A 57441-nucleotide genomic window follows, 5' to 3' on the forward strand; every position below is an offset into this window, starting at 1 on the left:
GCCGCACAGCTTTGCGGGTCACGTACATCCAGCGGCAAAAGCGTGTCATGACCCGCCCCGCGCACAGTGCCCATGGCCGTGTCACCCCGGCCTTGAGCCGCCGTCAAAAGTGCCGCGCCAATTCCGCGATTGGCCCCGGTGATCAGAATATTCATCAATTGGACTTTCGCGTCGGGGTAAAGGGCAACGGCGCGATCTTCACGCCATCCTCGACCAGCTTCTTGGCTTCGTCACCCCGCGTCTCGCCCCAGATGGGGCGCTGCGGCGCGTCGCCGGTGTGGATCGCACGGGCCTCATTGGCAAAATTGGTGCCAACGTAATCCGAATTCTTCTCAACGTATTTCTTGAACTCGGCCAAGGCCTGTTCCGCCGGGTTCGCCGGTTCCGACAGCTTGGGCTTGGCTGGCACCGGTGCCGCCTTTTCCGCCGTGCTCACCCTTGGGGCCATCATCGCCTTGCTGACCTTGGTTGATCCGCACACCGCGCAGCCGACCATGCCCGCCGCATGCAGCTTGTCAAAGGCCGATCCCGATTGGAACCAGCTGTCAAAGTGATGGTCATTGGCGCATTTCAGGGTGAACTGGATCATTGCGGTGCCTGTGAAAGGTCGTCTGTCGGATATCCTAGGGATAATTCGTTAGAAATAAACGTCCTTGTCCGGACATCAAGCATCAAGCACCGCCAGGATCGCTTGCATCAACCCGTCGATATCGGTGTCTTGATGCAGCGCGCGTTGCCCCGCCTGCCCCAGTTGCACCTGCACATCCGGCGCGGACAAGGCATTCAACGCCTCGGCCAGGCCGCTCGCATCCGCTACCAAACGCGCCGCGCCCTGCTCCGCCAATCGGGCATATGCCGCGCGGAAATTGGCTATGTCTGCCCCGTGCAAAATGGCCGATCCAAAAGCCGCAGGCTCATAGGGTGTGTGCCCGCCGCGATCCGTCCATGACCCGGCCACAAAGGTCACACCCGCCAGCGCGTACCACAGATGCATCTCGCCCAGCGTGTCGGCCAGATAGACCTGCGCGCCTGCCGGATCGTCGCCGGAGCTGCGCCGCGCACAGGTGAACCCTGCCGCCGCGATCAGCTCTGCCACCGCGTCCGCCCGTTTGGGGTGCCGGGGTGCGAGGATCAGCTTTAGTCCCGGCCGCGTGGCCAACGCGGCCCTATGTGCGGCCAAAACTGCAGCCTCGTCCCCATCATGGGTGGATGCCGCAAGCCATGTGTCGTGACGGGGAAACGCTCTGCTAAGGCCCACATCCGGGGCGCCCTCAGGCGGCGAATACAGCGCCTTGAGGTCAACCACCGGCCCACGCGCCTCTGGAGCCAAACCCAGCGCCGCAAACCGCGTGGCCGATCCTGCATCCTGCGCTGACAGGAACCGCACCTGCGCCAACACGCGGCGTACCAAGACCGCAAACCGCGCCCAGCCCTTGGCCGATCGTTCGGTGAGCCGACCACCCAGCACCAGAACCGGGCCAGGCGTGTTCAGAATGCGAACCGGCCAAAGATCAGCTTCCAGCGTGATATGCGCTGTGATCTGCCATCTGCGCATCACCCGCCGCGTCGGCCCCGGCAGGTCCACCGGTGCAAGCATGACCTGCGTTTGCGCCAGTCCCCAGCTTTGGCCCAGCGCCACCGCACTGTCGGTGTTCACCGTGATCAACATATGCCGCCCGTCTGCAATCAGCCGATCAATCACAGGCCGCGCCGAGGCAAGTTCGCCATTCGACGCCGCATGCAGCCAAATCCGTGCACCCCCAACCCGAGGAGCAATAATCCCCAACCGCGCCCTCACCGCCGCAACATCGCGCGCCACAGCACGCGACACGATCTCGCGCGCGGCAAGAAGCGTCATCAGGAAGCGGTATAAAAGCACAGGCTGTCCCGTCGGATCGCCGCGTCAGATCAGGACGACGCGCGCGTTTTGGAAATGTAGTAGCTGCCCGGCGGAATGGTCAGCGTTCCCTGAATATGCCGCTCAAGAATCTTGAGCAGGATGTGGTTGTCAAACCGTTCCTCTGCAGCTTTGCGGGCGCGGATCGACATTGCCATCGGATCGGGCACCGCAATCGCCGCGGCAATCGCCGCGCCAAATCCGGCCTCGTCATGTTCATCGACCAAAAACCCGGTGACGCCTTCGTCAATCGCTTCGGGGATACCCGCATGCCGCGTGGACACGGTGATACAGCCGCAGGCCATTGCCTCCTGAATGGCGGTGGGCAGACCTTCGGTGTTGCCATCCCGCGCCGTGACCGAATGCTGCAAAAAGAACTGCGTGCTCATCAACCGGTCGCGCACCGTATGATGCGGCTGTGCGCCATGAAACCGCAGCTTCTTGGAAATCCCAAGATCTTCGGCAAGGGCGCGTGTCGCCTCCATCAACGGGCCATCACCGATGAAATCCAGCCGCGCATCGGCAAGATCCCGCGTCGCCTCGGCAAAGGCGCGCAACGTGGTCATCGGGGCTTTTTTCTCAACAAAGCGCCCCACAGCCAGAAAGCTAAGCGGCACCTTGGCCTGCGGCGCAAACCGCCGGATATCCACACCGGACGGAATAACGGTGCTGTTGGGATGCGAAATTCCGTGTTTGTCGAGGTTTTCCAAAAGAAAGCGCGACACCGAAAACACCCCCGCCAGACGCGGCATCATCTTGCGATAGGCCGACCGCATCCGTTCCGTTCGGATCGCCTTGGACGCATCAGTGCCCCTGAAATAGGTAAAGATCGGAATGTCCAAAGCGTTGGCCAACGGTGCCAGCGCCAGCGCTTGCGTGCCAAACTCCGCAAGGATCACATCAACCCGCTCGTCGCGCAGAAACTTGATCAGCGCTTCCTTCGCCTCTCCGAACGGCAGGCGCGATGTGCCGTGCCGCATACGGTTGCGCAAAAGCCACCAGGGAGCCACCATGACATCGCGCCCCGAAAGGCCATCGCGCCGCACAAAATACGGCTTGCCATAGGGGTTGTCCCCCCGAAACCGGCCACAAACCACAACTGTATTGCCACCGAACAGGTGTTCGATGTGGCGGTTGATGAAGGTCTCACCGCCAAGATGATATTCGCCAGTTGCAATGGCTACGCGCATGAAAACGGGGCCCGATAGTAAACCGACTTCCTAGGTAACAGCGCAATATGGCACCAGCAAGGCTGAACGGTCCCAACCCTGCCGCTTGGGCCATAGGCGGACGCACCAAAGCGCACTCAGCCGAAAGAAAGCGCCGATTTCTGCACCGCAAAAACCGTGCCCATGATCGGTTTCGACATCTCGTTGCGCAACCGCGCCTGTTTCAGCAGCTTTGGCTTGGGAAAACCCACTTGGGCCAAAGTGGACAAAAGATACCCCTGCGCATGCTTGTAGCGGCCCGACTTGTGAAGCCGGAACCCCGACTGCACGGCCGGATCCTCCTCATCCTCGACCGTCACCAGCAACCAGCCTCCGGGCGACAACACGCTGTGAAAATTTGAAAATACGGTCTTCAACGCCCCGAAATACACCAGCACATCGGCACAGACGATCATGTCGAACCGACCTTCGGGATAGGTGCCGATCTCGGACAAATCCGTGCGTGCCAAAAAGTCATAGCCGCCTTTGGCCCGCGATTTCTCAAGCATCTTGACCGAGATATCAACGCCGATGATCTCTTTTGCGTACATGCGAAGAAACCCGGCACACAGCCCCGTTCCACACCCCGCATCAAGAACGCGGCGCTTTTTCGATTTGGGCAGGTCCATCTCTTGCAAGGCCGCAAAAATCAGGTCCGGCCCACGATTGCCCAGCAGTTCTAGTTTGTCATCATAAGATTCTGCAAAATTGTCAAAGATCTCGACCGCCATGCCGTGCTGATCCAAGTCCGACACCGGCATCCCGTTTGCCGCCAAAAGGTAATTCAACTTGGCGCGCTGCGTCTTGGTCTTGCAACGTGTGCGCGCCATGTCCAGAAACCGCACAACCGCCGGTTTCGCGTCAAAATGCGAAAAGATCGTGGCAAGGTACAACAGGATTTCGAACCGGTCGCCATTGCGTTCGCAAAACGCCTCTGCCACTGCCTGAGCCTCAGGCAGATTGTCCCGATGGGTCAGGATCGCAAGCAGCCGGTTCAGCGTCTTTTCGTCATTCGGCGCAACCTCGTGGGCGCGGCGGCATAGGGTTTCCACCTCGTCCAGCGCCTCAAGGTCGGCCAGAATATGCGCCGTATCAAGCATCGCCGTCACCGAGCCCTCGCCTGCCTCCGTGATCTGCCCAAGGCCGTCCGCAACATTGGCCCACAGCGCATCCGCCGTTTGCGCCTGATCCAGTTTGCGCATCAACACCGACAGCACACAGGCATCCGGCAGTCCCATGCGCCCCTGTTCGACAATTTGCAAAGACAACGCCAAAGCGTCTGACCGTTTGTCCGCCTCAAACAGCGCCAGCGCGCGAGACACATCTGGAGCAAGCAGAGCCATTGGTCGGCTGGGCGCGGATGCGGGTGACGTTTGCGACGATGTGCCAGTCAAATGCGGGGCTTTGGACATAATGAGTGTCTCCAGGATCAAGAATACCCCGATCATGGCCCCTGCCCTGTTGCAAATCCAGATGTGATTGCCAAAGCGGTCAGACCGCGCAACTCAGTCCGTGCAACAAGATGCGCCCCACACCCCAACAGCACGCCCCAGCCATTCTGGCTGACAAAGATCGGGTTCTCCGACCTGCGTGCTGTTGATGCGTGAGCGGGCGGACGGGTACGCAATGGTCCGGTGCCGGATCATGAAGTGGCCCAAGACGCCCCGTCCGCTCATGCCCCGGGATCAGCCGGGAACATCCCTAGAATCCACCATTAACGTTAAAATAAAGTGAACCGAACGGACGATTTACAAGAAATTCAGACCGATTTCACTGCGCGGCGCAATTCTTCGACCAGCAAAGTCTCAGACATACCGCTGTCCACCGCCAACCGCCGCAGCCCGAAATGCACATGCGCCATTTCCTGATAGTAACTGGTATAGGCATAATTCGTCGCTGCGCCGGCAGCAGCACCCAGAATCGGCACCGTCTGCGCAGCCAGCTTTTGCCCAAGCACCGTGGCCAATCGCGGCGCGACGGATTTCAGGATACCATGCACCGCCGCACCGTTCAGCGTCACGCGCGTGCTCAGGAATGCCATGTTCGCCCCGTCATCATCCGCCAGCGGCCCGGCGCTGGCAAAGACCGTCAGGCAATCTGTCAAAACATCCGGGTCGTTGGGATCAAACCCGTATTCCGCCGCGATACCCTGAATGGCCCGCAACAGCACCGTTGTCGTGACAGGCAGTTCAGCCAGGGCTGTGGGCAACCCGCCCGCCCCGCCAACCGCCCCCATTGCGGTGGTCAGCGCCGTGTTGAGCCACCCTTTCTGGTCCGGCACCACCCCGCGCGATTGTTTCGCAGCGGTCAGCGCCACCCGAAGCGCGCGTTCGGTGGCACCTTCAAGGCCCATCTTCACAGCGTCGGGCAACCGCTCTAGCAGGTTCTCGGCCCGCCCACCGATCATGTTGAGCACTTGCAGCCCAACACCCCCGGCAGCCTTGTGACGACGGGCGAGTGTGGTGATCGCAGCTTGGGTGTCCAGCGGGACAAGATCGGTTCCGGTCATGCCCTACAATTGGGGATGTTTGCCCCTGGGTTCAAGCGTCCCGTTCCACATGCCCGGTTAAGCCGTCCCATGCGCCCTGCTGCAATTCCAAACCCAGAACCCGGTCCGGGTTGGTGGGCGGCGGCATCTCGACCCCGTTCAGCTTGGTGAACCCGAACCGTTTGTAATAAGGCGCATCACCGACCAAAAGCACCCGCGCCCAACCTTCCGCGCTGGCCTGATCCAGACTGTCCCGGATCAACGCCCCGCCAAGGCCCTCGCCCTGAGCGGTGGGGTGAACGGCAACGGGACCAAGCAACAAGACCCTGTCCGCGCGAATCCGCACCGGCCAATACCGGATCGCACCGCCCAGAATGCCCTGATCGCCGCGCGCCACCCGCGACAGCGACGCCACAGGCGGCACGCCATCCCGCAAACGGTAAGACGACAGCGCCTCGCGCCCCGGCGCGAAACACAAGTCATAGAGGCCTTCGACCTCCCACAAATCGTCTGTGGTTTCCGGGCTCAGGGTGAACATGACACCGCTCTTCGTTGACGCGTGCACACCCCCGTGCAATCCGCTGCGAAACCGCCTATCACGCAAGCCAGCAATCGGCAAACAGGGAGCTTTCCCCGCATGTTCTACCGCCCAGAAGACGGCCACGGCCTGCCCCACAACCCGTTCAACGCCATCGTGACGCCGCGCCCAATCGGCTGGATCTCGACCCGCGGCAGCGACGGGCAGGACAACCTTGCCCCCTACTCGTTCTTCAACGCTGTGGCGTATGTGCCCCCGCAGGTGATGTTCGCCTCCACCTCGGCCAAGCCTGACCGGGGCGACACCAAGGACACGGTCGCGTTGATCCGCGACACCGGGGTCTTTGCAGTCAATATTGTCGAATATGCCATGCGCGATGCGATGAACCTGACCTCGGGCGCCTGGGACCGCGACGTGGACGAATTCGCCCATGCCGGGATCGACAAGGCCGAGTGCGACAGCATCAACTGCCCCCGCGTGGCAGGGGCCCCGGCCACGCTTGAGTGCAAGGTGACGCAGATCGTGCAATTGCCCGGAGAAGCCAATTTCGCAGTCTTCGGCGAAGTCACCGGAGTGCACATGCGCGACGACTGCATCAAGGACGGCATGTTCGACGTGCTGAGCTTTAACCCGCTGACTCGCATGGGCTACCGCGATTATTCGGTGGTCCGCGAAACATTCAGCCTCAACCGCCCCGGAGAATAGGTCAAACTTTGCATACCCGGGGCTCCGCCCATTCTCACCTCAAACCATCCCCCGGATGGTTTGTGTGCCAGAGACACAACCGGTTCGAATTGTTTCGCGCGCGAAACATTGGGTCCGGTCCGGTCCTTTAACAAAAGGTTAACACGCTATGGCCCTCAAACGTTTGCTGACCGAATTCGGCATGGGCAGTTCGCTGCGCAGGCAGGACTATACCGAGGCCGCCTCGCGCGCGGTCAAGGATGCGCTCTGGCACAATTCGATCAATCTGGCCGAGCTGTATGGCAAAGACAAATCCGACATGCAGATCACGGTCGAAGTGGGTGTGCAGAACCCCGACGCCCTCGACACCGCTGCCATCGCCGCGATCTTTCCCTACGGCCAAGTCACTGTGATCGCGCGCAAAGGTGGCCTCGACGTGCCGCGCAACGATGGCGGCAAGCCGACTGTGATCGCCAATGTCGCCATCTCGGTGGCGCTCGATCTGGAGGACGCGGCATGAGCGATCAGCGTTTCATTATTGAAATGGGCATGGGCAATGACCAATACGGCATGGATTACACCAAGGCCGCCGCCCGTGCGATCGAAGACGCGATCCGCCATTCGTCGATCCCGCTGTTTGAGGCCACCGGCCTGCCCCATGATGCGATGCGCGTACAGGTGACGGTGGGTGTGGCGGAACCGGACAAGGTGGATTGCACCGAACTGGCCAAGCGCCTGCCGCGTGGTCGCGCCACGGTCACGGCCGTTGAAGGCGGGCTGAACGTCACCAACCCCGACAGCGGGTCCACCCTCGTGATCGCAACAGCCGCAGTCGAGGCGTTTTTGCCGCGTCAGGCCTAGCACGTCTTGAACCAACAGGCCCGCGCTGCGAAACTGGCGCGGAACAACTACGGAGGCCGCAATGGCACAGCGCAAACTCGGTGTGATTGGCGGATCAGGGTTGTATGCCGTGGACGGGTTGCACGATGCCACATGGCAACGTGTGGACACACCGTGGGGCACGCCGTCGGATGACCTCTTTTGTGGCACATTGGACGGGCTGGACCTCGTGTTCCTGCCCCGTCACGGGCGTGGCCATGTGCACAGCCCTTCGGACGTCCCCTACCGCGCCAATATCGACGCACTGAAACGGCTGGGCGTCACAGATGTGATCAGTGTCAGCGCTTGTGGATCGTTCCGCGAAGACATGGCACCAGGCGATTTCGTCATCGTGGATCAGTTCATCGACCGCACATTCGACCGCACCAAAAGCTTTTTCGGGTCGGGCTGCGTCGCGCATGTGTCGATGGCGCATCCGGTCTGCACCTCGCTTGGAGCCATGTGCGCCACAGCCGCCCGCGCAGCGGGTGTGACGGTGCACGAAGGCGGCACCTATCTGGCAATGGAAGGCCCGCAGTTTTCCACCTACGCGGAATCGGTGCTGTACCGCGATCAATGGGGCTGTTCGGTGATCGGCATGACCAATATGCCCGAGGCCAAGCTCGCCCGCGAGGCTGAACTGTGCTATGCCAGCGTGGCCATGGTGACCGATTACGACTGCTGGCACCCGGATCATGACGCGGTAGAAGTCTCTGATATCATTCGCGTTCTCACTGGAAATGCCGATGCCGCGCGCCGGATGATCAAAGCTTTGCCGACACTTTTGTCGCCCGACAACACCCCTTGCCCACAAGGCTGCGACCGCGCGCTTGACCATGCGCTCATCACCGCACCGGATGCCCGCGATCCCGCATTGGTCAAAAAGCTGGACGCGGTGGCCGGGCGTGTGCTTTCTGGGAAGGCTGGTTAAACTGGAACACCCCTCATGAGCTTTGATCTTTGGCTGACCTTTGTCGCCGCCTCGACCCTGCTGTTGCTGATCCCCGGACCCACGGTGCTGCTGGTGCTGTCTTATGCGATAAGCCAGGGCAAGCGCGTCGCAATCGCATCGGCCAGCGGCGTCGCATTTGGCGATTTCATCGCAATGAGCCTGTCACTTGCCGGGCTTGGCGCGCTGGTGCTGGCGTCGGCCACGCTGTTCACAGTTTTGAAATGGGTGGGGGCGCTGTATCTCGTTTGGCTCGGGATCAAGTTGCTGCGCTCCGCCCCAAGCTCTGCAATGCCGGTGACCGAAGGGGGCGTGCAGGCGCGGTCGGTCTTTCGCCACGCGGCATTGGTCACTGCACTGAACCCGAAATCCATCGCGTTCTTCATCGCCTTCGTGCCGCAATTCATCACACCAAGCGCGCCGCTGCTGCCGCAATTTGCCATCCTGATCTTGACCTTCGTGGCGCTCGCTGCGCTCAATGCCTTTGCTTATGCGCTGGCAGCCGACCGGCTGCGCGGCTGGATCGGAAGCGGCAGCGTGATCACAGGGCTCACCCGCGCTGGCGGGGCCACACTCATTGCCATGGGCGCGCTGACCGCCATGGCCCGTCGCACCCCCTGAGGACATCATGACCCCCACCAAGACCGTCAAGGACTACATCCGCACCATCGTCGACTTTCCACATGACGGCATCCTGTTCCGCGATGTGACCACGCTGTTTGCCGATCCGCGTGGGTTCCGCATGGCCATCGACCAATTGCTGCACCCCTATGCCGGTGTCCGCTTCGACAAGGTGGTCGGACTTGAGGCGCGCGGTTTCATCCTCGGCGGTGCGATTGCCCACCAACTGTCCGTGGGCTTTGTGCCCGTGCGCAAGAAAGGCAAGCTGCCCGGCGCGGTGATTTCCGAAGAATATACTCTCGAATATGGCGAAGCCGTGGTTGAGATTCACGACGACGCGATTCAGCCGGGCGAAAAGGTGCTGCTGGTCGACGACCTGCTCGCCACTGGCGGCACGGCCGAGGCCGGACTTAAGCTGATCGAACGGTTGGGCGGCGAAGTGATCGGCTGCGCGTTTATCATCGACCTTCCCGATCTGGGCGGTCGCAAAAAGCTTGAGGCTTTGGGCATGGACGTGCATGCGCTTTGTGCGTTTGATGGGCTTTAGGGCTTCTTCTGTTTCCCAAAAGTGGGGGTTTGGGGCTGCGCGCCCCCACGGTCAGCCAAAAGGCCAAGCCTTCGATCGAGGCATGGGCGCACTTCTTCAAAGAAATGCAGCCGTGTGTTCAAAAATCCGGCTTGCCGCGATCAAACGTTGAACGCGTCAGCCCAATCGGGATGCTTGCGGCGTTGTGCGTTCACAAACGGGCACAGCGGCACGATCTTAAACCCTTCGGCGCGGGCATCCGCCACCAGCCGCGTCACCAGAGCAAGCCCGGCCCCGGTGCCGCGAAACACATCCGGCACGCCTGTGTGGTCAGCAATGACCAGCGTGGGCGACGTGACCGAATAGGTCAGTTCCGCTTCGGCCCCGTCCTGACGGATGACATACCGCCCCTTGGCACCATCCAGTTCACGCTGGATGTCAAACTCAGACAATGGTGGCTTCTGTCGCTACGCGCAGCTCGTCTTCGGTGACGCCATCTGCGGTCTCGACGATCTTCAAACCACCTTCGACCACATCCAGAACCCCCAGATTGGTGATGATCCGGTCGACAACCGCAGCACCAGTGAGCGGTAGCGTGCATTCCTTGAGAACCTTGCTGTCGCCATGTTTGTTCGTGTGGTCCATCACAACAACCACGCGGCCCACACCCGCGACCAAATCCATCGCGCCGCCCATGCCTTTGACCAGCTTTCCGGGGATCATCCAATTCGCCAGATCGCCCTTTTCGTCCACTTCCATCGCACCCAGGATCGCCATTGCAATCTTGCCACCGCGGATCATGCCGAAGGATGTCGCGCTGTCAAAATAGGATGTGTGCGGCAGTTCGGTGATTGTCTGCTTGCCCGCATTGATCAGGTCCGGGTCTTCGTCACCTTCATAGGGGAACGGCCCCATGCCGAGCATGCCGTTTTCGGACTGAAGCGTCACTGTCATGCCGTCGGGGATGTAGTTGGACACCAGCGTCGGGATGCCGATCCCAAGATTGACATACATGCCATCCTGAAGCTCTTGCGCGGCGCGTGCCGCCATCTGGTTGCGATCCCATGCCATAGTCGTCTTCCCTTCGTTTGCCATGAACACCGCGAGTTGCGGCCTTATCCCTTGAAATCTGTAAATCCGACAGGCACGTCGATCAGGATCACCGTTCCAGCGGCCCCGCGCACCACATTGATCGTTCCGTCCAGCCCATCAAGCAAGGAGGATACCAGCCGCCCCCCGACAGACCCGGATGACGGGAACAGCGTCTTGCTTGGGATACCAGCCCCGTCATCGGAAATGGTCATCCGCAACCCGCCTGCCGCCAAACGGTTGACCCGCAATTCCAGATAGCCCTGATCCAGCCCGTCAAAGGCATGTTGAAAGGCGTTCGACACAAGTTCAAACGTGATCAGCGCCACCCGGATCGCCGTGTCAAGATTGACCTCCAGCGGTTCGACGAGTGACACGAACCGCACGCCGGGGCGGCCTTCGTTATGGGCAATCGTGTGCGAAATGCGTGACAGAAGCGACCCAAGGTCGATGCCATCGCGGTTCCATTGCTCATCCGCAAGTTTCATTTCTTCGTAGACGAATTGCAGGCATTCGAGCCGCTTTGGCAGCAGGTCCAGCATCCTGAGCCGCTGCTTGGAATCCTCGGCAACAACCGGAGTGCCCGAACCGTTATGATCGACAAGAGAGTTGACGATCAGCCCAAGATCCTGCCCCACCCGCGAGCACACCGTATCAAGATGCAGGCGTGTCGCGTCTGACGATCGATCCTTTTCGTCGTCGCGCAGTTCTTTCTGGATACCCAGATAATAGACCGGCTTGCCCAACCCGTCATTGATCGGCGCGATCAGCAGACGGTTCATGAACGCTTCGCCGGTGGCGCGGTAATTGAGGATATCGACGCTCACATCCTCGCCAGCCTCGATGGCGTTGCGGATTTTCTGGATCGCCCTGGGATCGGTGTCTGCCCCCTGAAGAAACCGGCAATTGCGCCCGATGACGCGGGACCGCTGATAGCCGGTCGTCCGTTCAAACGCATCGTTGATATAGACGATCGGATTGCCTTCGGTGTTCGGATTGGTGATCACCATAGCCACACTCAGCCGGGAAAACCCGGCCAAGGCCTGGCTGTCGTCCAGGACAGAGGTCAGCTTTGGTTTTTCAACAGAACGTTCCACGGATGTTTGGTTCGTTTCTTGTGTCAGGCGGCCGGTCTTGGGCGCGTTGTACGCTGTTCAATGCGCTTTTCATGGGCGCCCTGAATGATGCGGGTCACGTAAATGCCTGGCAGGTGGATATGATCGGGATCAAGCATGCCGGGTTCAACAATCTCTTCGACCTCCAGAATGCAGACTTTGCCACACATGGCGGCAGGCGGATTGAAATTGCGCGCCGTTTTGCGGAAGATCGCGTTCCCAGTCGTGTCGGCCTTCCACGCCTTCACGATGGACAGATCGGCAAAGATGCCTTTTTCCATGATGTAGGTTTCGCCGTCGAAATCTTTGTGGTCCTTGCCTTCGGCAATCACAGTGCCAACGCCGGTCTTGGTGTAGAATCCCGGAATGCCCGCACCACCGGCGCGCATCCGTTCGGCCAAGGTGCCTTGCGGATTGAACTCAAGCTCCAGCTCACCAGAGAGATATTGGCGCATAAATTCTGCGTTTTCGCCAACATACGAGCTGATCATCTTTTTGACCTGACGCGTCTGCAACAGGATGCCGATGCCGAAATCGTCCACGCCTGCATTGTTCGAGGCAAAGGTCAGATCCTTGACGCCGCTGTCGCGGATCGCGCTCAAAAGCAGCTCGGGAATACCACTAAGGCCAAAACCACCTGCGGCAATCAACATACCGTCGCTCAGAACGCCATCAAGCGCTTCGGCTGCCGATCCATAGACCTTTTTCATCGCAAATCCCCCGTGTTCGACGCCTTGCCGTTTTGACCTTTCAAGCAGGCTAAGTCAACGGCACTGGCGTGCGTCTCAGGCTGTGTCAACTGCGCGCATCACCGTGGGGTTTGCCAGCGGTCCCGCGCCGCAAAAGCCACGCGGATCGCAGCGGGGGCCTAGGCTGATCAGGCTTCTTTTGCAGCCGGTTTTTTCTTGGCGGCGGGCTTTTTGGTGGCGGTTTTCTTGGCCGGTGCTTTTTTGGCAGCTGCCTTTTTCGCGGGCGCCTTTTTCTTGGTGCCCTTTTTCGTCGCCTTTTCGGCGATCAGGGCGACGGCCATTTCCATCGTTACCGCGTCCGGTTCCACGTCCTTGGGCAGGGTTGCGTTGACCTTGTCCCATTTGACGTAGGGCCCGTAGCGCCCTTCCATCACCGAAATCATGCCGCCATCTTGCGGATGTTCACCGATCTCTTTCAACGCTTTGGCGGCAGCCCCGCGCCCGCGTCCCGGATTGGCGCGCTTTTCCGCAAGCAGTTCAACGGCGCGGTTCATGCCGATTTCGAACACCTCAAGGAATTCCTTGAGATTGACATAGGTCGGCTTTGCGTCGTCAGGAAGCTGATGCATGATGTAGGGGCCGAACCGGCCCAGATTTGCCTTCACCTCTCCCCCGTCGGGGTGCATGCCCACGGGGCGCGGCAGCGTCAGCAGCGTGACCGCTTTTTCCAGCGTCATATCGTCGGGTGACCAGCCGGGCAGGAAATCGCCCTTGGCCTTGGGCAAGCTGGCGCGTGGCGGTTTCTTGTTCTCGGGTGTCGGCTCTCCGCGCTGAACATAGGGGCCAAAGCGACCGGATTTCAGCCAGATCTCTTCGCCGGCATCTTCGCCCAGAACACGTTCGTCGCCTTCGGCGCCTTCGCCCGCGATGGGCCGCGTATAGGTGCATTCGGGGTAGTTGCCGCAGCCAACAAACCCGCCGGTGCGGGATGTCTTGAGGTGCAGTTGACCCAAGCCGCATTTTGGGCAGACACGCGGGTCGCTGCCATCGTCGCGCGGCGGATACAGCTGCGGCGCGAGAGCCGCGTCAAGCACATCGAGCACCTCGGTGATGCGCAGATCGGATGTCTCGGAAATCGCCGCTGAGAAATGCTGCCAGAACCGGGCCAGCACGTCTTTGTAATCACCTTCACCCGCGCTGACATGGTCAAGCTCATCTTCCAACGCGGCGGTGAAATCATACTCCACATAGCGTTTGAAAAAATTCAGAAGGAAGATCGTGACAATCCGGCCCTTGTCCTCGGGGATCAGACGGTTCTGTTCCTTGCGGACATATTCGCGGTCCTGAATCGTGGTGATGATGCTGGCATAGGTCGACGGGCGACCAATGCCCAATTCTTCCATCCGTTTGACCAGCGTCGCCTCGGTGTAGCGCGGTGGCGGCTGGGTGAAATGCTGGTCGGGTGTGATGGCCTTTTTGGCGGCCTTTTCGCCCTGCATGATCTGCGGTAGGCGCTTGTCGTCATCATCGACCACCGCATCGTCGCGGCCTTCTTCGTAGACACGCATAAACCCATCGAAGAGAACAACCTGACCATTTGCGCGCAATACGACCTGCCCATCCGCGCTGCCCACATCGACGGTGGTGCGTTCCAGACGCGCCGATTCCATCTGGCAGGCCAGCGTGCGCTTCCAGATCAGATCATACAGCTTGCGCTGATCCGCTTCGCTGATCTTGAGGTTTGCGGCATCCTTGGACATATCCGTGGGCCGGATGCATTCGTGCGCTTCTTGCGCGTTCTTGGCCTTGTTCTTGTAGATGCGCGGGTTTGCCGGGACGTAATCGTCGCCGTAACGGTCCTTGATCGCGGCGCGCGCCTCTTGCACGGCTTCTGGGGCCATGTCGATGCCATCGGTCCGCATGTAGGTGATATGGCCCGCTTCGTACAAGCGCTGCGCCGCGTTCATCGTCTGGCGCGCGCCCATGCCGAATTTGCGGCTTGCCTCTTGCTGAAGTGTCGAGGTCATGAACGGTGCGGACGGGTTACGCGAGGCGGGTTTGGCCTCAACCGATTGCACGGTCAGATCGCGGCTGGTGATGGCCTGAACCGCCAGTTCGGCCTGCGTGCCGTTCTCAAGATCATAGCGGTCAAGCTTTGTGCCCGCGAGAACCGTCAAACGCGCTTCGTATTCCTGACCGCGCGGCGTCGACAGCAGCGCCTTCACCGACCAGTATTCACGGGCGCGAAACGCTTCGATCTCCATTTCGCGTTCAACGATCAGGCGCAAGCACACCGATTGCACCCGCCCCGCAGAGCGTGCCCCGGGCAGTTTGCGCCACAGCACAGGGGACAGGTTAAACCCCACAAGATAGTCCAGCGCCCGGCGCGCAAGATAAGCGTCGACCAGCGGCACGTCGATGTCCCGTGGATTGGCCATCGCTTCGGTCACGGCGGCCTTGGTGATGGCGTTGAAGGTGACGCGTTTGACGTCGGTGGTCTTCTTGATCGACCGCCGCTTGGTCAGCGCCTCTTTGAGGTGCCACGAGATCGCTTCGCCTTCGCGGTCAGGGTCGGTTGCGAGGATCAGCGCGTCATCGGTTTTAAGCGCTTCGGCGATGGCCGCGACATGTTTGCGCGAGTCCGCTCCGACCTCCCATTTCATGTCAAACCCGTTTTCGGTATCGACAGAACCATCCTTTGGCGGCAGGTCACGGACGTGTCCGTAAGACGCCAGAACAGTGTAGTCAGACCCCAGATATTTGTTGATTGTCTTGGCTTTTGCCGGGGATTCGACAACGACAACTGGCATAAAAATAGGACCTTTCTCACCGCTCCAAGAGCATCTTGGGTGTACCGCATATGGCGGCGCTATAGGTGGGGTGCAAGCGGGAATTGTCAATCGCGGCACTTGTCCGCCTTGGTGTGGCCCCTGACTCAAGGAGGACAAGCCCGGCCCAAATGGGTGGCGCATTTCCCACAAAAGAAATGCTGAAATTGCCCTAATTTTTGCCCACGCCGTCTAACCGATGCGCGAAATCAACCCGCCGGGCTGGCGGTTGATGCGGCCGTCCAGTTCCAGATCCGTGAGCGCTGGGGACACGATGCGTGACGTCGCCCCAAGATCGCGGATGAGCTGGTCTTCACCGACCGGAGACGGCCCAAGACGGTCAAGGATCTTTTGGTGCAGCTGTGCAATCTCGGCCAATGACCGTTCCGGCGCAGCAGGTTCCAGCGGCAATTCCGGGGTAGTCACTTGTGGCGCGGCCAGAGGGGCCAACGCCTCGATCACGTCATCTGCACTGCGGACAAGCCGCGCACCGTCGCGCAAAAGCATGTTGCACCCGGAGGCGCGCGCATCAAACGGGTGTCCGGGCACGGCCATCACCTCGCGCCCTTGATCCAGTGCGGTTCGAGCCGTGATCAGCGACCCGGATTTCGCCGCCGCCTCGACCACGATAACCGCGCATGACAGCCCGGAAATGATGCGGTTGCGGGCCGGGAAATGCCGCGCCTGGGGTTGCAGGCCCATCGGTTGTTCGCTGATCCGCGCGCCGCCCTGTGCGACGATATCTTCAGCGAGTTTGGTGTTTTCCGCTGGATAAAGCACATCCACCCCGCCGCCCAGAACCGCGATGGTGCCGGTCTTCAACGCTGCGAGATGTGCGGCGGTATCAACCCCGCGCGCCATGCCCGATGTTATGACAAAACCCGCCTCGCCCAGCCCAGCTGCCAGCGTCCGCGCCATGCGCCCCCCCAATGAGGACGCGTTACGCGCGCCAACCAGCGCGACCTGCCGCTTGGCAAGCACTGCCGTATCACCGACCGCCCAAAGCATTGGCGGGGGATCGTCCAGATCGGTCAGGCCTTGCGGGTAGATGCCATCGCCGAGACACAGCAATCGTGCGCCCGCGGCCCGTGCCGCCTTGAGTTCTGCATGGATTACAGCCTCGGGGCACACCTGATAGGTGTCGACACCAGCAGCGCGGGCTATGTCGGGCAGATGTTTCAACGCCTCAGCCGCGCTGCCATGATCGGCCATCAGCCGGTAAAACGTGCTGATCCCCACCCGACGCGAGCGCAAGAGGCGAAGCCAGTCAAACCTTTGGTCTTCCGTGGTGGGTGGGAGTAGGGGGTGAGTGGAAGAGTTGTGTCCCAATGTCAGCCTGCCTTCGCCGTCTTGCAGGGACAGGAATAGGGCGTCACTGGTTAATCAGTGATGAATCCCGACATTGGATTGGCGAGAAATAAAACACCTTCCCGCCAACCATCTGATTTAGATATATTCTTTTCTTAGGCTTGCGCGCCACCAACGGTCAGGCCACCGATCATGAGAGTCGGCTGACCGACGCCCACTGGCACCCATTGGCCCTGTTTGCCGCAATTCCCCATCCCCGGATCAAGCGCCATGTCGTTACCAAGGGCGCGAATCTGTTGCAGCGCGGTGGCGCCGTCCCCGATCAGGGTGGCCCCTTTGACCGGCGCGCCAACTTTGCCGTTCTTCACCCTGTAGGCCTCAGTGCAGGAGAAAACGAATTTGCCATTGGTGATGTCAACCTGACCGCCGCCAAAGCCAACGGCCCAGATGCCATCCTTGAGGTCGGCCACGATATCGCCGGGATCAGTATCGCCGCCCAGCATATAGGTGTTGGTCATGCGCGGCATCGGGATATGTGCATAGGATTCGCGCCGACCATTCCCGGTGGGGGCCACGCCCATGAGACGCGCGTTCTGGCGGTCCTGCATATAGCCCACAAGCCTGCCATCCTCGATCAGCACGTTCTTGCCCGACGGTGTGCCTTCATCGTCCACGGTGATCGATCCGCGCCGGTCCGGGATGGTGCCATCGTCAAGCACCGTCACGCCCTTGGCCGCGACCTGCTGGCCCATCAGCCCGGCAAAGGCGGAAGATCCCTTGCGGTTGAAATCGCCCTCAAGCCCGTGCCCGACGGCTTCATGAAGCAAGATGCCCGGCCAGCCCGGGCCAAGCACGATGTCCATGGCGCCTGCGGGCGCGGGCACGGCATCGAGGTTTACCAGCGCAACACGTAGCGCCTCGCGCGCCTTGCCCTGCCAGTCGGACGGATCAAGCAATCCGTCAAGCATCACGCGCCCCCCGCCCCCGGCGGTGCCAGATTCACGGCGGCCATTTTCCTCGACGATCACGCTGACATTGACGCGGGTCATCGGGCGTGTGTCGGACACAAGGCTGCCTTCAGGGCGCAGAATCGCCACCTCTTGCAAGGAGGCCGCGATTGTTGCGCTCACCTGAACGACACGGGGGTCAAGCGCGCGGGCAAAGGCGTCGATCTCGCGCAGGGTGTCGACCTTGACCGGGAAACTGTGCCCGGCGATGGGATCGGCGTCGGTATACAGGCGCGTGTTGGTGCCCGCTGGTTTCTCGGCCAGAGTGCCCCCGCCCTCGCCCACGGCGAGCCGAGCTGTTTCTACCGCCCGCTTGATCGCCGATTCGGAGATGTTGGTAGAATGGGCATAGCCCGCCACTTCGCCGCGCACCGCGCGCAACCCGAACCCTTCGGACGCATCATAGCTGGCCGTCTTGACCCGCCCGTCGTCGAACACAAGCACCTCTGACCGGCGACGTTCGAGAAACAATTCCCCGTCATCTGCCCCCGCTACAGCCTCTTTGAGAAGCGCAAGCGCCCGGTCGCGATCAAGATGTGTGTCGAATGGTTGAAAGGATGTATCGGCCATGAAACCCCCAGAGGTGAATTTGATATAGATCAAGGAAAGCGCGTTTTTGCCGCAAGCAACCTTCTTTAACTGATGTGAAGAATATGGTTTTAACCGCTCCTAAGACAACTGGAGGTATGGTGCGGGTTCAGCTCGCACCGCAGTTCCTGGAAAACTTGACCATACACGCAACCGATCAGGGTAAGACATGCAACTCAAAACTTTGCTCTTGGGTCTGGCCACCACCTTCGCCGCAGCGCCGGCGTTTGCCCAGCAAACGCTAGAGACAATTGGCGCTCCGGTGGACAGAGGCACAGGCTTTCAACCCGCGGCAACCGAATTGGCGCGCGACCTTCAATGGCTTGACGGGATGATCCTTATCATCATCACCGCCATCGTGCTGTTTGTGACCGCCCTGATGGCCTACTGCATCGTGCGCTACAACCGCCGCGCGAATCCGACGCCATCCAGCTTTACCCACAACACACCTATCGAGATTCTATGGACCGTGGGTCCGATCCTCGTATTGGTCTTCATCGGCGCGTTCTCGCTGCCGATACTGTTCAAACAGCAGGAAATCCCCGAAGCCGACCTGACCATCAAGGTGACCGGCTACCAGTGGTACTGGGGCTATGAATATGTAGGCGAAGACCTCGCCTTTGACGGCTACATGATCGGGTCGCCCTTCACCGGTGGCGACAACCGCATGACTGCCGAAGTTGAAACGCAGCTGGTTGAAGCCGGCTATCGCAAAGAAGACTTCCTTTTGGCGACAGACACTGCGGTTGTTGTCCCGGTCGGCAAAACGGTCGTGATGCAGGTCACCGGCGCCGATGTGATCCATTCATGGACCATTCCGGCCTTCGGTGTGAAGCAGGACGCGATCCCCGGTCGTCTGGCTGAACTGTGGTTCAACGCCGAAAAAGAAGGCGTCTATTTCGGTCAGTGTTCCGAGCTGTGTGGCATTGCGCATGCCTACATGCCGATCACGGTCAAAGTGGTCAGCGAAGCGTCCTATGACGCATGGTTGGCAGCCTCTAAGGAAGCGGGCGAATACGTCGATGTCCGCACCGTCCTGACCAACTGATACGACAGCGCGCATGCGGAGTGCTGCATGCGCGCCCCTTACGGCCATCCTGACCCAACAGTGTTGAGACCATCATGACCGATACAAGCATCAACACCCAAATGCGCAGTGCCGAGAACGAAGCGCAGTTCAGCGACTTCTTCGCCCTGCTGAAGCCGCGCGTCATGACGCTTGTTGTGTTCACAGCGTTTGTGGGCCTGCTGGCCGCACCCACGGGCATACACCCGTTCATCGGATTTTGCGCGATCCTGTTCATCGCGATCGGTGGTGGGGCGTCCGGCGCGCTCAACATGTGGTGGGATGCCGATATCGACGCCGTGATGAAGCGCACCCAGCGCCGCCCGATCCCTGCGGGCAAGGTCACGAGCGACGAAGCACTGGCCATCGGGCTGGCTTTGTCGGCATTTTCAGTCGTGTTTCTGGGGCTTGCGACCAACTGGGTCGCCGCTGGTCTTTTGGCCTTTACCATCTTCTTTTATGTCGTGATTTACACGATGTGGCTCAAGCGGTGGACACCACAAAACATCGTCATCGGTGGCGCGGCAGGTGCCTTTCCTCCAATGATCGGGTGGGCTGCGGCCACCGGCGGTGTGAGCGTTGAATCCGTGCTGATGTTCTGCCTGACCTTCATGTGGACGCCGCCGCATTTCTGGGCGCTGGCACTGTTCATGCGCAAGGACTACGACAATGCCGACGTGCCGATGCTGACCGTGACCCACGGGCGCCGCGCGACGCGCAATCACATTCTGGTCTACACCATCCTGCTTGCCATTCTGGCTGTTGCCGCCGGCTTCACGTCGATTGGTGGCCCGATCTACATCGTCACTGCGGTCGTGCTGAATATTCTTTTCCTGCGCGGTGCGATTCAAATCTGGCGCCGGGACGAAGACATGTCCGAGGAAGACAACTTCCTTGCGGAGCGCAAATTCTTCAAACTGTCCCTGCTTTATCTTTTCGCCCATTTCGGCGCGATCCTGATTGAAGCAGGTCTGGACAAGGCCGGGGTATGGGCATGAGCCTGTCGAAACAACACGAACTGCACGAACGTCGCTTCGGTCGCAATCTTGGGGTCGGGCTTTTGCTTGCCGCACTTATTGCCATCGTGTTTGGATTGACGGTCGTCAAAGTAACCAATGACAATTTCACAACTCCTTCAGCTGAAACGGTGTCACAATGAAAACACTCGATCCCAAGAAGAAGACCGCCCTTCAGGGCTTTGCAGTTGTTGTGTTCATGGGTGGGCTCGCATGGGCATCCGTTCCTTTGTATGATTGGTTCTGCCGCGTAACGGGCTTTGGTGGCACCACAAACGTCGCCGAAGCGGGCAGCGTCGAGATCATCGACCGGACCATCAAGATCCGCTTTGACGCTTCGCTCGAACGCGGCATGCCGTGGGAATTCAAGCCCAAGCAGCTTGAGGTCGAACTGCGCCTCGGCGAAGAAGGCATGGCCTTTTACGAAGCGTATAACCCGACCGACCGTCCGGTTGCAGGCACCGCCAGCTACAACGTGGCACCTTACGGCGCGGGGCTTTATTTCTCCAAGATCGCCTGCTTCTGTTTTGAAGAGCAGATCCTGATGCCCGGTGAGCGGGTCGAGATGCCGGTCAACTTTTTCGTTGATCCAGACATCCTGAACGACTCGGACGCCAAATTCGCAAAACACATTACCCTGTCCTACACGTTCCACGAGATAGAGCTGTCTGAAGAGATGCAGGCCATGCTTGACGCGGAACTGACCGACAACGGTACATTGAACTAACGCCTAGCTTTGAGGGACCAAAATGGCGCACGCAAAAGATCATGACTACCACATCCTGAACCCCTCCATCTGGCCGTTCGCCGGCTCTGTGGCTGGGTTCATCATGCTGTTCGGGGCCGTGCTTTGGATGCACGACAGCGGACCGTGGATGTTCCTCATCGGCTTTGTTGGCGTTCTGTACGTCATGTTCGGCTGGTGGGCCGATGTCATCGCCGAGAGCCAGGTTGGCGACCACACCCCCGTGGTGCGGATCGGCCTCAAGTATGGCTTTATCCTGTTCATCATGTCCGAAGTCATGTTCTTCGCGGCGTGGTTCTGGAGTTTCTTCAAGCACGCAATGTATCCGATGGGTCCGCTCAGCCCGGCGGTTGACGGTGTCTGGCCGCCTGTTGGGATCGAAACATTCGACCCCTGGCACCTGCCACTGATCAACACGCTGATCCTGCTTTGCTCGGGCGCGGCGGCGACATGGGCGCACCACGCGCTGGTGCATGAAGACAACCGCGAAGACATGAAGTGGGGGCTGATCATTGCCATCGCTCTGGGTGTGATCTTTACCGGGATGCAGGCGTATGAATACACGCATGCCGGCTTTGGCTTTGCCGGGAACATCTATGGTGCCAACTTCTTCATGGCGACGGGCTTCCACGGCGTGCATGTGATCATTGGCACGATCTTTCTGTTTGTCTGTTACCTGCGCCTGCGCCGGGGTCACTTTACGCAGGAAAAGCACATCGGCTTTGAGGCCGCTGCGTGGTACTGGCACTTCGTTGATGTCGTTTGGCTGTTCCTGTTCGCCTCCATCTACGTCTGGGGCCAGTAACATCCCCAAACGCGGCGTTCCGGCTTGATCGGGACCAGCCAACAAGGATAAAGCAAGGCGCGCCGGATCGGCGCGCTTTGTCACTTTCAGGAGTCGCCCTTTGACCCGTATCGCCCCGCCCCTGCTGTTCGGCCTTATCGGCACCGCCATCCTTGTGTGGCTTGGCATGTGGCAGATGCAGCGGCTGGACTGGAAGCAAGACATCCTGACCCAGATCGAAAGCCGCATCGGAGGCGACCCGCTGCCCCTGCCCGCCCCCGGTCAGGCCAATCCCGACGCGGACCGCTATCAACCCGTCCAACTGAATGGGACAGTTGAACCAGAGGAACTCTATGTTCTGGTGTCGCAAAAACGCATTGGCGCGGGCTACCGCGTGATTTCTGCGTTCGAGACGGCAGATGGCCGCCGTGTCTTGCTGGATCGCGGGTTCATACGCGTGGATGCGCGCGACACCCCCCGCGACAGCGGCGCAAGTGAGGTGATCGGTAACCTGCACTGGCCGGATGATCGCACGTCCTCGACCCCGGACAATGACACCGCTGACAACACATGGTTTGCGCGCGACGTGGACCAGATGGCAGAGATGCTGAACACCGAACCGCTCTTGGTGATTGCCCGCAACATATTGCCCGGCGATCCCGGCGTGACGCCCCTGCCGGTGGACACCGGCGGCATTCCGAACGATCACCTGCAATATGCACTCACCTGGTTTTCGCTCGCCGCGGTGTGGCTGATCGGAACACTCGCGCTGGTATGGCGCTTGCGACAGACGAAGGAAGGCTAAAGCCTGATGCAGTATATCTCGACCCGTGGCAAAGCGCCGGCGCTTGGATTTGAAGACACGATGCTGTCGGGCCTTGCCCGTGACGGTGGGCTGTATGTGCCTGAAACGATCCCGACGCTCAGCACCGACGACATCCGCGCGATGCACGGCCTGTCTTATGAAGAGATCGCGTTCCGCGTGATGCGCCCTTTCGTCGGTGATGCGTTTACCGACGAAGTTTTCGCCGACCTGATCGCCAAGGCCTATGCCGGGTTCGGCCACGACGCGCGCGCGCCTTTGGTGCAGCTGGGATCAGGCCATTTCCTGCTGGAGCTGTTCCACGGGCCGACGCTGGCGTTCAAGGATTTCGCCATGCAGCTGATTGGCCAGATGTTCCAAGAGGCCCTGACCCGCAGCGGCAAGCGTGTGACTATCGTTGGGGCCACGTCGGGCGACACCGGCTCTGCCGCGATTGAGGCGTTCCGGGGTCTGGATGCTGTGGATGTGTTCATCCTGTATCCACATGGCCGCGTGTCCGACGTGCAGCGCCGCCAGATGACAACACCGACGGAATCCAATGTGCATGCCCTGGCACTTGAAGGTGACTTTGACGATTGCCAAGCCCGGCTGAAGGACATGTTCAATCATTTCGAATTCCGCGATGCAGTGCGTCTTGCAGGGGTCAATTCGATCAACTGGGGCCGGGTGCTGGCGCAGGTGGTCTATTACTTCTCGTCTGCCGTGTCGCTTGGCGCGCCGGACCGCAAAGTTAGCTTTACTGTGCCCACCGGCAATTTCGGCGACATCTTTGCGGGCTACATCGCCAAGCGCATGGGCCTGCCGATCGACCGTCTGGTGGTCGCCACAAATCACAACGACATCCTGCACCGCTGCCTAAGCACGGGCGGGTATGTCACCGACAGCGTGATGCCTTCGATCAGCCCGTCGATGGACATTCAGGTCAGTTCCAATTTTGAGCGCGCGCTGTTTGATGCCTATGGCCGCGATGGCAATGCTGTCAGTCAATTGATGGATGAGCTCAAGGCTGGTGGTTTCCATGTCAGCCAAGGCGCGATGCAGGTGTTGCGCGACCAGTTCGACAGTGGACGCGTTTCCGAGAACGAAACGCTGGCGATGATCGCCCATGCCAACGCGCATATGGGTGAATTGCTGTGCCCACATTCTGCCATTGGCGTGGCCGTGGCCGAAGCTCAGCTTGACCCGAACGTGCCCATGATCACGCTGGCGACGGCACACCCAGCCAAATTCCCCGACGCCGTGGAAAAAGCCAGTGGCATCCGCCCGCCCCTTCCCGACCGCATGGCAGATTTGTTTGACCGTGACGAACGGCTGACCCGCGTACCAAACGACCTCGACCAGCTTGAAACCCTTATCCAAGATCGGATCGCCTCTTGACCGTCCAGACCACCACATTTCCCAACGGCTTCCGCGTCGTGACCGAGCATATGCCCGGCCTCGAAAGCGCGGCTATCGGCATCTGGGTCACCGCAGGTGGACGTCACGAACGCCCCGAGCAGAACGGCATCGCGCATTTTCTGGAACATATGGCCTTCAAAGGCACCGAGACCCGCAGCGCCTTGCAGATCGCCGAAGCCATCGAAGATGTGGGCGGCTATATCAACGCCTATACCTCGCGCGAGGTGACCGCCTATTACGCCCGCGTTCTGCGCAATGATGTGGGTCTGGCCTTGGACGTGGTGGCCGACATCCTGCGCAATCCGGTGTTTGACCCCAAAGAGATCGAAGTCGAACGCCATGTGATCCTGCAAGAAATCGGTCAGGCGGCAGACACGCCCGACGACATCATTTTTGACTGGTTGCAGGAACGCGCCTATCCAGATCAGGCATTGGGGCGCACGATCCTTGGGGAAACCGACCGCGTGTCGGGTTTTTCGAAAGACGATCTGGCCATGTTTGTGTCCGAACACTACGGGCCCGATCAGATGATCCTGTCCGCCGCCGGTGCCGTCGATCATGACGCGATTGTCGCACAGGCCGAGCAATTGTTCGGCGATATGGTCGGTCGACCGTTCCTGACTGCGGATGCTGCCACCTTCCACGGGGGCGAAAGCCGCCGCGAAAAGGACCTGGAGCAGGCGCATCTCGCGCTGGCGTTCGAATCCCCCGGCTACCGCGATCCGAATTTCTACGCGGCACAGGTCTATTCCACCGCGTTGGGTGGCGGCATGTCGAGCCGACTGTTTCAGGAAATCCGCGAAAAGCGCGGGCTGTGCTACACGATCTTTGCCCAGACCGGTGCCTATTCCGACACGGGCATGACCACGATCTATGCAGGCACCAGCGGCGACGAGATCAGGGATCTTACCAACCTGACAATCGACGAGATGAAGCGCGCGGCGGAGGATATGTCCCCCGCCGAGGTGGCCCGGGCGCGGGCACAGATGAAGGCCGGTTTGCTGATGGGACTGGAAAGCCCGTCCTCGCGCACCGAACGGCTGGCTCGGATGATCCAGATATGGGGCGAGGTTCCAAGCCTCGAAGACACGATCTCGCGCATCGACAGCGTGACCACCGGTGACGTGCGCGCCTTTGGCGAACACCTTGTGCAGCAGGCCCCTGCGGCAATGGCGCTTTACGGCCCGGTAAGCGCGGCCCCCGATCTGGCTGCCCTGTCCCAACGCCGCGTGGCCTGATGCTCAGCCTGCGGCGCAAGCTTCGGCTCGACACCGAGCGCATGGTCCTGCGACCGCCGATGCACAGCGACTTCAATCCGTGGAGCGCGTTGCGCAATGACAGCGAAGAGTTCCTTGCAAAATGGGAACCCAGCTGGGCCGAGGACCATCTGAGCCGCCGCGCGTTTACCAACCGCGTCTACTGGGCCAACCGCGCCATCGGCAACGGATCGGCGGTGCCCCTTTTCCTGCTGAGGCGCAGCGACAACATGCTGCTGGGGGCGATCACACTGGATAATATCCGGCGCGGCCCTGCGCAGGCGGGCACGCTTGGCTATTGGATCGGCGAACCCTTTGCGCGGCGCGGCTACATGCGCGAGGCGATCGACGCTGTGGTGCATTACGCGTTTGACCGTCTGGACCTGAGCCGTATCGAAGCTGCGTGTTTGCCCGAGAACAAAGCCTCGCGCGGGCTTTTGGAAAAGGCCGGGTTCAAATATGAAGGCGTGGCACAAAGCTATCTTCAGATTGACGGGCGCTGGCGGACCCATGTTCTATATGCGTCACTGCGGCTGGACCGCCGGGGACGCACCGACGCGGGTTGAGAAGAGACTTTTCGCAAGGTTTTGGTGACGCGGATTGGACCGCGCGGCGCCGACTCAACTGTGACTAGACTGAATCCCGCCTTGCGCTATCTTTGTTGGAGGAGGTGTCGAGATGCGGTTGAAAACACTCTGGATGGCGTTGGCCGTCACACTCATGGGCACCGCCGCGATGGCGCAGGACACGCGCCGTTCCAGCCATTGCCTTGCCATTGCGGATGCCACCCCCGGTATGGCCTATATCCAAAAGGCCTCCTGGACCGCTCCCGTCGCGCAGTATTCCGTGCGCATCAACTATGTGTCCCACGCCACTTTCCTGTTGCAGACCCCCGGTGGCCTGAACGTCGCAACGGATTTCACGGGCTTTCTGGGCAACACCCGGATGATCCCTGACGTGGTCACCATGAACCACGCACATGAAACCCACTGGACCGCCAATCCCGACCCGGCCATTCCCCATGTCCTGCCCGGATGGGGGCCGTTCGGCGAAGGAATCGATCACCACCTTGAAGTGGGCGAAATGCTGATACGCAATGTGTCGACCGACATCAGGTCTGCCTTTGGCGGGACCGAAGACAATGGCAATTCGATCTTTATCTTCGAGGTCGAGGGCCTTTGTATTGGGCATCTGGGGCACCTGCATCACGAACCCAATGATCAGCAATACGCGGCCATTGGGCGGCTTGATGTGGTGATGGTGCCGGTGGATGGCGGCTATACCCTGCCCCGCGAAATGATGGTTCGGATTGTGGACCGGTTGCGGTCCAGTGTGGTGATCCCGATGCATTGGTTTTCGGGCTACGCGCTTGACCTGTTTCTTGAAGAGGTCGAGGACAGCTTTGTCATAGATCGCCGGGACAGTTCGTCGATCGAGTTGTCGTTGCGCGATCTTCCGTCCCGTCCTACGGTGGTGGTCCTGCGCCCGGAATGGCTGCGGGACGCTCAGAACTGACCTATTCGGAGACACCCCAAATGCCACGCGATTCTGCGGATAGCGGATTTATCGATGCCCTGTCGCAACATTTTCCGGGCGATATGTTCGCCCGCGCCGAGCAATCCTATCTCGAAGAACCGCGCGGGCGCTGGCAGGGCGCGCGGGGCTATGTTGCCCGGCCGCGCAACACTGCGGAAGTGTCGGCACTGGTCAAGGCCTGCGGTGAAGCAGGCGTTGGCATTGTGCCCTACGGCGGTGGCACCGGGTTGGTCGGCGGGCAGATCGCGCCCGAGGGCGAGGCCGAAACCCCGTTGATCCTGTCGCTGGAGCGCATGACGCAGATCCGCGCGGTCTATCCGCAGGAAAACGTGTTGATCGCCGATGCAGGTGTGATCCTTGCCAATATTCAGACCGCCGCCGTGGCTGTGGACCGGTTGTTCCCGCTTTCGCTGGCATCAGAAGGATCGGCGCGGATCGGTGGGTTGCTGGGCACCAATGCGGGCGGTGTGAATGTCCTGCGCTATGGAAATACGCGCGATCTATGTCTGGGGCTTGAGGTGGTGATGCCGGATGGATCGATCTGGAACGGGCTGAAACGACTGCGCAAGGACAACACCGGATACGATCTGCGCCACCTGATGATTGGGTCAGAAGGCACGCTTGGCGTGATTACGGCGGCGTCGCTCAAACTGTTTCCGCGTCCAGCCAGCCTTGGCACTGCGGTGTTTGTCATCCGCGACGCGGAAGCCGCGCTAGAGCTTTTGTCGATGGCCAAGTCGCAGCTTGGCGAAAGCATCAGTGCATTCGAGTTGATGCACCGCACCGGGTTGGACTTTCTGTCCAAGACCTTGCCCGAGATTCGCAAACCGTTTGGCGACCATCATCCCGAATGGATGATCCTTATGGATATCGGCCTGCCCAAGGGCCTTGATCCCCAAGACGCGCTTGAGACACTGTTTGTGTCGGCCGAGGCGGAGGGCATCGTGACGGATGCGGTTATCGCCCAATCCGACGGGCAGCGCGCTGATTTCTGGTCAGTGCGCGAACACATCCCCGAGGCCAACCGCCGGATCGGCGCGGTATCAAGCCATGATGTGTCTGTACCCTTGGGCGAATTGCCCCATTTCATCGCCCGAGTACGGCAGGCGATTGCACAGGTCGGAGAGTTTCGGATCAACTGCTTTGGTCATGTCGGGGACGGCAACCTGCATTTCAACGTGTTCCCGCCTGACGGCAAATCGCGTGACCTGTTCCTTGACGAAACCAAGCAGATCAAACGTCTGGTGCATGACATCGCCTCCGAACTGGGCGGCACGTTCAGCGCGGAACACGGCGTGGGCCGCGCCAAGAAGGCCGATCTTGCGCGTTACGGCGATCCCACCAAGCTGGCCACGATGCGGGCGATCAAGGACGCGCTTGATCCCAAGGGCATCATGAATCCCGGTGCGGTTCTATCGTGATGCCACACGGAACACGCACCCATCGGTGACAAGCTGTGGCGGCGTCAGGCACAAGCCTTTCGCCGTCTGGAACGCTTGCAGCACTTTCGGAACATAGGCGCGGGTCTCGGCATAGTCGGGCACGCCGTTGTTGCGCACGACTGCGTTTTCGCCCGCGTTATATCCGGCAAGGACGAGGATCACGTCATTGTCGAACTTCTCCATCAGGAAATCGAGGAAGGCGACACCGCCCTTGATATTCTGTGCAGGCGCAAAACTGTCGGACACGCCGAACCGTTCTGCGGTGGCTGGCATAAGCTGCATCAACCCCTGCGCCCCAACCGAGCTTTGGGCATCGACGCGCCCTGCTGATTCAATCGCAATCACCGCGAGGGCCAAGGCGGGCGACACGCGCGTGCCCACTGTGTGCAAAAGGATGTCTTTGCCGTGGCGTTCCGCAATAGTCTGGAGGTCTTGCAGACGCGGGGCGGCAACCCCCTGCCCCGAAGGTGGGTTCGACAGTCGCACCAGCGCTGGTTCCAAACGCCCCGGCCCCTTGGCCTCGATGGATGGGGAGACGTCACTCCAGAACCACGCCAATGTGTCACCCGCAGGCGCGCGCGGCTGTCCTTTAGCGGTGGGTGCAGCGACAGCGGCCGCGGAGGCCTGTGGTGCGATCTGAACGGTGATCCGTTTCTGTGCCCCTGACGAGGGTGGTTTGACCCGCTTGGCCGAGAACTCTGGAAAGGGTGGCGGTTCGGCCCAAGCCGTCCCCATGCCAAGGGACACGGCCAAAAATGCCGCGACGATAAACCGTTTCATATGCAGGCTCCTGCTCGATGCCCGTTTTTCTTTTGCCCGAGTATTACACAATTTTGCCGTCAAGGCCATTTCGTTTCGAATACGATATCAATCGGTTCCGGGTCTTGCCGTAAATCCCCGTCAAAAACATCAAATGTGGTGAATTTTGAAAATTTTTAACAATTAAAAACAATGGCTTGATCTTTAAATATTTACTATTTTAAGCGGCTACAAAAACGGACCAATGCCGTCAAACTGCTGCCCCAATCCGACGACTATAAGGGGCCATCCAAGACGGGATGGGGCGAATGAGAGAGCGCTCAACACAAAGTCTCGAGCTTGGCCAACGTGAGCAAAACCTAGGACTATGGAGATCAACATGATCAATTTCATCAAAAACTTCCGCAACGACGAAGACGGCGCAGTAACAGTTGACTGGGTTGTTCTGACAGCCGCAGTTGTGGGTCTGGCCATCGCAGCCTACGGCGCGATCCAGGGCAACACCGACACCGTTCTGACCGCAACTGGCGCCGCAGTTCTCAACGCGCAAGACTACCTCGGCGAATAATCGTAATTTACGGTTAATCAGCCTTACGAGTTTGGGGAAGGTGCGCGTCTGCGCGCCTTCCCTGTTTTTATTGGTGCATGAGTTTTAAAAATGCTCGGATTTTGCAGAACGCGTGTTGAGCATTAAACCAGCTTGATAACGGTGGACTGGCTTTTTGTGACAGCAGCGGCCATAGGGTTAGCAGTTGGTGGAGTGTCCAGATTGCAAAATCGCGGCGCGCCACTGTCTTTGACCACTGGCGGACAGATACCCCACACCGCTGACGTTGCGCGCTCGTAACAGCCCCGCCTCTACCCAAATCCAGCGTCTCGATGACACTTAGGGCACGCGGAACTCCACAGTTTCGTCACAAAGCGCCCAACACGCAGACACAATGGTCCGCTATATCCGACAATTGAACCATGTTTCAGCACACGTTTGGTGCATCATGAATACATGCAAGGAGGCAAAATGCGCATCGTCTTTGGACTCGTCCTTATCGCTGGTCTGGCTTTGGCCGGATTTGCGGTTTACATGGCACAAAACTATATTGGCGCGTATCAAACCGCGCTTGAGCAGGAACGTAACAAGGTCACTGAAAGCGTACCAGTTCAACAGATCTACGTCGCCACACGGGCGATCGACTATGGTGAAGTGATCGCTGCCGAAGACATCGCCTTGATGCCTTGGCCCAAGCAAACCCTGCCCGAAAACTTCTATGATGAGGCCAAACCGCTGAACGCCGAGGGCGACGCGATGCGTGTTGCCCTGCGCCCGATCGAAAAGCACGAGGCGATCATGGAATCCAAGGTCAGCGATCCGGGCGCGGATGCCGGCCTCACATCGCGGCTTGAGCGCGGCCAGCGCGCCTTTGCGATCAAAGTGGATGTCGCGTCAGGTGTGTCGGGCTTTCTTCGGCCCAGCGACCGGGTGGATGTCTACTGGACCGGGCGCGTCAGAAGCAACGACTCCAACGCCCCTGTGGGTGAAGTGACCAAGCTGATCGAAACAGGTGTCCGGTTGATTGCCATTGACCAAACATCCCAAACAGAATCCGCAGCAACGACCATCGCACGCACCGTGACCGTGGCCGCCAGCCCGCAGCAGGTAGCCTCGTTGGCACAGGCACAATCCACCGGACGGCTGTCGTTGTCGCTGATGGGGCGCAACGACGACACTGTTGCCGACGTCATCGAAGTCGACCAACGGTCCCTTTTGGGACTGGTCGAGCAAGAAATTGTCAACGAACCCCGCGCTGCTGAAGTTTGTACCATTCGTACCCGGCGGGGTGGGGAATTGGTTGAAATGCCCATCCCTTGTACGAACTGACGAGGGCACTACCGCATTTGGACAAGTGCCGCCTTAAGGCACAGGATATGGCGCAGCATTATGTTGCGCCTTATCCACATCAAACACACCTCTGAAATCATTGATTCTTGCAATAAAACACAACTTGACGCAGGTTAATCGCAATATCGGGCAAAAAGACCCAATCCTGAGGCGTGATCGGAAAGGCAGGTCACATGTACACGAGCAGTTCCTTCAAGGCCGCCCTGTTGGGCGCGGTCCTTGCCATTACTCCAGTGGCGCATGCAGCATTTGCTGAAACACTCCGCGTCATTCGAACAAATACAGAATCAACCCTGAACGTTCCGATGAACCGTGCGGTGGTGGTTGAAAGCGAAGTTCCGTTTGCAGAGCTGAGCATCGCCAACCCCTCCATTGCGGATATCTCATCGCTTTCAGAGCGCACGATTTATGTCCTCGGGAAAACCCCGGGCACAACGACGCTGACCATCCTTGACGGGAATGGGCAGTTGATCACGAATGTGGACGTCACGGTCGCACCGGATTTGACCGAATTCAAAGAACGTCTTCGTCAGATTCTACCAGACGAAAAAATCGAAGTGCGCACGGCCAATGACGGGATCGTTCTTTCGGGAACGGTGTCGAGCACCATTCGCATGCAGCGCGCCCTTGACCTTGCATCGCGCTACGCACCCGAACGCGTATCGAACCTGATGTCGGTTGGTGGTGTTCAGCAGGTGATGCTGAAAGTCCGTTTTGCAGAGATGCAGCGGTCTGTCTCCAAATCCCTCCAATCATCGCTTGCGACGGGCGGATCGGTTCTTGACGGCGACCTGGGTCTCGAACTTGGCACCGGCAATGCGGGCCCGTCGGCTGCGCTGGACAGCGTCGCAGACAAACTGCGATCGTCTGCGGATGCACAAAACGCGGTCCTGTTCGGCTTTAATGCCGGTGGTCTGGAAATCGGCATCCTTTTGGAAGCGTTGGAATCCAAAGGCGTTGTGCGCACCCTGGCAGAACCCAACCTGACATCCTTGTCGGGACAGGAAGCCAAGTTTCTGGCCGGTGGCGAATATCCCGTCCCCGTCGCCCAAGACAACGGTGCCATCGCAGTTGAATTCAAGCCCTTTGGCGTCGAGCTGAACTTCATCCCGCGTGTTCTGGACGGCGATCTGATCAACCTCGAACTGGAAGCGGCCGTATCGTCAATTGACCCGGACAGCGGTGTCGACATTGGTGCCATTCGCATCGACGGCTTCCGCCGCCGCGAAACCCAGACCACGGTTGAGCTTCGGGACGGCGAAAGCTTTGCCATCGCCGGTCTGCTTCAGGACGATTTCCGTGACCTGAACGATCAGGTGCCATGGCTTGGTGATATCCCAGTTCTCGGCGCGTTGTTCCGCAGTGCGGAATACCGGCGCGAACAATCCGAGCTGGTGATCATCATCACGCCGCATCTTGTCACTCCGACACGCGGTGAAGCGCTTGCTTTGCCCACCGACCGTGTACGTCCCCCGACCGAAAAAGACCTGTTCCTCTTTGGACGCGTCGCCAGCGACTCGCGCAATTTGCGTGGCGCGGCTGGCGAAGTGGCCAAGCAGGACTTTAGCGGGTCCTACGGCTATGTGATGGATTGAAGCGATGGCAGTTCAAAAAAATCTCCGTATTCCCGCAGCCTTGACCGGCCTTGCCCTGCTTGCCGCCTGTGCAACCAGCGATCCGGTCTACAGCGCCTTCAATCGTGAAGCAGGTGCCTTGGTCGATCCCGGAAACTTTGGGGTTGCCACCATGAACAACGTGCAGATCATGAATGGCGAAAAGCGCTATACCTATGATTTATCGCAACGATTTGCCAGCGAAGTCATGACCACGGTCAACTTTGCCTTCAACAGTGCCGTTCTCGACACCGGGGCAAAAGACACGTTGCGTGAACAGGCGAACTGGATCCGGCAATTTCCCGAAATCCACTTCCGCGTGTACGGGCACACCGACGCTGTTGGCAGCGAAGGCTACAACAAACGGCTTGGCCTGAACCGCGCACATGCGGTTGTGAACTTCCTTGCGTCGCAAGGTATCAGCAAGGACCGGCTTGAGGCGGTTGTCTCATTTGGGGAAACCCAGCCACTGATCGTGACCGAAGGCCGCGAACGCCGCAACCGGCGGACCGTGACCGAGGTTTCGGGCTTTGTTGGGTCGCATCCTTCTGTCTTGGAAGGCAAATATGCCGAAATCATTTACCGCGAGTACGTGAACAGTGCCACACCCACAATCGGGATCAGCGGCATTGAAGGCGGCGAATTCTCGACCTCTGAATAAAGGCACGGCCCCGCAAGGGGCCATGCCACCGGCCTGAAATACCGTACAATTTCGGTAATTCGGCCCCAATGTTGCCAAGTTTTCCGCCGAACTTCGGACCGTAGCAGTCCTTCCCGAGCGACTCGGGATTGGCCTTCACGATGCAGGCAAAACGCCGCTCGTGGATGTCGTGAAGTTAGAGGAAATGAGGCACATGACGAGTATCCTTCCCAGCCCCCCGCAGCCGGCACCGCTTGTCGCGTGCACAATCAGTCGGGATGTTCAGGAATTCGACCTCCTGATCGAAGACATGGAAGCTGTTCTGGGTGAAGCCTGGGGCGACCTTGGTTTTGACGAAGCCATGCACTTCTTTTCACAAGAAGAAGGCGAAGACCTTGAGTTCGTCGCTTTGGCCATCGACGCCGAGGATGAACCGAATGTGGATCACCTCTCCTCAATCATTGCTGCCGCAAAAGCGCGCGCGATCAAGGTTGTGTTGATTGCCCATGACGTGACGCCCTCGGCGTTGCATCATCTGCTGCGACAGGGCGCGGATGAATTTGTCCCCTACCCGCTTCCCGAAGGCGAACTGGCCGCAGCCATCGACCGGATGCGCACGCCCGAAGCCCCCCGCGTGGTTGCTGGAAAGGAGGGCAAAAGTGTCAAGCTGTCCTCTGATGGGGACGGTGTGATCATCGCGGTGCAGGGCATGGCAGGCGGGTGCGGGGCCAGCACCTTTGCCACCAACTTGGCCTGGGAACTGGCGACTGTCACCAAAGAAAAGCCGCCTCGCGTGTGCATCATGGATCTTGGTCTGCAATTTGGTGCGGTGTCGACATATCTTGACGTGCAGCGCCGCGAAGCCGTGCTTGAACTGCTGTCAGACATCGATTCGATGGACGATGACACGTTTGGGCAAGCGCTCGTCACATTCGAAGAAAAGCTGCATGTCTTTACATCGCCAGCCGATTTGCCGCCGCTCGACATTATTGGACAAACCGAAGTGCAGGCGCTTCTGGACACGGCATCGCGCCACTTTGACTTTGTGGTCGTGGATATGCCGCCCAGCCTCGTGCAGTGGTCTGAAACGGTGCTCTATGCCGCGCAGGTCTATTTCGGCGTGATCGAGCTCGACATGCGATCGGCACAGAACACGTTCCGGCTCAAACGGGCCTTGCAGGCCGAAGACCTGCCGTTCGAAAAGATCCGCTTTGTCCTGAACCGCGCCCCGAAATTCACCGACCTTCAGGGCAAAAGCCGCCTCAAGCGGATGCAAGAAAGCCTTGATATCTCGATTGATCTGAATTTGCCCGATGGGGGCCGCGCCGTTGGCGAGGCCGGTGACCACGGTCAGCCCTTGGGCTTGCAACAACCGAAAAACCCGCTTCGCAAGGAAATCGCCAAACTGGCGCAGTCGCTTTACGAAGTCGGCCGCTCTGATGCTGAAGCCGCCTGAGGAGACCCGATATGTTTTCGCGTTACAAAAAGACGGCTGACGAACCGGTTGCGATCCCCAAGGCAGCCGCCCCCAAGGCGGCACCAGCAGCAAATTCGCCCGGCCCAGCCAAAGCTCTGCGCAGAGTTTTGCCGCCCAAAGCCGCGGTGGCGGAATCGGCGGATCGTGACAAGAAACGCAAGGAACGGCTCAGCGATATCAAGCTTGATCTGCACCGCGCGTTGCTGGACAACCTCAACCTTGCCGCATTGGACAAGGCCACCGAGGGCGAGCTTAAGGAAGAGATCAACGCGATCATCACCGAGAGCCTTCAGGAAAAGGGAATGGTGCTCAACCGCGAAGAGCGCTCGGCCCTGAACCAGGAACTGTATGACGAGGTCAAGGGTCTTGGTCCGCTGGAAACCCTGCTAAAGGACGAAACGGTCAGCGATATTCTTGTCAACGGCCCACATCAGATTTTTGTGGAACGCGAAGGCAAGCTGCAACTCAGCGATGTGACCTTCAAGGACGAACGCCACCTGATGCGGATCATCGACAAGATCGTGTCCGCTGTTGGGCGACGGGTCGATGAATCCAATCCGTATGTGGACGCCCGTTTGATGGACGGATCGCGTTTCAACGCGATGGTGCCACCGATTGCGGTAGATGGCTCTCTTGTCTCTATTCGTAAGTTCAAAACCGACAAGCTCAGCATCGACGATCTGGTTAATTTTGGCGCTTTCACCGAAGAAATGGCTGTTTATCTTCAGGCCGCCGTGGCGACCCGCCTGAACATCATCGTGTCTGGTGGTACGGGTTCGGGTAAGACGACGACGTTGAACGCGCTGTCGTCCTTCATCGACGACAGCGAACGCATCCTGACCATTGAGGACACTGCGGAACTTCAGTTGCAGCAGTCCCATGTGGGCCGAATGGAAAGCCGACCCGCCAACGTTGAAGGCAAAGGCGCAGTCAGCCCGCGCGATTGTCTGAAGAACGCTTTGCGCATGCGCCCTGACCGGATCATCGTCGGGGAAACCCGTGGCGAGGAAGTCATCGACATGTTGCAGGCCATGAACACCGGCCACGACGGATCGATGACCACGATCCACGCCAACTCCGCCCGCGATGGTGTCAGCCGTCTGGAAAACATGATTGCGATGGCCGGGATCGAGATGCCGCTCAAGGCGATGCGCAGCCAGATTTCATCGGCTGTGAACCTGATCGTGCAGGCGTCACGTCTGCAAGACGGTTCTCGCCGCATGACGTCGATCACGGAAATCACCGGCATGGAAGGGGATGTCATCTCGATGCAAGAGATCTTCCGCTTTCAACGCGTCGGCCTGACCCCGGAAAACAAGATCATCGGCCATTTCACCGCAACCGGTGTCCGTTCGAACTTTGCAGAACGCTTCAAGATGTGGGGCTACGACCTGCCCCCGTCGATTTATGAACCCTTCAACGGGAACCACTGATTATGACACTTAGCGCAGAACCCATTGTCTACGGCCTGATCTTCATTGCCGTCCTTGTGTTGGTCGAGGGCGTCTATCTTGTCGCGTTTGGCAAATCCATCAGCCTGAACAAACGCGTCAACCGCCGCCTTGAAATGCTCGACAAGGGGTCAAAGCGCGACGAAGTGTTGGCCAAGCTCCGCAAGGAAATGGACCAGCACATGGCCTCGCGGGGGTTGCCGCTTTATTCGATCCTTGCAGACCGTGCCCAGAAGGCCGCGATTGCCTTTACTCCCAAGCAGCTCATTCTTGTGATGATCGCTGTCAGCTTTGCAGCCTTTGTCGGCCTGTCGGTCGGTACAGAAGCCGGGCTTGCCGTACGGATCGTGATGGGCATCGGGATGGGCGTGGGAGGGGTGTTTTTCTGGATTTCGTCCAAGGCCAACAAACGTCTTTCCTTGATCGAAGAACAATTGCCGGATGCGGTGGAACTCATGGTGCGGTCATTGCGCGTGGGTCACCCGTTTTCGTCTGCGATTTCGATCGTATCAAAGGAAATCAAGGATCCTCTGGCAACCGAGTTCGGGATTATTGCCGACGAGTCCAGCTATGGCCGCGATATTGGTGACGCGCTTAAGGCAATGGCCGAACGTCTGGACATGCAGGATTTGCGGTTTCTCGCAGTGGCCGTGTCGATCCAGCAGCAGTCCGGGGGCAACCTTGCCGAAATCCTCGAGGGCCTGGCAAAGGTGATCCGTGCGCGGTTCCGTCTGTTCCGCCGTGTGAAAGCCATCACCGCAGAAGCCCAGTGGTCCGGCAAATTCTTGTCCGCCTTCCCGATTGGCGCGCTGATCGTCATTCAGTTGACCGATCCGAATTACTACGACGAGGTTTTGGACCACCCATGGTTCATACCCGCCTGTTTCGTGGTTGGATCGTTTCTGGTCGTCAACCTTCTGGTGATGCGCACCCTTGTGAATATCAAAGTCTGAGGACCGGAATATGCAAGCTTTCAACCAATTCGCCTACACTCTTCTGGGCCCCGCCGGACCGATGATCATCATCGCGTCGCTGGGGTTGTTGCTGCTTGTGCTGGCGATCCCGATGTTCTTTCTGTCCCGGTCCAACCCGATGGACCGCCTGAACACTCAGGCCGGGCGCAATGCGCTTGACGCGCAAACGCGCGCCGTGTTGCGCGACAAAAGGAAGAACGAAAAGCTTAATAAATACGCGCAATTCCTTGAACCGCAGGACGCAAAAGAACTGTCCGAAGTGCGGATGAAACTGTTGCGTGCCGGATACCGCACCAAGGACGCGGTTCAGGTCTACTACTTCGCGCAGTTCGCCCTGGGCATTGGTGGCCTGATCATCGGTGTGGCGTATTTCATGCTTGTGATGGACCCATCCCAGGCAACCACCCAGCAAACGGTCATGTATACGCTTGGGCCGGGCGCTGCGGGTTATTACTTCCCGAAATACTGGATCACCAAGCGGGTCCAAACGCGGCAGGAAGAGATCGAAACCGGCTTTCCTGACAGTCTTGACATGATGCTTGTCTGCGTCGAAGCGGGGCAGTCCATGGACCAGTCCATTGTGCGCGTGGGCACCGAACTACGCGCCTCCTACCCCTCCCTTGCCGAGGAATTCGAACTGGTCAGCCACGAAATGAAGGCCGGCAAGGACAAATCGGCTGTTCTGAATGACATGGGTGAACGCTGCGGGGTGCAGGACGTGATGTCCTTTGTCACCGTTCTCAACCAAAGCCAAAGCTTCGGCACCCCGATTTCTGACGCGCTTCGGGTTTATGCGGCAGAAATGCGTGACAAGCGGGTCATGCGGGCCGAAGAAAAGGCAAACAAGTTGCCAACCAAAATGACTTTGACCACAATGATGTTCACCGTGCCGCCGCTGCTGATCATTCTTGTGGGTCCATCGGTTCTTGGCATTCAGAAACTGGGTGAAATGGGGGGGCCGTAACCCGATGAAGCTTGGCCGCACCTTGGCCGTCGTGATCGCATTCGGAGTGACCGCCTGTGGACCGGGCGGTTTTTCCACGTCCGACGGTTCTGTTTTTGCCCCCAGCGTGGACCCAAGAGGTGCCGCTGTTGATCAATTGACGGTCGGCCACAGGCTGATGGCTGCGGGCGAACATGAACTCGCGCTCAGCTCATTTCAGCTTGCAGCGGCGGAACAGGGCCTGACCCCCGAAGTGATCACATCGCTAGGCTCTGCCAACCTCGCGCTTGGCCGCCTGAACCAGGCAGAAGACCTTTTGCGCCGCGCCATCAAAGACGATCCAGACAGCCCGGATGCTTGGAACAATCTTGGCGTTGTGTTGATCGAACAGGGCAAAACCCCCGAGGCCGCACAGACTTTTCAACGGGCCTTCGCGCTCGACAATGGCGAAAGTGTTGCAATTCGGGATAATCTGCGCTTGGCTCTCGCAAAAATGGAAAATTCGCAGTATGATGCGACAATAGAACAAGAATATAAACTTGTGCGGCGCGGCAGCGGTAGCTTCTTAATCCGTCCGACACAGTGATGAGGCAGAGCAGTAGAGGACGCAAAAATGCGCCATCCCTTTATCGTAACCCTGTGTGTAACAGGGGCGTTTGCACTTGCTGGGTGCGACCAACGTATTGATACCGAAGCTGTCGATCGGGAGTTTCAGGGCGTAAACGCCATTGATGGAACCAACCTGAACGAGGTGATGCTGACAGTATCGGACCCCAACGAGTCCGTATCCTATTTCCAAAGGGCCAGCAACGCCGCGCCCGAGCGTATGGACCTGCTCCGCAGCCTGGCCATTTCGCTTATTCGTGCCAGACGCAACACCGAAGGTGTGGCCGCATGGGCACGGGTGGTCGCGCATGAAGAGGCGACCGACGATGACCGCGTCGAACTGGCAGATGCGCTGATCCGCAACAATGAATGGGACCGCGCTGAAACCGTTCTTAATGCGATCAATCCCACGCATGAAACGTTCAAGCGCTATCGCCTTGAAGCGATGATCGCTGACAGCAATAAACAGTGGGACAAGGCCGACAGTTTCTATGAAATCGCCGTTGGCCTGACGACCACCCCGGCATCGGTCCTGAACAACTGGGGCTTTTCCAAACTGACCCGTGGTGATTTTCCGGGGGCTGAACGCCTGTTCACTCAGGCGATCCAGAATGACAACGACCTGTTCACCGCAAAGAACAACCTCGTGCTCGCGCGCGGGGCGCAGGGCAATTATGTTCTGCCCGTGGTGCCGATGACGCAGGTGGAACGCGCAGAGCTGCTGCATTCCATGGGGCTGGCAGCGGTCAAGCGCGGCGATGTCATCACCGGTCGCGGCTTGATGCGCGAAGCAATCGAAACCCATCCGCAGCATTTTGAGGCCGCTTCACGGAGCCTGAAGGCGCTTGAATCCTCGGTAGTGAACTGAGCCGCCCGATGGATGTCTCGGCGTTTTCGGCATTGGTGTTTCTGCCTTTCGTGCTGCCTGTCTGCGTCTATGTCGCGTTTTCGGATATGCGCGACATGCGCATTCCGAACCAGATGGTCGTGCTTTTGTTCGGCATCTACGCGGTGGTCGGCCTGATCGCCCTGCCCTTTGATGCATATCTCTGGCGCTACCTGCACCTAGTCGTTGTGCTGGTCGCAGGCATTGCGTTGAATGCAGGCGGGATCATGGGCGCAGGCGATGCCAAATTCGCCGCCGCCGCCGCCCCCTTTATCCATGTGGGGGATATGCGGTTCCTGATGGCGCTGTTTGCCGCCAACATTCTGGCTGCGTTTGTGGCGCATCGCATCGGCAAACACACAGCTCTGCGCAAGATCGCTCCGCATTGGGCAAGCTGGACAAACCCCAAATTCCCCATGGGACTGACCCTTGGCGGGACATTGGCCATCTACCTTGCCTTGGGGGCGTGGTTTGGCAGGTGACTGCCAACAACCGGTCCCGCCCTAGCCCTTCTGTTGCCACATTGGCCTGCGAGGGTCAGCCTAACATACTTGGCTGAATCACTCCGGGGCTTCCGATGAACATGCAAACAAGCGCTGTCATGGCGCCTCCTCCGCCCAAGCGATTGGAAGACATGCGGCTTCAGCCGGTGATGATGCGCGACATCATCCTCAAGACGATCTTCCGCAAGAACGTCTCAACGGCAACCGCAATTGCTCAGTCTGTATGCCTGCCTGTGCCCATCACCCAAGAGCTGATCGACTACGCGCGCGGTCAGTTGCTGCTTGAGGCCACAGGCACCCTGAACGCGAATAACGGGTCAGAGATGGGCTATCAGCTCACCGATGCGGGCAAGGCCCGTGCGCTGGATGCGTTGGCGCAATCCGAGTACTATGGTGCGATGCCGGTCCCGCTTGAGGTCTATTCCGAACAGATCAAACGGCAGTCGATCCGCAACATCCACATCTCGCGGCAACAGCTGACCGATGCGATGGGGCACCTTATTTTGCCGCCTGCCCTTCTGGGCGATCTTGGTCCTGCCGTTGGCGCGGGACGCTCGATCCTGATGTACGGCCCTCCGGGCAACGGGAAATCGTCGATCTCTAACGGCATCCGCGACGCGATGGGGGACAAGATTTATATCCCCCACGCCATCGAATACGCTGGTCAGGTGATCACCGTCTATGATCCCATTGTGCACAGCGCTGCCGAAACCGCGTCAAGCGCAAGCGGCCTGCGCCTGACCAACCGCTTTGACACCCGCTACGTTCTGTGCGCGCGCCCCACCGTCATCACCGGTGGTGAATTGTCTCTTGATATGCTCGACCTTGTCTATAACCCGACAGCGCGCACCTATCAGGCGCCGCTACAACTCAAATCCACCGGCGGCATCTTTATCGTCGACGACCTTGGTCGTCAGGCCGAACCGCCGCAAAAGCTGGTCAACCGCTGGATTGTTCCGCTGGAGGAATCCCGCGATATCCTTGCGTTGCAGTCAGGCGAAAAATTCGAAGTGCCGTTTGACACGCTGGTTATTTTCTCGACCAACTTCCACCCGAACGAGATCTTTGACCAGGCCGCCCTGCGCCGGATCTTTTTCAAGATCAAAATCGACGGGCCAGATCAGCAGAACTTTCTCAAGATTTTCTCAATGGTGGCCAAGAAGAAGAAAATGCAGCTCTGTGAAACATCGCTGATCCACCTTCTCAAGACCAAGTATCCGACCATCGGCAACATCTACGCCAACTACCAACCGGTCTTCCTGATCGACCAGATGATCGCGGTCTGCGACTTTGAAGGGTGGCCCTATAAGATGACCCCCGAACTGGTGGACCGTGCCTGGGCGAACATGTTCGTGAAGGACGAAAAGATTGTGAAATAAGCGTGACGAGGCGGAGTCGGCCCCACGAAAACTGTGGACCCGTCAACGCATCCGGCACCTTGCGGCTACACCGCGTTCCCCATCACGGGCAACAGCGTCCAGTCTTGGGCAAAAAACCAAGATTTGCCCTTGACGGCACGCGCCCCCCTTCGTACTCACGCGACGGTCCGGCGCGGTAGCTCAGTTGGTTAGAGCGAACGACTCATAATCGTTAGGTCGGGGGTTCGAGTCCCCCCCACGCCACCATTAATCCTTTGGATATCTGCACATTTTGCGCGAAACAGCACTGTGTGCTCCCGGGCTCGCATAGCCAACACAATACCATCCAGAGTTCCCAGCCATGCATAAATCGGGCTAAAGCGCGTACCCCTACGGCTTTGCCCGCGCGGTTGCGAAATCACCCCAGACAACCCCGCGATCAATCAACGACCCAGAGTGTGCCTGACGCCTCAGGCACACGAACTAAAGCCGGGCCAATTGCTCGATTTTTTGTGCGTCTTCGGTAGTTGGGGCGACAACCACGATGGCTTGCACGTCACGCCGCAACATCAAAGCCTTCGCACGCGCTTCTAAATCCACCGCACATAAGGCCTGCGCATGCCCCTTACCGTCCAGCGCGTCTTGAGCACACAACAACACCGCATTCAGACCGGACAGTCGCAATTGATCCCATTGAGCCCGCGCGCGCGACAGCGCCTGTTCACCGCCCGTGTGAACATGGATCGGAATGCGGCCCATGTTCACCAATATCCGCTCAAGATATTCTGAGAGATGCCGTTTCGAAATGTCACCGCCGCCCAGCAAAGGCGCAAAGTTGATTTCGTTGATCGCTGCCCCTGTGGCATGCCAGGGCTGCGTGATATCCGTACTGATAAGATCCACACCAGCAACGTCCAAGCCAAACAGGTTTGCCACGGCAATTGCCAAACGCGTGTTCTCTGGGTGAATTGTGTCCGTGACGTCTTCGTCCACCCCGCCCCAAGCGGTCGTCTCGATCCTGCGCAGCGGCACGAAGTTTCCTGCCATGGGAACAGCGTCAGGGCTTAGACCCGCATTCTTCAAACTGATCTGTGCCAGATCATCCACAGGTCTGATCCCAGAACGCTTCCAGGGTGGCGCGGCCTCTTGAACGGCACATTCCGCATCAACCAATGCTGTGACGGTTGAAACACCATTGGCATACACTCCGATTGGAAGGCGTTGGACAGCGTATAACAGCGCGCCACGGACCACGAACAATCGATGGCAGGTCCCCGCGATCTGCCGTTCGACGATGACCGCCTTACCGGGCGAACATTCATGCGCGCGCTGAAACGCAGAATTCAGCTCTGCTGCGCCCACATCGACACTCACGCCTTCCCCGCGCTCAAGATCCGCTGGTTTGACAACGACCGGATAGCCAAACCGCTCAGAGACATCCTGCGCCGCCTCGGGTGTGGACACTTGGACGTGATCCGGCGCAGGCAACCCGGCCTCGCGCAAAAGCGCCGCCGACACCAGTTTGTTCTTGGACCATGTCGCGCCAAACGCGCTGTCCTGATCCGTGGTGCTGCGATGAATACGGCACCCGTGCGCGCCAAGACCCAACTGGTACACGCCATTGGGCAACGGGAAATACGGAATACCCAAATCATACGCGGCGCGCAGCACTTGAAATGTCGATTTACCCTTCGCAGTCGCGTCCGAAAAAGGCGTCACAACCTCGTTTGTAATCGCTTGGAAAAACTGTGCCCGTTCAGTTGGGGCCTCAGGTCGTTTGCCCCGCACCCAAAGCGCAACCTTGAATGCCACCTTGAACACCTTATCTACCAAATCGCCGGAAACCAGCGTCGCGCGCGGCATGAGAAAAGCAACCTCCAAGGTATCCTGAGTACCTGGCGCGCGCTTAAACCCGACAATCTCGAAACGATCAAAGATTGGTACACGCAGGGTTTGCAAAAAACATACCGTCAGATCAAGCACCGACGAAAACCATGCATAAGCCTCATTCTGCGACCGGTTGCGCGCCTCTTGGGCCGTCAGCGGTGCCAGATCGGCGTCAAGGCACGCGATCCACGCCACAAGGTCCTCTGCCTTGACATCGGTGGGAAGCTTAAAGCTGACCGACCGGATAGGTTTGGCTTTTTGCGGTTCAGCGGTCTTGGGTTTGGCTGGCGAGGGGGCCTTTTGCTCAAGTCGGTCCCATTTTTTGCGAAAGACCTCCGCAAAGGCACTACGCGGCAATTTTCCTTGTTCATTGATTGGAAGCCGTTCGACGAATTCGACATCATATAAGGCATGTTTTCCAATCTGGTCACGGACTGACTGCACTAATTCTTTTGCGTCAAGCCGCGCACTGGCCGCAACAACAACCAACGCCACTGGTAGATCCTGAAGTTGTTTGTGAGGCAATGGCCTTACTGCCACATCAAGGACACCTGATACCTGCCGGAGACACTTTTCTACTTCTGCTGGGAACAGATTTACACCGCTGACAATCATCATATCATCAGCGCGCCCAAGATGAGCCAATTGCCCATCTGGCATAAAATACCCGACGTCGCCCGGATAATACCAGCCATCCCGAAATGCTTTGGCCGTTGCTTCAGGGTCGCCATGATAGCCGTCAATTTGCGTATCTGTCTTAATGCGGATCAAACCCTGCTTCCCGCTTGGAACAAGGTTTCCAAAGTCATCAACAATTTCTACATCTACATCATCGCAAATATGCCCAACACTTTTCAGATTTTGAAAGACATCTTTAGGACGCGCAATACTAACAATGCTACTTTCGTTGCTACCGTAAATGATATGAACTTGTGGCGTCAGGCATGATGCAGCTCTCTTTCTTAGATCAGCTGAGATTGTGGCTGAGCTTAAAAATAGAATGTGCAATTTTGAAAATATGGGAGTATCATGACTTGAAGTTTGGGAAATTATTTTCTCTGCATGATATGGCGTAGCATATATGATGTTTACCTTTTCCTCTTCTACTTTCTGGCACAGTTTTTCGATACTTACCCTTGAGGTATGAATTGCATCACAAAACAGAATAGCCTTTAGATTTATTCTTTTTCCCGCGAGGAAATGAATTCCAATCATTGAATGAATTGTATATCTTTCATTTCCACTTCTTTGGAAATGTTGTCGTGCAGTGCGGCGCATTTCTGTTTCATGCGTACATGGAATAATTTTTGGCTGTCCCGTCGATCCTGAGCCATTTGCGAAAATCCAAGGTTGCGCCGGGTCGACGCTGGCCGGACGCAAAACACCATCGGATTGGGCGGCCTGCGCAAGCGAATACGATATGTCGTATATTTCGGCCAAAGCATCTGCCCCAGAATATTCATCCCCCGAAAGCACCTTTGCGCATCCTGTCATTTGGAAAATTCGGTCACGTTGGGCCTCTGGCATGGACCGCGGCACGCTGATGACGGTTCCACCAACATGCGCGATGGCCAGTGTTGCGATCCAATGGTCTACAGGATCGTCCAGCCGGATTGCCACAACATCGCCCAGCAACACGCCTGCCTTGTCCAAACCCGCCGAAACGGTCGCCACACGACGCCCCAATTCCGCGTAAGTCAGGTCACCTGTTGCCGCGTAGATCGCGGTTGCATCGGGCCGAAGATCAACTTGATCACACAAGATTTGGGTAATGTTCATCTGTCACTCCATAATGAACTTGGCATACGCGCCATCCGCTGCGTCTTGCCCGAAACAGGTGCGCTGAATTGGAACATGAATTTTGTGCCGGCGCAGGTCAGCAAAATCACCGGAGACAAGACCGGCGCAAGCCTCTCGGTTCTTTGGGAAACGAAAGAGAATACCCAGCGCATTTGCGTGTAAAAATTACCGAAAGAGAGCGTGTGATGCTTGACCAGCCACCGACACAGGTCACGTAACGCGTTACCGAATTAGTTTAATCCGACCAAAACGGTAACACTATCCTTGCCCGACTCGCAGCAATCGCATAGGGTTTCAGCATCAGAACTTCACACAGGCGGTCAAGCCATGTACGCACAGATGATCACCTCAGAAGCAACGGTCGAAGACCCCGACAAGCTGGCCGCGTTTCAGGGCCGGATTGACGCCGGAGACAAGATTGAACCCAAGGACTGGATGCCCGAAGGGTACCGCAAGACCTTGATCCGCCAGATCGGTCAACACGCCCATTCCGAAATCGTTGGTCAATTGCCCGAAGGCAACTGGGTCACCCGCGCGCCGACGCTTGAGCGCAAGGCGATCCTGCTCGCCAAGGTTCAGGACGAGGCGGGGCATGGGCTTTACCTGTACGGCGCCGCCGAAACGCTGGGGGTCAGCCGGGATGAGTTGACCGAGATGCTGCTGGATGGACGCATGAAATACAGCTCTATCTTCAATTATCCGACGCTGACATGGGCCGATATGGGCGCGGTGGGCTGGCTGGTCGACGGGGCCGCGATCATGAACCAGGTGCCGCTGCAACGCACCAGCTACGGCCCCTATTCCCGCGCGATGATCCGCATCTGCAAGGAAGAGTCGTTCCACCAACGGCAGGGCTATCACATCATGATGAAGATGGCACAAGGCACGCCCGCGCAAAAGAAGATGGCTCAGGATGCGCTCAACCGTTTCTGGTATCCGTCGCTCATGATGTTCGGCCCGTCAGACAAGGATTCGGTCCATTCCGCGCAGTCGATGCGCTGGAAGATCAAGATGAACACCAATGACGAGCTGCGCCAGAAATTCGTCGATCAGACCGTTCCGCAAGCGGAATATCTTGGGCTGACCGTGCCAGACAAGACGCTACGCTGGAACGAGGCAAAAGGCAGTTATGATTTCGCCGAACCTGATTGGGCCGAATTCTTCGACGTGATCCAAGGCAATGGCCCTTGCAACACCGAACGCCTCGCCGCGCGCAACAAAGCGTGGGACGATGGCGCATGGGTGCGCGAGGGGCTGATGGCCCATGCCGCGAAGAAACGCGCGGCGAAAGTGGCGGCGGAATAATTGTGCATCTGTCGGAAAGGCTTGCGTCATGAAACACGAATGGCCCCTCTGGGAAGTTTTCATCCGCGGTCAGCACGGGCTGAACCATCGTCACGTGGGCAGCCTGCACGCCCCCGATGCCGAGATGGCGCTCAAGAACGCCCGTGATGTCTACACCCGCCGCAACGAAGGTGTGTCGATCTGGGTGGTTGAGGCCGCGCATATCACTGCGTCTTCGCCATCTGACAAAGGCCCGCTATACGAGCCGTCCGAAAGCAAGGTCTACCGCCACCCCACCTTCTTCGACATCCCCGACGAGGCGGGGCATATGTGATGGCGGATCAACTCTTCGACTACCTGTTGCGGCTGGGCGACAACACTCTGGTCCTCGGCCACCGCGTCAGCGAATGGTGCGGTCACGCCCCCGTTCTGGAAGAGGACATCGCGCTGGCCAACACCGCGCTGGACCTGATCGGCCAGACGCAGATGTGGCTTGGCCTTGCGGCGCAGGTCGAGAACAAAGGACGCAGTGCCGATGATCTGGCGATGCTGCGCGACGTCTGGGATTTCCGCAACCTTTTGCTGGTCGAACAACCCAATGGCGATTTCGGCCAGACCATGATGCGGCAATGCCTGTTCGACGCGTTCCACTTCGAGCTTTTGACCGACCTGACCACCGCCTCCGACGACCGCATTGCCGCCATCGCGGCCAAGGCCCTCAAGGAAGTCACCTATCACCTCGACCGATCCTCCGAGACGCTGATCGGACTTGGTGACGGGACTGACGAAAGCCATACCCGCATGCAGACGGCGCTGGATTTGCTGTGGCCCTATGTCGGTGAAATGTTCACGCCAGACGCCATCGACGACGCGATGCACACGGCACAGATCGCCCCCGACCTTGCCACCCTGCGCACGCGCTACGACACCCGGATCGACGCAATCCTGACCGAGGCAACACTGACCAAGCCCGATAGCGCCTATGCCCAGTCCGGCGGCAAGACCGGCTTTCGACATACCGAGCACCTCGGCCATATGCTGACGCAGATGCAATGGCTCCAGCGTGCCTATCCCGGTGCGACTTGGTGAGATGACACCCGACGTGCACACCATCTGGGGCTGGCTGGACCACGTTCCCGACCCCGAGATCCCAGTGATCTCGATTGTTGATCTGGGCATTGTGCGGAACGTGATATGGGACGGCGACGCACTCGAAATTTCGGTAACGCCCACCTATTCCGGCTGCCCCGCCACATCGGTGATCGCGCTGGATATCGAAACTGCGCTGCGCGATCGGGGCGTACGGAACGTAAGGATCAAGACGCAGATCGCCCCTGCATGGACCACAGACTGGCTGTCCGACGCGGGCCGCGCCAAGTTGGCCGCCTATGGCATCGCTCCCCCGTCCCCCGCCGGAGGCCCCGACGCCTGCCCGCGCTGCGGCAGCCAAAGCGTGACCCGCGTCAGCCAGTTCGGTTCGACCCCGTGCAAGGCCCATTGGCGCTGTGACGACTGCCTCGAGCCATTCGACTACTTCAAATGTATCTGACCCCAAGGCTCTGACATGGCGCGATTTTTTCCCCTTACCGTCACCGATGTGCAAAAAACCACCCGCGACGCGGTCGTGGTCACACTAAAGGCACGCGATGGTGGCGATTTCACCTTCACCCAAGGCCAGTACCTGACTTTCAAGCGCGGTTTTGACGGGGTCGAACTGCGCCGCTCGTATTCGATCTGTTCCGGCGCACATGAAGGCGTGTTGCGCGTTGGTATCAAGAAAGTCGCGGATGGCGCATTTTCGCAATGGGCCAACAGCGACCTCGTGCCCGGCATGGTCATCGACGCGATGGAACCGATGGGCAAGTTTCACACCGCGCTGGAGCCGGACAAGGCAAAAACCTACCTCGCCTTTGCAGGCGGATCGGGGATCACGCCAATCCTTTCGATCCTGAAAACCGTGCTGGTCGCGGAACCACTGGCTCATGTCACGCTGGTCTATGCCAATCGCAGCGTCAGTTCGATCATGTTCCGAGAGGAACTGGAGGACATCAAGAACCAGCACATGGGTCGGTTCAGCGTTATCCACATTCTGGAAACCGACGCGCAGGATATCGACCTGTTCGAGGGCCGCATCGACGCCGACAAATGCACGGCGCTGTTCAAACATTGGATCGAAATTTCAAGCGTCGACACCGCTTTCATCTGTGGGCCGGAACCGATGATGCTGGCCATCGCCGGGTCACTCAAGGATCACGGGCTGACCAAGGATCAGATCAAGTTCGAGCTGTTCGCCAGTGCCCAGACAGGGCGGCTTCAACGCCGCAGCACGGCGGCCGCGACCCTCGAAACCGATGCGATCAAAGCCACGGTCACGCTGGACGGGGTGTCCCGGTCCTTTGACATGGACCGCACCATGACCGTGCTCGAAGCGGCCGTTGAAAATGCCCTGGACGCGCCGCATGCCTGCCGCGCCGGGGTGTGTTCCACCTGCAAATGCAAGCTGTTGGAGGGCGAAGTGGACATGGTCGCCAACCACGCGCTTGAGGACTACGAAGTTGCACAGGGCTACATCCTGTCTTGCCAATCCTACCCGGTCACGACCCGCATCATGGTGGACTACGACCAGTAACCGTCACGCCGGATTGCGCTTGTCTACCACGCGCACAGCCTTGCCCTGCGACCGTGCCACCGATCCGGGATCGCCCACATCGACGGTGACCGACACGCCGACATGATCCTTGATCCGTTCGGTCAGCATGGTCGCGGCGGCCTGACGGGACAGGTCACTGGCGGCATTTGGCATCGCTTCGACCAGCACACGCATCGCGTCCAGACGCCCCGCGCTGTAAAGCTCGATCTGGAAATAGGGGGCAAGCCCGCCGGTTGCCATCACCTCTTCCTCGATCTGGGTCGGAAACACGTTCACGCCCCGCAGGATCATCATGTCGTCGCTGCGCCCCGTCACCTTTTCCATCCGCCGCATCGTTCGCGCGGTGCCGGGCAAAAGCCGCGTGAGGTCGCGCGTGCGGTAGCGGATCACCGGCATCCCCTGCTTGGTCAGAGTGGTGAACACCAACTCGCCCTTTTCCCCATCGGGCAGGACCGCGCCGGTCTCAGGGTCAATAACCTCGGGGTAGAAATGATCTTCCCAAATGTGCAGACCGTCTTTGGTTTCCACACATTCATTGGCCACCCCCGGCCCGATCACTTCGGACAAGCCGTAGATGTCGACGGCATGCATGTCGAACGCCGCCTCAATCTCAAGCCGCATCGCGTTGGTCCAGGGTTCCGCCCCGAACACCCCCAACTCTAGCGACGATGCACGCGGGTCCAGCCCCGCCTTGTGGAACGCCTCCAGGATATTAAGGATATAGGACGGTGTGACCATGATGCCCTTTGGCTGAAAGTCAGTGATGAGACTTACCTGCTTTTCGGTCTGCCCGCCCCCCATCGGCACCACCGTGCCGCCAAGCTTTTCCACCCCGTAATGCGCGCCAAGTCCCCCGGTGAAAAGGCCATAGCCATAAGCCACATGCACCATATCCCCCGCCCGCAAACCCGAGGCCCGCAGCGACCGCGCGACCACATCGGCCCACATGTCGATATCGGCTTTGGTATACCCCACCACAGTCGGCTTGCCCGTGGTCCCCGACGACGCATGCACCCGTATGATCTGGTCGCGCGGCACGGCAAACATGCCAAACGGATAGGTGTCGCGCAGATCGGATTTGAACGTGAACGGAAACTTCGTCAGATCAGACAGGTCTGTGAGATCATCAGGATGCACCCAAACCGCGTCGCATTTCGCCCGGTACATGGCCACGTTGTCATAGGCATGGCGCAGCGACCAGCGCAGCCGGTCCAGTTGGAGACCACGGATTTCATCAATCGACGCCAGTTCGATCGGGTCAAGGTCGGACGGTTTTGGTGACAAATCCTTCATACACGCGGCGCCTCCCCTACGCCTCGTCGAACACGGTTCCCTTGATCGCCCGCGACATCCCGCGAAATTCTGCGATCACGCTGCCGGTCTGGTTGGTGACAGTCACATCGGTGATGCCGCTGCGCCCGGTCAATGAAATCTCGGTCGCTTCGGCGCGCAACCGGTCTCCCATCCGGCCTGATGCGATGTAGGTGATGACATTGTGCTGCGCGACTGTCGCCTGATTGCGGCTGTTGCACGCAAAGGCAAAGGCACTGTCGGCCAAGGCAAAGATCACGCCACCATGGCACATGCCATGCCCGTTGCAATGGTGCTGCGACACGCTCATTTCAATGACCGCGCGCCCTTCGGACACGTCGATCAGCTCCATCCCCATCCAGTGCGAGGCATGGTCGCGGTCCCACATGCTTTGTGCGGCTTTTTCAGCCCTGTCTTGCGGTGTCATGGTCATGACGCTTGCATGAAGTCTGCGCCCGGTCAAATACTTAGGGCAGCCAAGGGGGGACGGCGATGACCATTCGGGATGTGCAAAGTTTCATTGCCGGTGCATGGGTCGCCCCGGACAGCAGTGCCCGCGATATCGCCGATGCGGTGACCGGCAAGGTGATTGCCCGCGCGGGTCGGGCCAGTGTGGATACGGGCGCGCTGATCGAGCATGCCACGCGGGTCGGCGGACCCGCATTGCGCGCCCTGACGTTCCATGACCGCGCCCGCATGCTCAAGGCGCTGGCACTGCACCTGCAAGGACACAAACAGCTTCTCTATGACCTGAGCTTTTCCACCGGGGCCACGCAACAGGACCATTTGATCGACGTCGATGGTGGGATCGGCACGATGCTGGTCATCGCCTCAAAGGGGCGGCGCGAGATGCCGGATGGGCATGTCTATCTCGATGGTGGGGTCGAGCAGTTGTCGCGCAAGGGCAGCTTCGTCGGACAGCATGTCTGCACCCCGTTGCAGGGGGTTGCCGTGCATATCAACGCATTTAATTTCCCGGTCTGGGGCATGCTGGAAAAGCTTGCACCCACTCTGCTGGCCGGTGTCCCGGCCATCGTCAAACCTGCCACGGCGACCTGTTACGTGACCGAAGCCTGCGTGCGGCTGATGCTCGAAAGCGGAATTTTACCAGATGGTACAATTCAGCTTGTGACCGGCGGGCTTGGTGATCTGCTCGCCCACCTTGGCCCGCAAGACGTGGTCAGTTTCACCGGCTCTGCCGACACCGCCCTTGCCTTGCGCAGCGCGCCGACCCTGTTGCGCAATTCGGTGCGGTTCGTGGCGGAACAAGACAGCCTGAATGCGTCGATCCTTGGCCCGGACGCGGTGCCCGGCACGCCTGAATTCGGCCTGTTCGTCCAAGAGGCGCACCGCGAGATGACCACCAAGGCAGGGCAAAAATGCACCGCCATCCGCCGGATCATCGCGCCCGAGACGCAGGTGGATGCGGTGATTGCAGCCCTGTCTGACCGACTGCGCGCCACGGTGATCGGCGATCCACGCGATCTTGCCACCCGCATGGGCGCGCTGGTGTCGGATGCGCAGCGCCGCGACGTGCTTGCCAAATGCACAACGCTGGCCACAGAGGCCACGCGCGTGTACGGGGACCCGCACGCATTCCCGATCCACGGGGACGACGCGCAAAACGGCGCGTTCCTGCCGCCGATGCTGTATCACTGCGCCGATCCCGACAGCGCCACCCGTGTGCACGACACCGAAGCTTTCGGCCCCGTCGCCACAATCATGGGCTACCGCGACCTTGCGCACGCCATCGCCCTTGTAAACCGGGGGCACGGCAGCTTGGTGGCGTCGGTTATCACGCATGACCCACAGGTCGCACGCGAGGTCGTGTTGGGTGCGGGCGCGTTCCACGGAAGGCTTTATATCAACAACCGCGACAGCATGGCCGAGGCGACAGGCCACGGGGCACCGGTGCCGCACATGGTCCATGGCGGACCGGGGCGCGCGGGCGGTGGTGAGGAATTGGGCGGTGTGCGCGGCGTGTTGCACTATATGCAGCGCACGGCGGTGCAGGGCAGTCCCGATATCCTGACCGCCGTCACCGGCCAATGGGTGCCGGGCGCAACCGCGACCCAAAGCCCCAGCCATCCGTTCCGCCGCAGCTTTGACGCTCTGAACATAGGCGACACGCTTCACACCCAAGACCGCGAGATTACGCTGGAGGATATCGCACAATTCGCCGAATTCACCGGCGACACGTTCTATGCCCATACGGATGACGCCGCAGCACGGCGGAACCCGTTCTTTCCGGGCCGCGTTGCGCACGGCTACCTTCTGATCAGCTTTGCCGCCGGTCTGTTTGTCGATCCCGGCGAAGGCCCCGTGCTGGCGAATACCGGCCTTGACACGCTGCGCTTTCAAAAGCCCGTCAGCGCGGGTGATCGGATCAAGGTACAGCTGACGGTCAAGGCCAAGACCCGCCGCACCGACACCTATGGCGAAGTGCGCTGGCAAGTTGCCCTGCGCAACCACGATGGTGACCCTGTTGCAGAATATGAACTGCTGACGATGAATGCCTACGCGACACCGCGCTGAGGCTTGGCGATATGCCTGTGGGCGCGTATCGGGGTGACATGCAGGACACCGGGCTGGATCACACCATACATCACCTTCTGGGGGGCACACCGCCAAGGGTGTGGTCGCTTCTGGTGACCATGTTCGGCGACCTTGCCATCGCGCCCGAGGCGCGCATGTCTGGCACCACGATCGCGGCGCTCACAGCCACCATCGGGATCAAACCCGAGGCGACCCGCGTGGCACTGCACCGCTTGCGCAAAGAGGGCTGGATCGACAGTCACCGACTGGGCCGTCAATCGCGCTATGGCCTGACCAACACCGGGCGCGACACCACCAACGCAGCATGGCACCGGGTCTACGGCCCCAGCCCTGCGGATGCGCCGCTTTTTCTGGTGACCGAAGACCCGATGGCCCAAGCAGACGCAGCACCTGCGCCACGGGGCAGCACGATGGTACAGATCGCACCGCGCCTTTTCGTATCGGACCAGTCAACATGGCTTCCCACCCATTGGGCAGTGCCTCTTGATCCGTCACGACCCGTTCCGAAATGGGTGGCAGACAAGCTCTGCCCAACCGATCTACAGACCGCCTCGCAAGCGCTGCACAGACGGCTGGCTTATGTGCAAGCCGACACAGGGCTTGAAGGCGCGCCACTGCTGCATGCCACGGCGCTGCGCGTGCTGATCGTGCATGAATGGCGGCGCTTGATCCTGCGGGTGCCCCCGTTTCCCGAGGAGCTGTTTGCCCAAGGCTGGCACGGCGAGGCCTGCCGCAACGCCGTGTCAGACCTGTTGGCGCGGCTTCCCGCCCCCGATCTGGCCGATCTCGACACAGCCATCGACACCGAGTGATCGGGCACGCCATCCTGCACACCCCCAAACGATAAAGGCGAGCGCCCCCGGCACTCTGCACAAGAACTGACCATTTTCAAAAAACCAAGGCAGGTGCCTTTGAAATCCAGCTTTTTTGGGTGCCTTGTTCGCCAAGTTTTTCTAAACGCTTGGGAAAACCGTGTCCTGCGCGTATCGTGCACGGATTCCAACGGGTGAGGCTATGTTTGATCTGCTCATAAAAAAAGCAACCTTGCCCGATGGGCGAGGCCCTGTGACCATCGCAATCAAGGACGGCAAGATCGCCGACCTTGGGCCAACTGTATCTGGCGACGCCGCAGAGGTCATCGACGCCGAGGGCCAGCTTGTCTCGCCGCCCTTTGTCGATCCACATTTCCACATGGATGCCACGCTCAGCCTCGGTCTGCCGCGTCTGAATCAGTCGGGCACATTGCTGGAAGGGATCGCCCTTTGGGGCGAGCTTAAGCCCATGCTGACGGTTGATGCGGTGGTCGAACGCGCGCTGCGCTATTGCGATCTGGCCGTGGCACAGGGGCTGTTGTCGATCCGCAGCCATGTCGATGTCAGCACCGCACCCCTGACCGGGGTTGAGGCGCTTTTGGAGGTTCGCAAAAAGGTGGCCCCCTATATCGACCTGCAATTGGTGGCCTTTCCGCAGGACGGTCTGTTCCGCGCCGAAGGGGCCGAAGAGAACCTGCTGCGCGCATTGGATATGGGTGTCGATGTTGTGGGTGGCATCCCACATTTTGAACGCACAATGGAGGACGGTGCGCGGTCGGTGAAACGGCTTTGTGAAATCGCAGCCCATCGCGGCCTGCCCGTTGACCTGCATTGCGACGAAAGCGACGATCCCATGTCGCGCCATGTTGAAACGCTGGCTGCCGAAACAACACGGCTGGGTCTGGGCGGTCGTGTGGTGGCAAGCCACGTCACCGCGATGCATTCCTACGACAATTACTACGCGTCCAAGCTGATCCCGCTGATTGCGGAATCGGGCATGCATGTCGTGCCCAACCCGCTTATCAACATCACGCTTCAAGGGCGGTCCGACACCTATCCGCGCCGTCGCGGCCTGACCCGCGTTCAGGAATTGCGTGCGGCTGGCGTGAACGTGGCCTTCGGGCAGGATTGCACCATGGATCCGTGGTATCCGCTTGGCTCTGCTGACATGCTCGAAGTGGCGCATATGGGGGTGCATGCCGTGCCCATGACCTCGCGCGAGGCGATGGCCTGGGCGTTCCAGTCTGTCACATTGAGCGGCGCGGCGGCGATGGGCCTGCCCGATCCCACCTTGCGGACTGGCGGACCGGCGAACATGGTGCTGCTGCAAGCCCGCGATCCCATTGAGGCGGTTCGCCTCAAAGCGACGCGACTTGCGGTGATCCGGGGCGGCAAGGTCCTTTCCCGCACCGCACCGCGCGTTGCACAGCTTTCGCTGCCGGGTCGCCCCGACAGCGTGAACCCGGCGGACTATGCCCCGCCGCAAAACACATAAACCAAGACCCAACACAGAGGATACTGCCATGACCCTGACCACAACCCGCCGAAGCCTGCTTGTCGGTGCTGCTGCCACGCTTGCTCTGCCTGCATATATCCGCCGCGTGAATGCGCAAACCGTGATGCGTGTGGCCGGTGTGCACGCCTCGCCCGTCGAAAATGCGTGGAACAGCCGCATTCACCTTGCCATGCAACAAGCCGCCGAATCTGGGCTCATCGAATATGAATTCTCCGAAGGCGTTGCCGCCACGGATTATCCCCGTGCCATGCGCGAATACGCCGAAAGCGGTGTGCAGCTTGTTTGGGGCGAATCCTATGCCGTAGAGCGCGAGGCACGCGAAGTGGCCGCTGATTACGCCGAGACCGCGTTCCTGATGGGATCGTCCGGCGGCCCCGAGGGTGACAACTTTGGCGTCTTTGGCACCCGCAACCACGAAGCCGCCTATCTGGCCGGGATGCTGGCGGGCAAAATGTCCGAAAGCAATGTCTTTGGGTCCGTGGGCGGATACCCGATCCCCGAGGTCAATCTGCTTATCAACGCCTTCCGCATGGGTGTGAGCGAAGTGAACCCCGACGCGACCTTCCTCAACGGCTTTATCGGTGCTTGGTTCGATCCGGCCCGCGCACAAGAAGCGGCGATTGCACAGATCGATTCCGGCGCGGATATCCTGTTCGGTGAACGCATCGGCACGGCAGACGCGGCGGAAAGCAAGGGCGTCAAGGCGATTGGATCTCTTATCGACTACACGCCGCGCTATCCGGAAACCGTGTTCGCCAACGCGATCTGGAACTATGGCCCCACGATCGAGGCCATCGTTGCAGACATCGCCGCAGGCACCCCGGTGGGCAAGGACTACACCGAGTTTTCGTTCATGCAGTACGGCGGCAACGACCTGATCTATGTGGACAGCATGGTCCCTGCCGATGCCGTGCCCGCCATGGAAGCCAAGCGCGCCGCCATTCAGGCAGGCGAGTTCGAGGTTCCTATCGACGCGAACGAGCCCGCCTGATCGTCCGTGACGGACGCAACGGCCCTTGCCGCTGCCATTGCCGACGGGCGGGTCACACCGCGCGCCGCAATGGCAGCAAGCCTTGCGTGCGCAAAAGACGTACCCGGAGCCGTATGCCGGGTACTGACTGAAGACGTGGCCTTGGCGGCGGCGGATGGTGCTGCGCCGGGGCCGTTTTCCGGCGTACCCTTTCTGGGCAAGGACTTGGGGTCAGCCGCACACGGTCTGGGGATCGCCGCAGGCGTCCCGGCCTTGCGGACGCGTGCAGAAGACCCGACCAAAGACAGCGCTCTGTTTGCACAGTTCCGGGCGATGGGACTGGTGCCATTCGGGCTGACCTCAGTTCCCGAATTCGGATTGGCGCTGAGCACTGAACCGCGCGGGATGCCACCGGCGGCCAACCCGTTTGACCCAACGCATTCGGCGGGCGGATCATCCGGCGGTGCAGCACTGGCCGTGGCCAGCGGCATTGTCGCCATTGCGCACGCCACCGATGCGGCAGGGTCCATCCGCGTGCCCGCCGCGTGCTGCGGAGTGTGGGGGCTCAAGCCGTCGCGCGGCGCAACGCCTGAGGGGCCGGATTTCGGCAATCATCTGATGGGGATTGCGTCAGAGCTGGTCCTTGCGCGCTCTTTGCGGGATGTGGCCACCGTGTTCCATGCCGTCACCGGCACACCGCCAGACGCACGCCGCGATCAGACTTTCCGCATCGGCCTCTGCCTGCCCGAGGAAACCGCACCTGAAACGGTGGCCGCGCTGAAAGCCACCGCTGCAACGCTCAGGGAACACGGACACGTCGTGACAGAGATGCCCCCGCCCTACCAACTGGCACAGGCCTGCGACCACACCGCCCGAATGATCCTGAGCGTGTCCTTGGCCGATTGGATCGACGCGCTTGGCCTGATCGAACCTGACATCACACCTATTTCTGCCGCCATCGCGCATGAGGGCCGCGCGATGACCGGAACGCAGGTCTTTGCGATCACCCGCGATTTGGCACGCCTCAGCCACGACGCCGCCGCACTGTTTGACAGCGTTGACGCACTC

57 protein-coding genes and 1 tRNA gene (2 of these 58 cut by a window edge) are annotated in these 57441 nt (G+C 59.5%); 40 read left to right on the forward strand and 18 right to left on the reverse strand.

The features are described 5' to 3' along the window. The 7 genes from ACSHXH_RS12965 to ACSHXH_RS12995 form a co-directional block, all read right to left on the reverse strand. Positions 1 to 155, reverse strand: the beginning of a protein-coding gene (locus ACSHXH_RS12965; protein WP_435672228.1) for an SDR family NAD(P)-dependent oxidoreductase. It extends 496 nt beyond the left edge of the window; 155 of the gene's 651 nt are visible here — the first part of the coding sequence; it begins with the start codon at positions 153 to 155; its stop codon lies off the left edge, out of view. Then, positions 155 to 589 (reverse strand): DUF1178 family protein, encoded by a 435-nt coding sequence (locus ACSHXH_RS12970; protein ID WP_435672229.1) that lies wholly within the window; start codon positions 587 to 589, stop codon positions 155 to 157. The genes ACSHXH_RS12965 and ACSHXH_RS12970 overlap by 1 nt, the downstream gene beginning before the upstream one ends. Before the next feature lie 75 nt (positions 590 to 664). Beyond that, complete coding sequence (locus ACSHXH_RS12975; protein ID WP_435672230.1) at positions 665 to 1858, reverse strand: 3-deoxy-D-manno-octulosonic acid transferase; 1194 nt, start codon at positions 1856 to 1858, stop codon at positions 665 to 667. A 50-nt stretch (positions 1859 to 1908) separates the two neighbouring features. Next, the gene (locus ACSHXH_RS12980; RefSeq protein WP_435672231.1) at positions 1909 to 3087 is read right to left on the reverse strand and encodes a glycosyltransferase; all 1179 of its coding nucleotides are present in this window, start codon (positions 3085 to 3087) and stop codon (positions 1909 to 1911) included. A 116-nt stretch (positions 3088 to 3203) separates the two neighbouring features. Then, complete coding sequence (locus ACSHXH_RS12985; protein ID WP_435672232.1) at positions 3204 to 4553, reverse strand: methyltransferase domain-containing protein; 1350 nt, start codon at positions 4551 to 4553, stop codon at positions 3204 to 3206. 311 nt (positions 4554 to 4864) lie between these two features. Beyond that, positions 4865 to 5614: an EcsC family protein gene (locus tag ACSHXH_RS12990; protein WP_435672233.1), complete on the reverse strand. Its 750-nt coding sequence runs from the start codon at positions 5612 to 5614 to the stop codon at positions 4865 to 4867. Positions 5615 to 5645: 31 nt separating this feature from the next. Then, positions 5646 to 6131: a GNAT family N-acetyltransferase gene (locus ACSHXH_RS12995; protein ID WP_435672234.1), complete on the reverse strand. Its 486-nt coding sequence runs from the start codon at positions 6129 to 6131 to the stop codon at positions 5646 to 5648. A 99-nt stretch (positions 6132 to 6230) separates the two neighbouring features. Here ACSHXH_RS12995 and ACSHXH_RS13000 point away from each other — a divergent pair, with 99 nt between their 5' ends. The 6 genes from ACSHXH_RS13000 (at position 6231) to ACSHXH_RS13025 (ending at position 9811) form a co-directional block, all read left to right on the forward strand. Next, positions 6231 to 6836 carry a flavin reductase family protein gene (locus ACSHXH_RS13000; protein WP_435672235.1) on the forward strand — a complete coding sequence of 202 codons (606 nt, stop codon included), beginning with the start codon at positions 6231 to 6233 and terminating at the stop codon, positions 6834 to 6836. A 148-nt stretch (positions 6837 to 6984) separates the two neighbouring features. Further along, a complete protein-coding gene (locus ACSHXH_RS13005) occupies positions 6985 to 7335 on the forward strand; it encodes a Lin0512 family protein (protein WP_435672236.1) in 351 nt (116 codons plus the stop codon). Beyond that, positions 7332 to 7676 carry a Lin0512 family protein gene (locus ACSHXH_RS13010; protein ID WP_435672237.1) on the forward strand — a complete coding sequence of 115 codons (345 nt, stop codon included), beginning with the start codon at positions 7332 to 7334 and terminating at the stop codon, positions 7674 to 7676. Before ACSHXH_RS13005 ends, ACSHXH_RS13010 begins: the two co-directional genes overlap by 4 nt. A 61-nt stretch (positions 7677 to 7737) precedes the next feature. Next, the gene (locus ACSHXH_RS13015) at positions 7738 to 8625 is read left to right on the forward strand and encodes an S-methyl-5'-thioadenosine phosphorylase (protein ID WP_435672238.1); all 888 of its coding nucleotides are present in this window, start codon (positions 7738 to 7740) and stop codon (positions 8623 to 8625) included. A gap of 15 nt (positions 8626 to 8640) precedes the next feature. Continuing rightward, positions 8641 to 9264 carry a LysE family translocator gene (locus ACSHXH_RS13020; protein ID WP_435672239.1) on the forward strand — a complete coding sequence of 208 codons (624 nt, stop codon included), beginning with the start codon at positions 8641 to 8643 and terminating at the stop codon, positions 9262 to 9264. 7 nt (positions 9265 to 9271) lie between these two features. Next, the gene (locus ACSHXH_RS13025; protein WP_435672240.1) at positions 9272 to 9811 is read left to right on the forward strand and encodes an adenine phosphoribosyltransferase; all 540 of its coding nucleotides are present in this window, start codon (positions 9272 to 9274) and stop codon (positions 9809 to 9811) included. A 140-nt stretch (positions 9812 to 9951) separates the two neighbouring features. Here ACSHXH_RS13025 and ACSHXH_RS13030 read toward each other — a convergent pair whose 3' ends face one another. The 7 genes from ACSHXH_RS13030 to tldD all read right to left on the reverse strand — a co-directional run bounded on the left by ACSHXH_RS13030 (position 9952) and on the right by tldD (position 18396). Beyond that, the gene (locus tag ACSHXH_RS13030) at positions 9952 to 10242 is read right to left on the reverse strand and encodes a GNAT family N-acetyltransferase (protein WP_435672241.1); all 291 of its coding nucleotides are present in this window, start codon (positions 10240 to 10242) and stop codon (positions 9952 to 9954) included. Then, a complete protein-coding gene (locus tag ACSHXH_RS13035) occupies positions 10235 to 10861 on the reverse strand; it encodes a 3-oxoacid CoA-transferase subunit B (RefSeq protein ID WP_435672242.1) in 627 nt (208 codons plus the stop codon). The genes ACSHXH_RS13030 and ACSHXH_RS13035 overlap by 8 nt, the downstream gene beginning before the upstream one ends. A 44-nt stretch (positions 10862 to 10905) precedes the next feature. Beyond that, positions 10906 to 11976 carry a PAS domain-containing protein gene (locus tag ACSHXH_RS13040; protein ID WP_435672243.1) on the reverse strand — a complete coding sequence of 357 codons (1071 nt, stop codon included), beginning with the start codon at positions 11974 to 11976 and terminating at the stop codon, positions 10906 to 10908. Positions 11977 to 11999: 23 nt separating this feature from the next. Beyond that, positions 12000 to 12704: a CoA transferase subunit A gene (locus ACSHXH_RS13045; protein WP_435672244.1), complete on the reverse strand. Its 705-nt coding sequence runs from the start codon at positions 12702 to 12704 to the stop codon at positions 12000 to 12002. A gap of 167 nt (positions 12705 to 12871) precedes the next feature. Next, positions 12872 to 15493, reverse strand: coding sequence for a type I DNA topoisomerase (topA, locus tag ACSHXH_RS13050; protein WP_435672245.1), 2622 nt, complete (start codon positions 15491 to 15493; stop codon positions 12872 to 12874). Between the two features lie 210 nt (positions 15494 to 15703). Then, positions 15704 to 16846, reverse strand: coding sequence for a DNA-processing protein DprA (dprA, locus tag ACSHXH_RS13055; RefSeq protein ID WP_435672292.1), 1143 nt, complete (start codon positions 16844 to 16846; stop codon positions 15704 to 15706). Between the two features lie 128 nt (positions 16847 to 16974). Then, positions 16975 to 18396, reverse strand: coding sequence for a metalloprotease TldD (gene tldD, locus ACSHXH_RS13060; RefSeq protein WP_435672246.1), 1422 nt, complete (start codon positions 18394 to 18396; stop codon positions 16975 to 16977). A gap of 187 nt (positions 18397 to 18583) precedes the next feature. Between tldD and coxB the strand changes: the two genes are divergently transcribed. From coxB to ACSHXH_RS13115, 11 genes are all read left to right on the forward strand, one after another. Then, positions 18584 to 19462, forward strand: coding sequence for a cytochrome c oxidase subunit II (gene coxB, locus ACSHXH_RS13065; RefSeq protein ID WP_435672247.1), 879 nt, complete (start codon positions 18584 to 18586; stop codon positions 19460 to 19462). Between the two features lie 74 nt (positions 19463 to 19536). Beyond that, positions 19537 to 20478 carry a heme o synthase gene (cyoE, locus tag ACSHXH_RS13070; protein WP_435672248.1) on the forward strand — a complete coding sequence of 314 codons (942 nt, stop codon included), beginning with the start codon at positions 19537 to 19539 and terminating at the stop codon, positions 20476 to 20478. Then, positions 20475 to 20639 carry a hypothetical protein gene (locus tag ACSHXH_RS13075; protein WP_435672249.1) on the forward strand — a complete coding sequence of 55 codons (165 nt, stop codon included), beginning with the start codon at positions 20475 to 20477 and terminating at the stop codon, positions 20637 to 20639. Before cyoE ends, ACSHXH_RS13075 begins: the two co-directional genes overlap by 4 nt. Beyond that, on the forward strand, positions 20636 to 21223 hold the full coding sequence (locus ACSHXH_RS13080; protein ID WP_435672250.1) for a cytochrome c oxidase assembly protein: 588 nt from the start codon (positions 20636 to 20638) through the stop codon (positions 21221 to 21223). Before ACSHXH_RS13075 ends, ACSHXH_RS13080 begins: the two co-directional genes overlap by 4 nt. A gap of 22 nt (positions 21224 to 21245) precedes the next feature. Further along, positions 21246 to 22046, forward strand: a complete 801-nt coding sequence (locus tag ACSHXH_RS13085) for a cytochrome c oxidase subunit 3 (protein ID WP_435672251.1) — start codon at positions 21246 to 21248, stop codon at positions 22044 to 22046. 100 nt (positions 22047 to 22146) lie between these two features. Then, on the forward strand, positions 22147 to 22830 hold the full coding sequence (locus tag ACSHXH_RS13090) for an SURF1 family protein (protein ID WP_435672252.1): 684 nt from the start codon (positions 22147 to 22149) through the stop codon (positions 22828 to 22830). A 6-nt stretch (positions 22831 to 22836) separates the two neighbouring features. Then, positions 22837 to 24225, forward strand: coding sequence for a threonine synthase (gene thrC, locus ACSHXH_RS13095; RefSeq protein ID WP_435672253.1), 1389 nt, complete (start codon positions 22837 to 22839; stop codon positions 24223 to 24225). Beyond that, on the forward strand, positions 24222 to 25484 hold the full coding sequence (locus ACSHXH_RS13100; RefSeq protein WP_435672254.1) for a M16 family metallopeptidase: 1263 nt from the start codon (positions 24222 to 24224) through the stop codon (positions 25482 to 25484). The genes thrC and ACSHXH_RS13100 overlap by 4 nt, the downstream gene beginning before the upstream one ends. Continuing rightward, positions 25484 to 26068, forward strand: coding sequence for a GNAT family N-acetyltransferase (locus ACSHXH_RS13105; RefSeq protein WP_435672255.1), 585 nt, complete (start codon positions 25484 to 25486; stop codon positions 26066 to 26068). The genes ACSHXH_RS13100 and ACSHXH_RS13105 overlap by 1 nt, the downstream gene beginning before the upstream one ends. A gap of 112 nt (positions 26069 to 26180) precedes the next feature. After that, complete coding sequence (locus tag ACSHXH_RS13110; RefSeq protein WP_435672256.1) at positions 26181 to 27017, forward strand: MBL fold metallo-hydrolase; 837 nt, start codon at positions 26181 to 26183, stop codon at positions 27015 to 27017. Positions 27018 to 27037: 20 nt separating this feature from the next. Next, entirely contained in the window at positions 27038 to 28459 is a 1422-nt protein-coding gene (locus ACSHXH_RS13115) for an FAD-binding oxidoreductase (RefSeq protein WP_435672257.1), read from the forward strand. Here ACSHXH_RS13115 and ACSHXH_RS13120 read toward each other — a convergent pair. Next, the gene (locus tag ACSHXH_RS13120) at positions 28451 to 29260 is read right to left on the reverse strand and encodes a lytic transglycosylase domain-containing protein (protein WP_435672258.1); all 810 of its coding nucleotides are present in this window, start codon (positions 29258 to 29260) and stop codon (positions 28451 to 28453) included. The genes ACSHXH_RS13115 and ACSHXH_RS13120 overlap by 9 nt on opposite strands. A 358-nt stretch (positions 29261 to 29618) precedes the next feature. Here ACSHXH_RS13120 and ACSHXH_RS13125 point away from each other — a divergent pair, with 358 nt between their 5' ends. The 13 genes from ACSHXH_RS13125 to ACSHXH_RS13185 all read left to right on the forward strand — a co-directional run bounded on the left by ACSHXH_RS13125 (position 29619) and on the right by ACSHXH_RS13185 (position 41854). Further along, on the forward strand, positions 29619 to 29807 hold the full coding sequence (locus ACSHXH_RS13125) for a Flp family type IVb pilin (protein ID WP_435672259.1): 189 nt from the start codon (positions 29619 to 29621) through the stop codon (positions 29805 to 29807). Between the two features lie 450 nt (positions 29808 to 30257). Continuing rightward, complete coding sequence (gene cpaB, locus ACSHXH_RS13130) at positions 30258 to 31115, forward strand: Flp pilus assembly protein CpaB (RefSeq protein ID WP_435672260.1); 858 nt, start codon at positions 30258 to 30260, stop codon at positions 31113 to 31115. 194 nt (positions 31116 to 31309) lie between these two features. Then, positions 31310 to 32731, forward strand: coding sequence for a type II and III secretion system protein family protein (locus ACSHXH_RS13135; RefSeq protein ID WP_435672261.1), 1422 nt, complete (start codon positions 31310 to 31312; stop codon positions 32729 to 32731). Positions 32732 to 32735: 4 nt separating this feature from the next. Then, the gene (locus ACSHXH_RS13140) at positions 32736 to 33410 is read left to right on the forward strand and encodes an OmpA family protein (protein WP_435672262.1); all 675 of its coding nucleotides are present in this window, start codon (positions 32736 to 32738) and stop codon (positions 33408 to 33410) included. Positions 33411 to 33603: 193 nt separating this feature from the next. Beyond that, positions 33604 to 34845, forward strand: a complete 1242-nt coding sequence (locus ACSHXH_RS13145; RefSeq protein ID WP_435672263.1) for an AAA family ATPase — start codon at positions 33604 to 33606, stop codon at positions 34843 to 34845. Positions 34846 to 34856: 11 nt separating this feature from the next. Further along, positions 34857 to 36299, forward strand: coding sequence for a CpaF family protein (locus ACSHXH_RS13150; protein ID WP_435672264.1), 1443 nt, complete (start codon positions 34857 to 34859; stop codon positions 36297 to 36299). A gap of 2 nt (positions 36300 to 36301) precedes the next feature. Then, on the forward strand, positions 36302 to 37270 hold the full coding sequence (locus ACSHXH_RS13155) for a type II secretion system F family protein (protein WP_435672265.1): 969 nt from the start codon (positions 36302 to 36304) through the stop codon (positions 37268 to 37270). A gap of 10 nt (positions 37271 to 37280) precedes the next feature. Then, positions 37281 to 38255, forward strand: a complete 975-nt coding sequence (locus ACSHXH_RS13160) for a type II secretion system F family protein (RefSeq protein ID WP_435672266.1) — start codon at positions 37281 to 37283, stop codon at positions 38253 to 38255. Between the two features lie 4 nt (positions 38256 to 38259). Next, positions 38260 to 38820 (forward strand): tetratricopeptide repeat protein, encoded by a 561-nt coding sequence (locus tag ACSHXH_RS13165; RefSeq protein ID WP_435672267.1) that lies wholly within the window; start codon positions 38260 to 38262, stop codon positions 38818 to 38820. 27 nt (positions 38821 to 38847) lie between these two features. Further along, positions 38848 to 39708, forward strand: a complete 861-nt coding sequence (locus ACSHXH_RS13170; protein ID WP_435672268.1) for a tetratricopeptide repeat protein — start codon at positions 38848 to 38850, stop codon at positions 39706 to 39708. Between the two features lie 8 nt (positions 39709 to 39716). Then, on the forward strand, positions 39717 to 40208 hold the full coding sequence (locus ACSHXH_RS13175) for a prepilin peptidase (protein WP_435672269.1): 492 nt from the start codon (positions 39717 to 39719) through the stop codon (positions 40206 to 40208). A gap of 95 nt (positions 40209 to 40303) precedes the next feature. Then, positions 40304 to 41608: an ATPase gene (locus tag ACSHXH_RS13180; RefSeq protein ID WP_435672270.1), complete on the forward strand. Its 1305-nt coding sequence runs from the start codon at positions 40304 to 40306 to the stop codon at positions 41606 to 41608. A gap of 169 nt (positions 41609 to 41777) precedes the next feature. After that, positions 41778 to 41854: transfer RNA gene (locus ACSHXH_RS13185), tRNA-Met, on the forward strand. Between the two features lie 216 nt (positions 41855 to 42070). Here ACSHXH_RS13185 and ACSHXH_RS13190 read toward each other — a convergent pair. Further along, entirely contained in the window at positions 42071 to 45253 is a 3183-nt protein-coding gene (locus ACSHXH_RS13190; protein ID WP_435672271.1) for an AMP-binding protein, read from the reverse strand. A gap of 348 nt (positions 45254 to 45601) precedes the next feature. On the opposite strand from ACSHXH_RS13190, the gene paaA reads away from it, so the two are divergent. From paaA to ACSHXH_RS13215, 5 genes are read left to right on the forward strand one after another with little or no spacing between them, the layout of a single operon-like run. Beyond that, on the forward strand, positions 45602 to 46579 hold the full coding sequence (gene paaA, locus ACSHXH_RS13195; protein ID WP_435672272.1) for a 1,2-phenylacetyl-CoA epoxidase subunit PaaA: 978 nt from the start codon (positions 45602 to 45604) through the stop codon (positions 46577 to 46579). 28 nt (positions 46580 to 46607) lie between these two features. Then, positions 46608 to 46892: a 1,2-phenylacetyl-CoA epoxidase subunit PaaB gene (paaB, locus tag ACSHXH_RS13200; RefSeq protein WP_292266213.1), complete on the forward strand. Its 285-nt coding sequence runs from the start codon at positions 46608 to 46610 to the stop codon at positions 46890 to 46892. After that, the gene (gene paaC / locus ACSHXH_RS13205; protein ID WP_435672273.1) at positions 46892 to 47647 is read left to right on the forward strand and encodes a 1,2-phenylacetyl-CoA epoxidase subunit PaaC; all 756 of its coding nucleotides are present in this window, start codon (positions 46892 to 46894) and stop codon (positions 47645 to 47647) included. Before paaB ends, paaC begins: the two co-directional genes overlap by 1 nt. A 1-nt stretch (position 47648) precedes the next feature. Continuing rightward, entirely contained in the window at positions 47649 to 48107 is a 459-nt protein-coding gene (paaD, locus tag ACSHXH_RS13210) for a 1,2-phenylacetyl-CoA epoxidase subunit PaaD (RefSeq protein WP_435672274.1), read from the forward strand. A 15-nt stretch (positions 48108 to 48122) separates the two neighbouring features. Continuing rightward, positions 48123 to 49187 carry a 2Fe-2S iron-sulfur cluster-binding protein gene (locus tag ACSHXH_RS13215; RefSeq protein WP_435672275.1) on the forward strand — a complete coding sequence of 355 codons (1065 nt, stop codon included), beginning with the start codon at positions 48123 to 48125 and terminating at the stop codon, positions 49185 to 49187. A gap of 3 nt (positions 49188 to 49190) precedes the next feature. Here the strand turns inward: ACSHXH_RS13215 and paaK are convergent, their stop codons facing one another. Next, positions 49191 to 50501: a phenylacetate--CoA ligase PaaK gene (gene paaK / locus ACSHXH_RS13220; protein ID WP_435672276.1), complete on the reverse strand. Its 1311-nt coding sequence runs from the start codon at positions 50499 to 50501 to the stop codon at positions 49191 to 49193. A gap of 16 nt (positions 50502 to 50517) precedes the next feature. Continuing rightward, on the reverse strand, positions 50518 to 50946 hold the full coding sequence (paaI, locus tag ACSHXH_RS13225; RefSeq protein ID WP_435672293.1) for a hydroxyphenylacetyl-CoA thioesterase PaaI: 429 nt from the start codon (positions 50944 to 50946) through the stop codon (positions 50518 to 50520). A 65-nt stretch (positions 50947 to 51011) separates the two neighbouring features. Here paaI and paaZ point away from each other — a divergent pair, with 65 nt between their 5' ends. The 5 genes from paaZ to ACSHXH_RS13250 all read left to right on the forward strand — a co-directional run. Beyond that, entirely contained in the window at positions 51012 to 53054 is a 2043-nt protein-coding gene (gene paaZ, locus ACSHXH_RS13230; protein WP_435672277.1) for a phenylacetic acid degradation bifunctional protein PaaZ, read from the forward strand. A gap of 11 nt (positions 53055 to 53065) precedes the next feature. Continuing rightward, positions 53066 to 53887: a PaaX family transcriptional regulator C-terminal domain-containing protein gene (locus tag ACSHXH_RS13235; protein ID WP_435672278.1), complete on the forward strand. Its 822-nt coding sequence runs from the start codon at positions 53066 to 53068 to the stop codon at positions 53885 to 53887. 202 nt (positions 53888 to 54089) lie between these two features. Further along, on the forward strand, positions 54090 to 55382 hold the full coding sequence (locus ACSHXH_RS13240) for an amidohydrolase family protein (protein ID WP_435672279.1): 1293 nt from the start codon (positions 54090 to 54092) through the stop codon (positions 55380 to 55382). Positions 55383 to 55410: 28 nt separating this feature from the next. After that, on the forward strand, positions 55411 to 56394 hold the full coding sequence (locus ACSHXH_RS13245; RefSeq protein ID WP_435672280.1) for a BMP family protein: 984 nt from the start codon (positions 55411 to 55413) through the stop codon (positions 56392 to 56394). Positions 56395 to 56400: 6 nt separating this feature from the next. Further along, positions 56401 to 57441, forward strand: partial view of an amidase family protein gene (locus tag ACSHXH_RS13250; protein WP_435672281.1) — the 5' portion only. 294 nt of this gene lie beyond the right edge of the window; only the first 1041 of its 1335 coding nucleotides appear in the window; its start codon is at positions 56401 to 56403; its stop codon lies beyond the right edge, outside the window.

Origin of the sequence: Marivita sp., assembly GCF_051251565.1 — a bacterium.
Taxonomy (GTDB): Bacteria; Pseudomonadota; Alphaproteobacteria; order Rhodobacterales; family Rhodobacteraceae; genus Marivita.

Coding starts and splice junctions, on each gene's coding strand:
- ACSHXH_RS12970 (WP_435672229.1), bottom strand. CDS start 589: ATGATCCAGTTCACCCTGAAATGCGCCAATGACCATCACTTTGACAGC.
- ACSHXH_RS12975 (WP_435672230.1), bottom strand. CDS start 1,858: ATGACGCTTCTTGCCGCGCGCGAGATCGTGTCGCGTGCTGTGGCGCGC.
- ACSHXH_RS12980 (WP_435672231.1), bottom strand. CDS start 3,087: ATGCGCGTAGCCATTGCAACTGGCGAATATCATCTTGGCGGTGAGACC.
- ACSHXH_RS12985 (WP_435672232.1), bottom strand. CDS start 4,553: ATGATCGGGGTATTCTTGATCCTGGAGACACTCATTATGTCCAAAGCC.
- ACSHXH_RS12990 (WP_435672233.1), bottom strand. CDS start 5,614: ATGACCGGAACCGATCTTGTCCCGCTGGACACCCAAGCTGCGATCACC.
- ACSHXH_RS12995 (WP_435672234.1), bottom strand. CDS start 6,131: ATGTTCACCCTGAGCCCGGAAACCACAGACGATTTGTGGGAGGTCGAA.
- ACSHXH_RS13000 (WP_435672235.1), top strand. CDS start 6,231: ATGTTCTACCGCCCAGAAGACGGCCACGGCCTGCCCCACAACCCGTTC.
- ACSHXH_RS13005 (WP_435672236.1), top strand. CDS start 6,985: ATGGCCCTCAAACGTTTGCTGACCGAATTCGGCATGGGCAGTTCGCTG.
- ACSHXH_RS13010 (WP_435672237.1), top strand. CDS start 7,332: ATGAGCGATCAGCGTTTCATTATTGAAATGGGCATGGGCAATGACCAA.
- ACSHXH_RS13015 (WP_435672238.1), top strand. CDS start 7,738: ATGGCACAGCGCAAACTCGGTGTGATTGGCGGATCAGGGTTGTATGCC.
- ACSHXH_RS13020 (WP_435672239.1), top strand. CDS start 8,641: ATGAGCTTTGATCTTTGGCTGACCTTTGTCGCCGCCTCGACCCTGCTG.
- ACSHXH_RS13025 (WP_435672240.1), top strand. CDS start 9,272: ATGACCCCCACCAAGACCGTCAAGGACTACATCCGCACCATCGTCGAC.
- ACSHXH_RS13035 (WP_435672242.1), bottom strand. CDS start 10,861: ATGGCATGGGATCGCAACCAGATGGCGGCACGCGCCGCGCAAGAGCTT.
- ACSHXH_RS13045 (WP_435672244.1), bottom strand. CDS start 12,704: ATGAAAAAGGTCTATGGATCGGCAGCCGAAGCGCTTGATGGCGTTCTG.
- topA (WP_435672245.1), bottom strand. CDS start 15,493: ATGCCAGTTGTCGTTGTCGAATCCCCGGCAAAAGCCAAGACAATCAAC.
- tldD (WP_435672246.1), bottom strand. CDS start 18,396: ATGGCCGATACATCCTTTCAACCATTCGACACACATCTTGATCGCGAC.
- coxB (WP_435672247.1), top strand. CDS start 18,584: ATGCAACTCAAAACTTTGCTCTTGGGTCTGGCCACCACCTTCGCCGCA.
- cyoE (WP_435672248.1), top strand. CDS start 19,537: ATGACCGATACAAGCATCAACACCCAAATGCGCAGTGCCGAGAACGAA.
- ACSHXH_RS13075 (WP_435672249.1), top strand. CDS start 20,475: ATGAGCCTGTCGAAACAACACGAACTGCACGAACGTCGCTTCGGTCGC.
- ACSHXH_RS13080 (WP_435672250.1), top strand. CDS start 20,636: ATGAAAACACTCGATCCCAAGAAGAAGACCGCCCTTCAGGGCTTTGCA.
- ACSHXH_RS13085 (WP_435672251.1), top strand. CDS start 21,246: ATGGCGCACGCAAAAGATCATGACTACCACATCCTGAACCCCTCCATC.
- thrC (WP_435672253.1), top strand. CDS start 22,837: ATGCAGTATATCTCGACCCGTGGCAAAGCGCCGGCGCTTGGATTTGAA.
- ACSHXH_RS13105 (WP_435672255.1), top strand. CDS start 25,484: ATGCTCAGCCTGCGGCGCAAGCTTCGGCTCGACACCGAGCGCATGGTC.
- ACSHXH_RS13110 (WP_435672256.1), top strand. CDS start 26,181: ATGCGGTTGAAAACACTCTGGATGGCGTTGGCCGTCACACTCATGGGC.
- ACSHXH_RS13115 (WP_435672257.1), top strand. CDS start 27,038: ATGCCACGCGATTCTGCGGATAGCGGATTTATCGATGCCCTGTCGCAA.
- ACSHXH_RS13120 (WP_435672258.1), bottom strand. CDS start 29,260: ATGAAACGGTTTATCGTCGCGGCATTTTTGGCCGTGTCCCTTGGCATG.
- ACSHXH_RS13125 (WP_435672259.1), top strand. CDS start 29,619: ATGATCAATTTCATCAAAAACTTCCGCAACGACGAAGACGGCGCAGTA.
- cpaB (WP_435672260.1), top strand. CDS start 30,258: ATGCGCATCGTCTTTGGACTCGTCCTTATCGCTGGTCTGGCTTTGGCC.
- ACSHXH_RS13135 (WP_435672261.1), top strand. CDS start 31,310: ATGTACACGAGCAGTTCCTTCAAGGCCGCCCTGTTGGGCGCGGTCCTT.
- ACSHXH_RS13140 (WP_435672262.1), top strand. CDS start 32,736: ATGGCAGTTCAAAAAAATCTCCGTATTCCCGCAGCCTTGACCGGCCTT.
- ACSHXH_RS13145 (WP_435672263.1), top strand. CDS start 33,604: ATGACGAGTATCCTTCCCAGCCCCCCGCAGCCGGCACCGCTTGTCGCG.
- ACSHXH_RS13150 (WP_435672264.1), top strand. CDS start 34,857: ATGTTTTCGCGTTACAAAAAGACGGCTGACGAACCGGTTGCGATCCCC.
- ACSHXH_RS13155 (WP_435672265.1), top strand. CDS start 36,302: ATGACACTTAGCGCAGAACCCATTGTCTACGGCCTGATCTTCATTGCC.
- ACSHXH_RS13160 (WP_435672266.1), top strand. CDS start 37,281: ATGCAAGCTTTCAACCAATTCGCCTACACTCTTCTGGGCCCCGCCGGA.
- ACSHXH_RS13165 (WP_435672267.1), top strand. CDS start 38,260: ATGAAGCTTGGCCGCACCTTGGCCGTCGTGATCGCATTCGGAGTGACC.
- ACSHXH_RS13170 (WP_435672268.1), top strand. CDS start 38,848: ATGCGCCATCCCTTTATCGTAACCCTGTGTGTAACAGGGGCGTTTGCA.
- ACSHXH_RS13175 (WP_435672269.1), top strand. CDS start 39,717: ATGGATGTCTCGGCGTTTTCGGCATTGGTGTTTCTGCCTTTCGTGCTG.
- ACSHXH_RS13180 (WP_435672270.1), top strand. CDS start 40,304: ATGAACATGCAAACAAGCGCTGTCATGGCGCCTCCTCCGCCCAAGCGA.
- ACSHXH_RS13190 (WP_435672271.1), bottom strand. CDS start 45,253: ATGAACATTACCCAAATCTTGTGTGATCAAGTTGATCTTCGGCCCGAT.
- paaA (WP_435672272.1), top strand. CDS start 45,602: ATGTACGCACAGATGATCACCTCAGAAGCAACGGTCGAAGACCCCGAC.
- paaB (WP_292266213.1), top strand. CDS start 46,608: ATGAAACACGAATGGCCCCTCTGGGAAGTTTTCATCCGCGGTCAGCAC.
- paaC (WP_435672273.1), top strand. CDS start 46,892: ATGGCGGATCAACTCTTCGACTACCTGTTGCGGCTGGGCGACAACACT.
- paaD (WP_435672274.1), top strand. CDS start 47,649: ATGACACCCGACGTGCACACCATCTGGGGCTGGCTGGACCACGTTCCC.
- ACSHXH_RS13215 (WP_435672275.1), top strand. CDS start 48,123: ATGGCGCGATTTTTTCCCCTTACCGTCACCGATGTGCAAAAAACCACC.
- paaK (WP_435672276.1), bottom strand. CDS start 50,501: ATGAAGGATTTGTCACCAAAACCGTCCGACCTTGACCCGATCGAACTG.
- paaI (WP_435672293.1), bottom strand. CDS start 50,946: ATGACACCGCAAGACAGGGCTGAAAAAGCCGCACAAAGCATGTGGGAC.
- paaZ (WP_435672277.1), top strand. CDS start 51,012: ATGACCATTCGGGATGTGCAAAGTTTCATTGCCGGTGCATGGGTCGCC.
- ACSHXH_RS13235 (WP_435672278.1), top strand. CDS start 53,066: ATGCCTGTGGGCGCGTATCGGGGTGACATGCAGGACACCGGGCTGGAT.
- ACSHXH_RS13240 (WP_435672279.1), top strand. CDS start 54,090: ATGTTTGATCTGCTCATAAAAAAAGCAACCTTGCCCGATGGGCGAGGC.
- ACSHXH_RS13245 (WP_435672280.1), top strand. CDS start 55,411: ATGACCCTGACCACAACCCGCCGAAGCCTGCTTGTCGGTGCTGCTGCC.